This window comes from Mesobaculum littorinae, from assembly GCF_004011175.1.
In the GTDB taxonomy this organism is placed as follows: domain Bacteria; phylum Pseudomonadota; class Alphaproteobacteria; order Rhodobacterales; family Rhodobacteraceae; genus Tranquillimonas; species Tranquillimonas littorinae.
Genome location: NZ_RQXX01000005.1, coordinates 1 through 54,870, shown reverse-complemented (window position 1 = coordinate 54,870; position 54,870 = coordinate 1). Strand labels below are relative to the sequence as shown.

The following is a 54,870-nucleotide window of genomic DNA, read 5'->3' as shown; positions in this document are numbered from 1 at the left end:
CCGGTGACGGCGAGATGCAGGGATCGAACCGGGAGGCAGCGATGACCGCAGGCCAACGTGGCCTGCGCAACCTCACCGTCATCATCGACCGCACCCGACTGTAGCAGGGGGGCGAAGAGACCTCGGCGCTGGATCCGCTGCCTGAGAAATGGGTGGCCTTCGGATGGGACGTGGCGCAGACCGACGACCGCACCCTCGCCGTTTTTCACCGCGTCGAAGCTTGGCTGGGCGATGCGCAACATGCCCGAGGCCGCGCGCCTGCGCGAGGCGGAAGGTCTGCGGGCCAACACGGTCGATGCCTGGCTCCTGCGGTAGCTTTCGGCGTGCGCCGCCTTCGCGACGGATCATTCCAACGCTGCACGCACGCTGCTGGTCGACACCAAGGCGCTGGCCTGGTCGCCCGACTTCGTGCAGCGTTTCGACGCGCCGCTTGACGTGCTGCCTGACCCGCGGCCCAGCGACAGCCGTTTCGGTGAAACGGCGGCGGGCGCCACGGCAGTGCCCGCGCGCATTTCCGTCCTGTCGATGCTGGGTTACAGCCATGCCGCGCCTTGCGCCCATGGCGTCCGCGGACTTGGCGAGGAAAACGCGACCTATGGAACGGGGTCGTCGCTGCTGACGCAGGCCCCCCGGCGCACCGCATCGCGAAATGGCCTCTCCGGCACCATCGCGTGGAGCGGGGGGCAGACGGCTTATGCACGTAAGGGCAACACCACCGTATCGGCGCAGGCAGCGGCGTTCGCGGCGGGGAAGCTGGGCCTGACCTCGGTCGTCGAGGTGTCGGCAATGGCGCAAACCGTGCCCGCGCCAGCGATCCCTGGGGCAGGAAGGGAGGCCTGGGCCGACACCGGGGGCAAGGTGCGCGCAGAGGGGCTGTGCGCAGATTTTCATTGATCTCCTTCCCCGCATCGCACAGCATCCACACGTTCTCAGGGCGGGGTGAAATTCCCCACCGGCGGTAAGCGGCCCCGGTCGCAAGCCCGCGAGCGCCTTTCGCCTGGCGAAAGGGTCAGCAGATCAGGTGCGATTCCTGAGCCGACGGTCACAGTCCGGATGGAAGAGAATATGTCGTCGATGCCGCGGGGCCGCGCGCCCCCGGTGCGGCTGCATGTGATCGCCTTGGCTGACATGTCGTGCAAAGGAGATCGCAATGACACAGCCCCGTTATGCCTTTGTAAAGGCCAACTGGCACGCCGGGATCGTGGATCAGGCGCTGGCCGGATTCCTCGAACTCATCCCCGCAGAACAGGTCGACGTCGTCGACGTGCCCGGCGCTTTCGAGATGCCCCTTGTCGCGCGCGATCTCGCCGCGACGGGCCGTTACGCGGCCGTGGCCGCGGCGGCCCTGGTGGTCGACGGCGGCATCTACCGCCACGATTTCGTCGCGCAGGCCGTGGTGACCGGCCTGATGCAGGCGGGGCTCGAGACCGGCGTGCCGGTCCTGTCGGTATCGCTGACGCCGCACCACTTCCAGGAAACCGAGCATCACGTGCGGATCTATTCCGAGCATTTCGTCCAGAAGGGACGCGAGGCTGCGCAGGCCGCGCTGGGCATCGACCGCGCGCGCGCCGGCCTGCAGCAGCTCTCCGATGGCGATGCGGGCGGGGCCGAGGCCCCGTTGTCGCGGGCAAGCTGAGGGCGGCCGCGTGTGCGGGCGGGCAGGGCGCTCGCCCGACGGGGCGGCCCGGCGGTGATGCGGTGCAGGGGCGGTCCTGCCGCCCCTGGGCAGCGCCCGGGGTGCGGGCCCCTGAACGACGCCGCGCGCTGACCGGCCCGCGGCGCCTGTTCGGGCTGTTTGCGCGCCGCGGTCGCAGCACTCTTGTCGAGGGCAGGTTCGCCATGCTGCCCCCGGGGACGTTCACGAGCCGTTGAGGCCGGACGCAAACCGGCGACGTCATACTAAGTGAGGGGTATTGGACGAAAAATCGAGGAGAGCCCCCATGCCTGGCAACACATTCGACGGCCAAACACTGCTGCTCACCGGCGCCACGGGAAACATCGGAACGGCGACGGCCAAGCTTTATGCCGAGCGCGGCGCAAACATCTTTGCGGTGGATATTCCGGGCACTGACTGGTCCGTGTTCGAAGCCGAGGTCGGACACGGCGACCGTGTCGCGCATTTCGACGCCGACGTGTCGCAGGAGGAGCAGGTCGAGGCCTATGTCGCCGCCGCGAAGGAGCGGTTCGGTCGTATCGACATCTTCTTCAACAACGCCGGGATCGAGGGCGAGAATGCCCGGCTCGAAGACCTGACAGTCGATGGGCTCATGAAGGTTCTCAAGGTCAACGTCGTCGGGGTGATGCTCGGGCTCAAGCATGTGCTGCGCGTGATGTACGCGCAGGGAAGCGGCGCCATCGTAAACGCCGCCTCCTCCGCGGCGCTTGGCGGCTCGCCCGGCCTGGCGCCCTACATCACCTCCAAGCATGCCGTGCTGGGCCTGACCCGCACCGCCGCGCTTGAAGCCGGAAGCACCGGCATCCGGGTGAACTGCGTCGCGCCGGGCCCGATCGAAGGGCGCATGATGTCCTCGATCAACGAAGGGCAGGGCGGCGCCGACAAGATGAAGGAAGCCACCGAAGCGAGCATTCCCGCCGGCCGCTACGGCTACCCCGAAGAGGTGGCCGGACTGGTGGCGTTCCTGGGGTCGCAGGACGCAAGCTATTGCAACGGCACCTACTACTCGGTCGATGGCGGTCTGCAGGCGGCCTAGGCCGGTTGTCTGCCAATCGATGACAGGGGGCCCTTTTCGGCATCTGGCTGGAAAGGGCCCTCGGCCCCCCGTGGTCCTCAGTTTAATGGCCGGTGGATGACCGGCGCGGGTAGCGGGATGGCCGATAGGGCGGCCTGCGGATCCTGCTGATGTCGCGTGGCGACCCGGCGCCATTCAAAGAGCCAGCCGGCGGCCCGCCAAGTGCGGCATTGGGCCGGCGATGATCTCCTGCCGTATCCCGTCGTGGTCGAGCGGGTTTTGCGTGCAGCACAGGTCGACCCGGGCACTGATGTTTGCGACTGGGCCGTGGCCCCCCTCGGCCTCATGTCGAAGCTCAAGGACCGGTCATTCTGCCTCCAAGCCTGCGGCCCCTGTCCTCGGGTTCTCTCCGGCGGGAAGCCCGGCGTCCAGATTGGGGGCGCTGCCTGGTTCATTACGAGTACAAAAGATTTCAACGGCTGCACCATGACGCCAAGCCCCTTGGGTGACGCGCCGCTGTGTCAGGTCTGAGGACGGCTGGTCGCGCTATGTCCCGGCTGGCGGGGTCGATCAGGTCCTCTCAGAGCGTGGCGATGACCGGGGGGCATTGCCTGGAAAGACCCGGATCGACATGTTCCCCGGCTCAGCTGGTCGGAGGTTCGGAAAACCGCCGGCCCGCCTCAACACCACCCGCAGGAATGGGCCCGAGGGGCAGACCTGTGCCCAAGATCGCGATCCACCGGTTTGCCATGGTAGATTATAACTGTTGCTGAGATCCCGGTTACGGTGAGCATGGCACCCGGACCATTGGCCGTCGTTTCGGCGCGAGGGGCTGGATGGGGTCGGGTACAGACCGGGGATCGACACACGGGCATGACCCGGTCATCGGATGAGGGCTGCCGACAAGGGGGGTGACCATGCACGCCGGCACCAGGTCTGACAGCCCGGGATCGCGGTCGCCCTTTCTCCACGGGGGTGGCACGGATGGCTTTTAGGCAACCTGCGCTGCGCTTTGATCTCGCGGGTTTCGCCCGGGAGGGGGCCCTGGGCAACCATGCCGACCTGATGCGCCTGGTGACACGCGCCGATGAGCTGGGCTTCGGCGGTATCTGGTTCAACGAATTCCACTTCCACCGCGGGACGCTGCCCTATCCCCACGCCCTGCTGCTGGGCGCGGAGATCCTTGCGCGAACCGAGCGGTTGCGCTTCGGCACCTCGATCCTTGTCCTGCCGCGGCACCATCCGCTGATGTTGGCGGAGCAGATCGCGCAGCTCGACTTTCAGAGCGGCGGGCGGATCGATGTCGGTGTCGGTGTCGGTGTCGGTGTCGGTGTCGGTGTCGGGCGTGGGGCCGAGCCGGGCACCTTCGACGCGCTCGGGATCGACCGGGATGCGGCCCGACAGCGTTTCGACGAGGCGATGGAGGTGATGCTGCGCGCTTGGACCCAGGATCGGGTTGCCGCGGACGGGCCGACTTGGCGGTTCGCCGAGACCGAGGTCGGCCCGCCCACGGTTCAGCGCCCCCATCCTCCGGTCTACGTCGCGGGCGTCTCGGCCGCGACGGTGGCGGTGGCGGCGCGCCACCGGTTCTCGCTGCTGCTGAGCCTTGAGCCGAACGAAACACGGCAGGTCCCGGTGTTCCTCGCCGAGCTTTCAAAGGCCGGGGCGGGGCCGGGCCCGATGGCGGCCTCGTCCCTGTCGCGCTATGTCCTGCCCGCCCGGACGAGGCATGGCAGGCGCTCGACATCCCCACCGAGCGGCTGAACCGTCGCCGCGCCGCGCCGCGCCGCGCCGCGCGGGCCAGGGAGAACGGCGCGGCGCCGCCGCATCCCCGCGACCGTGCCGAGATGCTGGCCGATTACGCCATCGCAGGTACGCCCGACGCTTGTCGCCAACAGATCGAGGCTTTGATCGCGCGCACCGGCTGCTGCAACCTGCGCTGCCTTTTCAGCGCCAATGGCCTGATCCCGATTGCAGAGGCCGAGGCGGCGATGGCGCTTTTTGCCGCCGAGGTCATGCCCGCCTTCAGGGACTATGCTGTGCTGGCGGTTCCCGAGTTTCACCTCGAAGGAAGCTGATCGATGAAACAGATACTCGTTCTCGGGGCCGCGCTGGTTGCCTTGGCCCCTGCCGTCCTTGCGCAGGATCACTATCCCTATGCCGACGAGAATTGCGGCGTCACCACGGTCTAAGAGGCCGCCCCCGATCGCGCCGTGACGCTGTCGAACAACGCGACCGAACTGATGCTTGCGCTGGCCCTCGGCGATCGCCTGGCGGGCACGTCCTACATGGCGAACCTCGAGATCAGCCCGGAGTACGAAGAGGCCTACGAGGCCCTTTCCATCTTCTCCCCACTCGTCGCGACGACCGAGCAATTGATCGAGGCCAAGGCCGATCTTGTCTACGCAGGCTATCCGGACGGGTTCTCGGAAAGCCGCCATACGCGCGATCAGCTGCACGATCTGGGCATGAAGACAAGGCTGAACACCGAAGGCTGCAATCTCGGCAAATACGGTTTCGACGAGCCTTACGACGAAATCCGCCCGGTCGTGGGCATCTTAGGCGTGCCGGAGCGCGGCGAGACCCTGGTGGGCAGGATCGAGGGCAGGGTCGCCGGGATAGAGGACAGGATTTCCGGCGCCGACCCTCCTCCGGTCTTCATCTTCAACGGCGGCGAGGATATGCCCCGCGCCGTGCTGGGCAACACGATGCCGAGCCATGTCGTCGAGCGCGCCGGGGGAGTGAATATCCTGGGTGATGTCGACAACCGTTATGGCGGCACCTCGTGGGAACAGCTGGTGGAGCAGGCGCCCGACTACATCGTCGTGTTCTATTCCGGGACGGCCGGCGGCCAGGTGGTCGAGGACCCCGACACTGCCCTTGGGCAGGCGCGGATCGACGTTCTCAAGGCGAACCCGATCATCTCGGACGTTCCGGCGATCGAGAAGGACAACTACGTGCTGATCCCCTCGGTCATCGGCCAGCCCGGCCCGGGCTCTGCGGATGCGCTGGAAAAGCTCGCACGCGCCTTTCACCCCGAGGCCTTTGCCGAGTAGGCCGCGAGCATGCGCGACGACAGACACGAAGGCGCGGCCGACCGGGCGGCGCTGCTTGCGATCCTCCGGACGTCGCCCCCGGGGCGGGCGACGTCCGGCGCGGTCCACGCGAAGGACAGCCGCGGCCCGACAGGGCGCGGGCGGTTCCTGGCCGTCATGGCCGGGATGGTCGCACTGCTCTTCGCCTGCGCATTGGGCGGACTGATGGTCGGATCGGTCTCGATCCCGGCCGGGACGGCGTTGTCGATCGTCTTGAATTGGCTGTCGGGCGGCTGGCTGATGTCGGCCGACTGGCGCGAGGCGCACGAGATCATCATCGTTTAGACCCGCATTCCGCGCGTCATCCTCGCCGCGGTCCTCGGGGGGGTCTGGGGGTGTCGGGTATAGTCATCCGGGCCATCGTGCGACATCCGCTGGCCGGGCCGTCGATTTTGGGCGTGTCGTCGGGCGCGGAGACCGGGGCGGTTGTGGTCATGCGCTTCGGTCTCGTGGTGCTCGGGGCGTTCACGCTGCATCTTTCCGCGTTCGTCGGCGGTCTCGTGGCGCTCACGATCGTGTTCTGGATCGCCCGCGCCGGTGGGCAGATGACGCCCCCCCGGCTGGTGCTTGCGGGCGTCGCGCTGGGGGCGGTGCTCAGCGCGTTGACCAGCCTGCTGGTGCTGACCTCGCCGGACCTGCAACTGGCAACGCGCGTCCTTTTCTGGACGCTGGGCGGCTTCGGCGCGGCGCAGTGGAAGCTGCTGCCGACCCCGGTTGTCGCGTCGGCGACCGGGCTTGCTGTCATGCTTGCGCAGGCGCGGCGGCTGAACCTCTTGATGGCAGGAGACGAAAGCGCGGTGGCGCTTGGCCTGGATGTCGAGCGCTTCCGGTGCGCGATGTTCGTTCTGACCGCGGCCCTGACCGGGATTACCGTCGCGGTGTCCGGCGTGATCGGCTTTGTCGGTCTGATCATGCCGCATATCGTTCGCCTGTTGGTCGGGCTGATCACCGTCGCGCCCTGTTGGCCGTGGCGCTTTCGGGCGCTGCCTTTACGATCGCGGCCGATCTCGTCGCCCGTTCGATCATCGCACCGCTGGAATTGCCCATCGGCATCGTGACCGCGCGGGTCGGCGGTCCCTTTTCATCTGGCGCCTGGGGCGCGACGCCCATGCGCTGGGGGTCGCGAAATGATCGGACGGGGCCGGCTTGAGATCGAGGGTGTCAGCATCAATGCCGGCTCCACGCCACTGGTGCAGGAGATCGACCTGCGGGTCGTGCCGGGCGAGATGCTTGGCCTGCTGGGCCCGAACGGGGCGGGCAAGTCCTCGCTCCTGCGCGCGATCTACCGCGTGAGCCGCCCCGCAGCCGGCCGGGTGCTCGTGAATGGCGAGGATATCTGGCAGCGTTCCGCCACCTGGTGCGCTCGGCCCACAAGGCGCTGTTGCAGCCCGATATGCCGCACGACGCCAGCCTGATCGACGCCGCGGTTTCCCTGCAGCGGCTGACCCACCCGCAGGACCGCGCGTTTCGCACCCTTTCGGGGGGGGGCGAGCGTCAGCGGGTCCTTCTGGCCCGCGCATTGGTGCAGCAGCCGCAGGTGCTCGTGCTCGACGAGCCGACCAACCAACTTGATATCCGCTACCAGCTGTCGCTGCTGCGCTTTGTCCGGGAAATCGGCGTGACGGTTGTCGGCGCCCTGCACGACCTGAACCTCGCGGCGATGTTCTGCGACCGGCTCTGCCTGATGGACGGGGGCCGAATCGTGGCGCAGGGAGATGCGGATGAGGTGCTGACCGAACGCCGCATCGCCGACGTCTTCGGCATCGATGCGCTGATCCAGCGCCACCCGCGGACCGGAACGGTCTGAGTTCTGCCGACGTAGACCGGGAGACCGCTTCGACCCCCGTGTCCCTGCGCGCGCGAAGCTGATCCGCCGGTGCGGGGGCCCCACACGTGAAACAGAACGCCGGGCCGATTGCGTCTTCCGCCGGATGCACGATTCCGCGGATCATCGCCTGCCTGGCATCCAGAGCTGCGGCGCTGCTGCGGATCAGTCGGAGACGGACGTTTGCGGGCATCCAGCTTGCTTCCGCGGTGCGCTGCGGCCTCGTCCCGCCAGAACGACAGCGACAGGATGCGGTCCGGGTCGGCCAGGGACTGGACCCGCTCGATCTAGAGGAACCCCTCGACCCCATTCAGCAGGGGGCGCAGGTCGGCGGGCGAGCTGGCGCAAGAAGCAGGCGTGACGGCCCAGACCGCCTTGGGTCACCTGGCGAAGATGGAGGAGGCAAGCTTCTGGTGCGGCGCAGGCAGGGGCGCCACCGCTACGTGGCCTCGGCCTTAGACGAGAGGTCGGCCGGATGCTGGAGGCGATGATGGACGTCGTGGTGGCGTCGGGGCGGGTGCGCACGCGCTCCGGACCGAAGGAGCCCGCGTTGCGCGATGTGCGGGTCTGTTACGACCACCTCGCGGGCGGCTTGGCCGTAGGGCTGTTGCGGGCCCTGATCGACCGGCGGGCAATTAGGGAGGAGGGCGAGGCGCCTATCCTGACCGACGATGGCGCAGGACGTTTCGAGCGGTTCGACATCGACCTGCTAAAGCTACGCCGCGCGCGCCGCCCGGTCTGCCGTGCCTGCCTCGACCGGTCCGGGCGGCGGACTTGGTGCAACGCTCCTTGGCGAGGTCTAAGACCGGGGATGGCCCCGGCGCGATCCCGAGACCCGCGCCGTTCGCTTCTCCAGCAGCGGCATGGAGCAGTTCCGCAAGGTGTTTCGGCTGGATCGAGACGTCAGTCGCAAAGGATTGCGCTGACGGTCCCTTAATAACGACCGACGCTCGACGGGCTGAGGGCACAATGGCGCAAAGTGCATTTGCAGCCTGCTCTCACCGAGCGAAGCCAAAGACTGAGTATGTGCGAAGGCCGCGGCGATGGGCGCCTGTGACCGCGGCACGGGGCCAGCCCGCCGGGCCTGGTGTGTTCCCGAGCACGATCACTGAAAATGCCGACAACGAGCGTAGACCCACGGGGTAGAACCTTGGGGCGTTGCCTCGGGGCAGGGGCGCCGACGGCCGGATCGCCGGGCGTGAAGTCCGTATTCAAACTCCGGCCACGTGAACCGCGCTGCGCATGACCGTCAAAGCCCTTCGCAACCGATAGACCCTGGGGCGGGGCAGACCGGACTTCGGCCGATCTGCGTACTGAACCCGTAATCAGGCACCCCGATACTCCTATCGGTTCGAAGCCCTCGGGGGGGTAATGGCGGTAATCGGTTCCGCTGATCGGACTTCGAGATTTTCTTCAAGCAAAAGGATGGAGCATATGCATACGTCGCAAGATAGGGCATCGAAGCGCGGGGTGTTTCGCTTCATGCGGCCCGCCAAGGCAATCAACAACGGACTCTGTCAAGTCAGTCAGTGTTGCCTTGGGGCTGCCCTGCGGCTCGCCAATTCAAAGTGCTTGTAGGTTCTCATTGATGCTGCGAAGGCTGGGCACCATTTCGTCTGCCGCTTTGTATCTTCTGACCTTTTGCGGGAACTCCAGGTAAGAATTGCTTTCGTTCATTTCTGTTTTTTGCCAGTTCGTCCAGGAATCTCTATACTGGGATCGAATTGGAGATATGCCACGAACCTTGTCGACACCATGTTCTGGATGATTGGTAAGGCTGGTTTCCAGGTCAAGACAGATCATGGTGATCTGTTTCATCGACGCGAAATCGTCACCCAGTAGCTGAGTTGCCCGCGAGATCATCTCGCTGTCAGCGCCGAAACGAACCGTATCCCAGTATCCTAGTTTCTCGTTAAGAGTTTTTCGTTCAAACATGCAGGAAATCGACGCCTTCCGGCATACGCCATCCAAGGAAAAGTCCGTTATTCTGCCGATATGCCCGAAGAATCCGTCCGGACGTATCCGTACCATGTAGCCGAGACTCGCTTTGAGCGAGCCCGAATGCGACTGTATCTCCCGCATGTGGTTTTCAAGTCGCTGAGGGACGGCCCAATCATCGGCATCGTGACCTGTTACATAGTCACCCGTGGCTTGATCCAGGCCGATGTTTTTAGATACGTACGGCCCGACATTATTCTTGTTTCGGAAGATTTTGACCCGGCTGTCCGCGTCGGCGATCTTCTTCAGGCGCTCCCAGGTGCCATCCTCGCTGCAATCATCAACTATGATCAATTCAAGGTTTCGCCAAGTCTGGCGCAGAATGGATCGAGCGGCATACGTAACCGTCTCCTCCGCGTTCCAAGCCGGCATAATAACGGATATTTTGACAGAGCTGGACACGGCGGGAAGGGGGTCGGACGTCATCCTGGAAAGAAGAGAGCCTTCCTGATCCTTCAACCTGAGAGGCGCGAGCCCGAATTTTTCGAGGTAAGAGTTCATATGGCCGAGCCATGTTGGCTCGTCCTCATTCTCCAGGGCTTTATTGCCCTTCAACACCGCTGTCGTGTATGCGAGATTTTCTGGAAGGTATTGCTCTGCCATTGATATTGCCTTGTCGACTCCGTAATATCGAGCGACACGGCTGCAAGCCCAGAGAACAGAGCGATGGTCCGGCTCAATGTTCCCCTCAACACCTTTCCGGTAAATGTGCGTTGCCAATGGGTTGGAACGCTTCTTCCTGACTATCGGGTGTGTGTCTAGGTAAAACCTTGTTGAAAATTTTGTATTCGGATCACGCATCATCATGGCGCCGAATTTCACATAATGTTCAATCGGGTCCATGCCGAGCAGCGGTACATCTCGGTAAGTTTCTAAATACCATTTCTCATCAAACAGCTTCGACTTTCGGATCCGTTTGATTTCAGCGTCATTTTCAGATTTTGATTTCGTGACCATCGGTTCTTCCAGAACTTGTTTATTGGTTTAAAATGTGAGTCGAGCTCTCGGGTTGGACCTATGCACGGTTCATTTAGGACTTTTGCCAGCACCCGCCGCGCATGACAAGGGTTCGACGCCGTCGCTGTTCCGCGGCGTTGTCGTGCACATCGGAAGGAGGGGGCACTTAGGTGATTGATGGGGCGATCCATGCGTCGGCTTGGACGAAAGCCCTACGGGACAAGGTCTTCATGCCCTAGCGCTATCGGGTGGGCCGGTTTCAGACTTGGTTCATGACGGGTCTCGGTGCCACTGACGTTGACTGGGTCGGCGGTGATCCGCCGTCGGGAGGGCTCCAGTGGACTGCCTCTGGCGCGGGTGGCCGGTAGCCCGCGGACGCGAGAGGCCGGATGGTATCGTAATGGGCCCGCCATGCTTGGATCACCACACGCACGTTGGTCAGGGCGTAGAACACCTCGCCGTTCAGAAGGTCGTCGCGGCGCTTCGGGTTGGCGCTCTCGCAGTAGCCTGCCTCGGGAAAACGGTCCGCTGGACCGTTTCCCGATCCTCGAAGGTCCCACGGACTGCCAGCCTCGATGAAAGCCGTCTTCGCGCCAAGGGCACCGATCCAGTCCCGCACCGCCTTGGCGATGAACTCAGGGCTGTCGACCATCGGGTTCGCACCGATGGCGCCTAAACGGGCAATACCGACCGGACGTGGCCGGGCACTCCTCGCGGAGGAGCAGGCCGGTCGGGACATCGATCAACGCGGTCGAGTTTAACTCCCGGCGGGTACGTATCGCACGCGCCCTTGTCCTCGGACCGTCGTCATGATCGCTAGGGCCCATGGCGCAACCATGGCGACCGGACATGGCCGTCCCTTGGGCCAGCCGCAACAGTTGACCTGGTTCGGCATGGCGCTTGGACAGGTGGCGCGCCGATTCCTCACCCCCGATCGACCGGACCGACGCGGATACGGATTTGCCTTGCAATACCAACTCGTCGACCTGCCGGAGCTTCGCGACGATTTCCTCAGGCTTGTGTGCTCTGCTGGAGCGTCGATCCGCCCCATTTCACGTCCTTCATCTGGCTCGAAAGCCTGCTTTAGGGTGGATCACTTTTGTGCGGGCAGGCCAGGTGATGCGCGGACGTCCGCTGAGGAAGAACAACCAAAAACCTTCGACGAATACTTGGGTTGAACGTCGCTCGTGGCAGCCTCGGACAAGGCGTTTTTCCGCATGTGTCGAATATGAGAGTTCTAAAACGCATTCCGCTTCTGGCGTCCGACAAGACGGACTGTCGTGCGCTTTGTGGAATGCTGTCCGAGGAGCACGAGCGGATGGCGTGGGGCGCACTGGTGTGAGTGGACCCGTTGGGGGCTTTGTCAATTCGCTCACCGCAACTATCAGCGACGATCCATGCCATTGCATCGCGCATGGGCCTCTGGGTTGTCCGGGGTGCTCACGATTGGTTTGTAGCTTCAATAAAAACGTCAATCGAGGACATCAATTGTGCAGAGCCGCCGCCCTTCTGCGTTCTACGCCTTTTCCGCACGGGCCTTGATCACGCTCAGGACCGCACCGTGAAAATCATCCAGGAAAATGCGCCCCCAGAAGTCGCAATAAGCGTTGATCGGTGTCGCGATGATATAGCGCGTCGTCAGCGTCAGACGCGTGCGCCCGCCGGGCAATGCGTCCAGCGTATACTCCCCGGTCGCGACCTTCAGATACGCGCTATCGACATCGATATGCGCCTCGACCGACGCGGGGATCGCATCCTCGCCGAATTGGAAGGTCCAGGCCAGATGCCGGTTCCGCTCCCAATCCGTGATGACTTCGTCGAACCGGACTCCTCGGCTCCAACGCACATGGCGCACGGCACCAACGCCGTGTCCCTCAAGCGTCGCAGACTCCGGGCGCGGTGCACCGACGATATCGTGGCTGAAACTGAACGGCAGCTCGCCCCGCTTGATATCCGTGACGGCGACGGTGTGACGCCAGACATCCTCGGGCGACGCGTCGATCACCCGCACCGACGTGACCGCGCCGTGGTGGTCCGCATAGCTCAGCATCGGCTCGAACGGCAACGCCAGCAGGGGCAAAAGCGGCAGGGCAATCGCGAATGTCGTGCCCGCCCGCCTGCGCAGATGGCCCAGCACGGCGCTGGTCAACGCCGATCCGGCGGCCGCCGCCGCCATGAAGCAGGGCGCGGCCATGACCGCGCAGATCCCGCCCTCGCCCAGAAACAGCAGGCTGATCGCGACCAGCGCCCAGATCACCAGCCATCCGTTTCGGATATGTCGCCAGATTGGGCGTTCGCCGCGCGGATCGGCGATGCTGGTGGCAACGCTCGCGATCGCCATGGGCATCAGAAAGAGGCCCGCCAGGAAGGGAATCCAGCTGCGCTGCTCGGTGCCGCCGGCCCAGATCGCAAAATAAAGCAAAAGCCCATAGAAGAAGGCTAGCGCGAATGCGATGGCAAGGCGCGTTCGCAGCGGCGTGGCCGAGTCCGGTTTCGGTGACGTGGATGACATGGGCTGAGTTTGGTGTTTTTTCGCTCGAACGACAATATACGGCCCGCCACTCGACGGTCGCGTGACCCACAGAGTCACCGTCGAAGCGTGTTACGAAGACTACCGTTTTGGTGCGATCTGCGAAAGCAGCCCTTGGTGTAGCCGCAGCGAAGCTCACTATGTGCCTTCGAGTGATTGTCCGCGAAAGGCCGCTCCGAAGCACGGTTCCGACGGGACGGAATGCATGACGTTTGCACCGGGCACGCTGCGAGCATGGACGGGCCCGTGCTGCATTTTGCCTTCCTCAAGAGCTGACCTGAGGCGCGTTTCCTCCTCCGGTTTGAGGGGGAGTCCGTTCCAGCCAGGATACGGACGATGACGCGATCAAGGTTCACGGGGTGAAGATGGGCTTACGCGGCCCAGGTGGGCCGCGTAAGCCCATCTGAACCAGATCATCGGGACGCTGAAGGAGCAGAAGGCAGGGCTGACGCCGGTTGATATCTGTCGCACGCACGGTGTCAGCACGGCGACGTTCTACAAGTAGAAGGCGCGGTTCGGTCGCCTCAAGGTGTCGCATGCCCGACGTCATAGGGCGCTGGAGAGCCCGTAGCTTAGGAAGCTCAGGCGGCTCTGTCGGCGTCAGGGGCTCCAAGTGCGCCGCCGGGCCGGTCGGAGGCAGGCTCTGGGAACGCGCAGACCAATGCTGGTGCCCGATGCCGTAAACCAGCGCTGGAGCCTCGACTTCCTAAGCGACGCTCTGACGGATGGTCGCCGTTTCCGGGTTTAGGTCGTGGTCGACGACTCCAGCCGGGAATGCCCCGCGCGGTGGCGGACACGTTGCTCTTCGGCTTCTGCGTTGTACGCGAGCTTGATGCGTTGATCTGTCGGCGGGGTCGGCCCGCGACGGTAGTCTCGGACAAAGCGACGGAGCTGACCTCGACGGCCGTGCCGAGCTGGCGCCTGCGCACAGGTGTCGCCTGGCCCCGGAAACGCCCATGCAGAATGGCTTTGTCGAGAGCTTTAGCGGTCGTTCCCGGGAGGAGTTTCTCAACCAGACGCTGTTCTCTTCGCTGGCCGAGGCTCGCGCAAAGTCCCTTTCGTGGCAGTACGACGACAGTCGCAACCGCCCTCACTCGGGGCTGGGGCACATCCCGCCTGTCGAGTTCGTGTCAAAGAATGGATTGGCAAGGGGAAGCTGAGGGGCGGGGAACCAAAGCACTCTGTCCGGCAGGCAGCGGAGCTGACCCGGATGCATGCAACTGAAGAGTATTCGGTGTCGGACTTGATCGAATTCTTTTCGGCCTCGCGGCCAACCGTCTACCGCACGCTGGCTCTGCAAAAGGCGAAACGTTGATGACCGACCTGATAAAGCCCCTTTGACGCGGTCCTAGCAGCGACAACGCTGGGGCCTGCCTTAAGCATGGTGGGCGGAGAACCGATCTTCCCTGCGGTCCACAGGATATCTTGGTTCGGGTGCTGAATCGGACATCCATTTAGTGTTCCCGATCCAGCCGCTGTGGACCGTTCGCACCGAATTTCGCCACCCGGACCCGTTCGGGCAGGTCAGCAGCCGCATTCACGGCCTGTCGAGCTTTGGCATATGCAGCAGATTGAGCTTCGAATTCGAGAAAAGCTCGGTCGTTCTGAGTCCCGATGCGTCGGGAGCGGGCGGCCGCCCTTCGTGCCGCTGGCCGTTTGAACGGCCAGCGGCATCCCTGGATCACGCGGCTCTGTAGTCGTCCGGAATGACGAAGGGTTCGTCGGCGCGGTAGTAGCCGCCGTCCTTCACCTCTTCGATCAGAACCATTGTGTGCGGCCGCGCCGCTTCGGAGAAGAATTCGACCAGAAGGTCGGTTATGCGGTGGCCGATCTCGGCCTTCTGCTCGGCGGTCAGGGCGGCTTCGGGCGTCTTGATATTCACAAACGGCATGGGATGTCCTTTCAGGGTCGGGTCGGAGAAACGGCGGACCGGCACGGCCGATCCGGCGGAGGCGTTGGGTCGTAGGAGGCAGCGCGGGTCAGATCACTCCGCCATTGGCGCGGATCACCTGTCCGCTGATCCATGCGGCCTCGTCGCTGGCGAGGAACCGCACGACGCGCGCGATGTCCTGCGGCGTGCCAAGGCGGCCGAACGGGTTCATGGCCTCGATCTGTGCCACCAGCGCATCGCTCTTGCCCGCCAGGAAGAAATCGGTGGCCACGGGACCGGGCGCGACGGCATTGACCGTGATACCCTTTGGCCCCAGCTCCTTCGCGAGGACATGGGTCACCGCCTCGATCGCAGCCTTGGTCCCGGCGTAGAGGCCATAGCCCGGCTGGTAGAGGCCGACGACGGAGGAAGAGAGGCTGACGATCCGCCCGCCCGCGCCGAGTCTGCGCGCCGCCTCGCGCATCAGCCGGACAGGCGCGGCTAAGTTGAGGGTCATGTGGGCGTCGATCTGGGCGTCATCCGCCTCCGCGATTGGCGCCAGTTTCATCATCCCGGCATTGTTGATCAGGATATCGACGGGTCCGAAAGCCGCCTCCGCGGCGTCGAAGAGACGCGTGGCCGCGGACGGGTCGGTGAGGTCCGTTTGTATCGCGACGGCACGGCCGTTGCGGTCGGAAATGTCAGCCACCACCGCTTCGGCGGAGTCGGGGCTGCTGGCGTAGTTCACCGCGACGGCGATGCCGTCGGCGGCGAGGTGGCGGGCGATTTCCGCCCCGATGCCGCGCGAGGCGCCGGTGACGATGGCAGTTCTGGTATGATGGGTCATAGACAGGTCCGTTCTGTTACGAGCTGGAGCTAATCCCTCCTGTCGAGGCGAACAATTACCGAGAATTTGACATCATAATTCTGTTTGGGCTAATAATCCCGATGGACAGGCTGGACCGTCTCGAACTCTTCACCCGGATCGTCGAAGGCGGCAGCTTCGCGCGGGCCGCGCGCGATCTCGGAGTCGCCCGCTCGACCGCGACAAATGCGATCGCTCTTCTGGAGCGCGAGACCGGCGCCCGCCTGCTGGCGCGCACGACGCGGCACGTTGCCGTCACGCCCGAAGGAGAAGAGCTCTACCGTCGCGCCCGGGAGATCCTGGCGCAGGTCGAGGACACGTTCGGCGCCTTCGGCACTGCGCGCCCCGCGGGGCATCTGCGCATCGACGCGCCCGGCCTTCTGACGCGCACCTTCCTGGTGCCGCATTTGCCGGCGTTCCTCGATACTTATCCGGGGCTGACCATCGCCTTCTCGCAGAGCGACCGCTTCGCGAATATCGTGCAGGACGGCGTCGATTGCGCGCTCAGGGCGGGGCAGCCCGAGGACAGCAGCCTGAAGATGCGGCGGCTCGGCGAATTGCCCGAGATCACCTGCGCCAGCCCTGACTACCTGGCCCGGCACGGAACGCCGCACGGGATCGACGATCTGGAGGGGCACCGGATGGTCGGGTTTCTGTCCTCGCGCACGGGCGATCTGCTGCCGCTGGAGTTCACTCACGATGGTGCGCTGCACGCCCGGCGCCTCGACTGCGTGGTGTCAACGGATAATTCCGACACTGCGGCAGGGCTCGCGCGGCAGGGGCTGGGGCTGATCCAGGCCCCGCGCTACCGGTTCACGGACGACCTCCGCTCCGGTTCGCTGGTCGAGGTGCTGCCCGATTACCGCCCGGCACCGCTGCCGCTCAATGCGATCCATGCGGGCGACCGAACTGTGTCGCGGCGGTTGGGCGTGTTTCTCGACTGGGTGAGCGGCCTCTTTTCCCGGACCGCCGCATCCCCCTGACGGACGCGGCGCGCCGGTCACGTCAATCTTGGACAAGCGGTCGTCGGGGCCGCACCCAAGCTGCGCATGATCCGCGTCCGACGAAAACAGTCGCTTCAAGCTGAGCGGACGGATCGGTCGCCACCGACTGCGTGAAGTCCGCCCGATGATCTGAAAGGAAGCTGGCGAAGGTATGCGGCGGTGTCCCGGTGATCCGCTCGATCTCGAAGGTCGGGTCGATGTCGTTGTGCCCGCGACCACGTCCGCGAACTGCACGACGTCTCCTTTGGCAATTCAAGGCGAATTGCCTGTGAGCAGCAGCAGAGCCCAGAAGGCAGGCTCGGGAAGGCTGAAGTGGCGGACCCTGCGTCCGAGAGCGTCTTTCAAGCGGTCGGTGAAGTCGTGGGGATCCAGCTACCCGCCTGCTTCTGTCGCGCATCGAGGGCCGAAGCGAGGCGCAGCACGTTCTCGTCGACGGCGAGCTGATCGAGCGGACGAGTTTGACCGCATAAGCCATCCTCGCATTGACGCCTGGGGGCCACTTCCAGCACAAAAGACGGCTTTGCCCGCCATCGATGAAGTGGATCATCTCATCGCTTCCGATGCTACTCGCATTCTCGGCGAAATGGAGCAGCCGCAGCTACCGCCGGAGAAGCCCAGCCAGCCGATCTCACAGGCCAAACTACGCTGTATGTTGGCGCGAACGACTGCTTCGGCGAAGCCGCGGCGCAGCACTCGTCTTCCCGTCAAAGGTCCGGATTGGGCCGCCCATGAAGTGCGGCCCTTTCACTCAAATCTCGACCGCCTCGGATATCGCGAGGGCGTCTTCGAGCTCTACACCGAGGTATCGGACGGTGCTGTCCATCTTCGTGTGCCCCAGCAGCAGCTGAACGGCGCGCAGGTTCCCGGTCTTGCGGTAGATCTGGGCAACTTTGGTGCGGCGCATCGAATGCGTGCCGTAGGAACTGGGCTCTAGGCCGATCGAGGTTACCCATTCTCGGACCAGGCGGGCATATTGCCGCGTCGAGATATGTCGCCTTTCGTGGAAACGCCCCGGCCAGAGATGTTCAGACCCGCGCATCAGCGGATCATCGAGCCAAGCTGCGAGCGATTTCCGCGTCCCCTCGGTAATCTCGAAGCGGACAGGTTGCCTCGTCTTGCTTTGGGTGATCGAGGCCCGTTCCTTGACCTGATCCGCGGTATAAACGTCGCTCACCCTCAGCTTGACGAGGTCGCAGCCGCGCAGCTTGCTGTCGATCGCGAGATTGAAGAGCGCCAGGTCTCGTACGAGCCCGGCGATTTCCAGGCGCACACGGATCGCCCAGACGTGCTTGGGCATGAGCGGTCGCTTTTGGCCGACGATACGGCCTCTGTTCCATGCGGGGCGGCAGGCGCGAATTGCGGGAAGGTTTGCAGCAGACATGACGGGTCCTCCGTTCCACCGCATGCCACCTCCTCACCGACTCAGTGCCGGTGTGCCATCGTACAACGCGGCACCGCCGCAAGTCCGCTTCGCGCCCAAAGGCGCGGTTGGCGCTGGCTTGCAGAATCGCCGAGCGACCAATACTTTTCAGCCATACCGCAATCGGAGATCCCATCAACATGGACCTGAACCTCGCCGCATTCACCTCTTCGATTTTGCTGCGAGAAGTTCTGCCCCATGCCCGCATCCGTTTCCCTCTCCGGCCTGTCCTGGTCCACGCCTGACAACGCGCCTCTTCATACCGACCTTAACCTGACTTTCGGCCCGGAGCGCACCGGCATCGTCGGGCGCAATGGCATCGGCAAGAGCACCCTGCTTCGCCTGATTTCTGGGGAATTGAGCCCGGCTTCGGGCCAGGTCCGCGTGACCGGCTCCGTCGCGATGGTGCGGCAGGAGGCGATGAAGCAGCCAGATGACCGCATCGCTGATCTGTTCGGAATGCGATCCGCGCTTGAACTACTTGATCGGGCGGAGGCGGGGCTTGCGGATGCCGATGAACTGGCCGACGCGGATTGGACCCTGCCCGCGCGGATAGAAGGGGCGCTTTTGCGCTGTGGTCTGTCGGTCGGGCCTCAGACCCTCCTGGCCACGCTATCCGGCGGCCAGCGCAGCCGGGCCGCTCTTGCCGCCCTGATCTTCGCCGAGCCGGATTTTCTGTTGCTGGACGAACCGACGAACAATCTCGACCGGGACGGGCGCAAGGCGGTGATTGACCTCATCCGGGGTTGGGCAGGTGGTGCCATCATCGCCAGCCATGACCGCGAAATTCTGGAAGAAATGGACTCTATCGTCGAACTCACTTCGCTTGGTGCGGCCCGGTACGGCGGAAACTACAGCGATTTCCGGGAGCGGAAGGCCACCGAGATGGATGCGGCAGCGCATGACCTCGCCCACGCGCAGAAAACCCGCGCCGATGCGGCCCGTCGCGCACAGCAGGCAAGCGAACGTAAGGCCCGCAAGGACGGTGCCGGACACCGCGCGCGGGAAAGGGGCGATCAGCCCAAAATTCTGATGGACGCCGCCAAGGGGCGGGCCGAAGCGTCGGGCGGTGCAGGTGTCCGGCTGCACGATGCACGGCTCGCGGCGGCAGATAAGGCGGTGTCTTCCGCCTGCGAAAAGATCGAATCCCTGCAACCCTTGCGCATGGACATTCCCCCAACCGGCCTTGCGACCGGCAAAACGGTGCTGCGACTGGAAAAGGTGACCGGCGGCTATGACCCCGATCATCCCTTGATCCGTGATCTGTCGCTGACCGTGACCGGTCCCGAGCGCATTGTTATTTCGGGGCCGAATGGCAGCGGAAAGACGACGATCCTGAAGATCATCACCGGACAGATCGTACCGCAAAGTGGCCGCGTGGCGCTCGCGGTTCCGTTTTCCGTGCTGGATCAGCATGGCCACCTGATTGACCCGGCTTTGTCCCTTCGCGACAATTTCCGCCGCCTTAACCCCTTGGCTGATCCCCACACCGCTCACGCGGCACTGGCCAGGTTCGGTTTCCGCGCGGCGGATGCCTTGCGTTACGCGGGAGAGTTTAGCGGGGGCGAGCGTGTGCGCGCTGGTCTGGCTTGTGCCCTCGGAGGCACCCCGCCGCCGCCGTTGCTGATCTTGGACGAGCCGACCAATCACCTTGATCTGGATGGTATCGCAGCACTTGAGGCTGCGCTGGCTGCTTATGATGGGGCAATTCTAGCGATCAGCCATGACACGGCATTCCTTGAATCGCTCGCACCGGACAGGACGATTGATCTGGGGGCATGACCGCTTTGTCGGCGCAGACGACGTTCAGCGATTGGAGAATGCTGCGGCGACGCTGCGGGCCGCATCGACGGCTGGTTTGAACGGCAGCTCTGGGCCGTGAGAAGCGGCCGACCTTTGTGTCGAAGAGCGGCGCCGCCGCGTCGCCGAAAGTCCGCCAGGCCCGAAACTGCCCGCCGTTCGCTACGCAGCGTGAGTCTGCCCCAAGGGTGCAGGAGTTGCATCGGTCTGCGATCAGAAGAGTGTGATGAGGCGCAAGCGCTCGCTTTCCGGCTTGTATTCCAGACCCACCAGCGCACGAAACCAACTTTCAGTATCCGCAGGGCGTGCCTCGATCATGATGTTGAAGCGGCTAACGCCGTGGGCGTCATCCTGCACCATGCTGTAGATGTAGTTGTGGCTGATACGTTTGCGGATCATTTCTCTCAGCTGGTCAAGGTGGCCGCCGAGCAGCCCCAGGCCTTCTAGTCTCTTAGACTTGTTGGTTGAGAGATACTCAAACTTTCGTGGGTCGATCTCGATGTCGCAGTTCCCCAACGGAAGGGCGATGGGGCTGATGGCATTGAGAGAGAACTCGGTGTCCGCCTCGTAACCTTGAACCACGGGACGCTCAATCTTGTAGCTCAGCAGAAGCATGAACTGCGTCCCGGGAATGCTCCTCACTGTGTAGCCCGCCTCCTTGAAGCCGAGCCCGACCAGGTCAATGTTCTCAAGCGCATCGCGGTCGTCTTCGTGCTGGCCGATGATTGTTCCACGGAACTGCACGTAGGCATTGACTAACTGTGTGGAAAGCGACGCCTTAAAGATTGAACTGAAGGTCGTGTCGACATGGCCGACATAGCACGGATAGTCCTCGAATCCCCCGTGAATATAGGCCAACATCTGGTCGGTGAGGTTGTTGACGTAGACAGCGTAGAGCATCGGGCTCTCGAATTGGCGGTCTCCCACTCGAACAAGCTCTTCGTCGGCCTGCTCTAAAGCTCCCCAGCGGCGCTCGTCTGTGATGTCACCGTGCAGCACGGAATGGCTGCTTTGCCTGTCAAACAGACGGAGGAGCCGTTGGTGGACCGGGTAGCTGTATGAACCAGATGTCTTGAAATCGATGTTAAAGAGGAAGGTCGCCTCGCGGCGGTCTTGCTGGGGCGCCAGCGCAGTTCGTAGTGCGCCATAATCCACGCCTTTTTTCGCAAGCAGGGCAGAGGTCGAGCGAACAATTCCCTGGATTTCTCGATGCATCCGCTCCGGCGTCAATTTGAAATGGTCTCGAAGCACTTCGAGAAAGAAGTTGTTGCGAGCGTCGAGGGTGTGAACGGTGATGCCCATGATCTGTCGCGCTTCCTCAGTGAGCAGAAATTTCGAGTGCTGGGCGGTCACGACATAAGATGTGGATCGCCGCGCCGATAAATGGAATGGTTGCCGCCATGAGACCGGAAAGAATTTGGTGCTGTTCTGGGTAGCGCAGCTCCCGTCCGGATTCCGTCGCGAAGCTAAGTTCCGCTTTCGCCGCGGGACTCAGTGGCCTCTCCCGGCGCTTTCCGATCGACGATAGGAGCGGGACGAGCGGCAGATTTGTCCGCCAAGCAGCCATCCGGGCGGTGGAGATGCTGCGCGCTTCGCGAACGTCCGGTTCGGTGAGGGCGCGCTGCGGCGACGAGCCGACCGGCGAATGGCGGCTTCGGGCCGTGAGTGTCAGGCAACGGGAGGCCGGAGGGACCATGCGGTTTGTCCGCTTCAGCAGTTTCGCCACGGCATCTCGCGATCACGGTCAATTGACCCGCTGCGCACAGATAAAGTCGGCGCGTGTTGCAATGTCGGCGCGTGGCAACTCCGTGATCTGGTATCCGAGCGCGGTGTAGGTCTCCCGCATAACGGCGCAGGTCGCTTCGGCTTCGGCGCGAGTCTGCTTGCGTTCGCTGTCTTGTGTGAAGATCTCATCCCAAAACGGTGCCAGGAAGACGCGACGGTTGTAGCGGGCTGCTTTGGCTGCTGCGGCGACGTGGGGCGGCACGGGGAGGCCGCAGAGGGTCAGGTAGCCTATAATGTCGGGAATGCCTCGGTCGAAGATCACGGGGCCTGAGAGTGCCTCAGCGTCCTCGCAGGCGCGCAGGTCCCGCTCCAGCATCCTCTCGGCATAGGCCATGCGGTCCGCCCAGGGGAGGGCGTCTCCGCCGCGCGCCACCTCCTCGCGAATGATCGCGCGGCCGGAATCGGGAGTTGCGTGAAATCCGCGGCGGGAGAGCTCGGTGATGAGGCTGGTCTTGCCCACACCGGGGCCGCCCGTCACGACAAAGAAATGGTCGCTCATGGGCCATCCTCGGTTTTGATAGGGGAAAGCGCTGCGAAGCGATCAACACGCCACGGGCGCGGATCAAAGCGGCATGGATTTTCGTAGGGAAAACAGCACCCGTCTGCGCGGCAGAGGCAAATCCTCTAACGAGAAAGGCAGAACTATCTGGTGCTTTTCAGAGGGTGGGAAGCGTCACAAAGTTCTGCCTCTGGGGCCCAAAATTTCCCTTAGATTTCAGCGCCCGAAAACCTCGATGCTGAACTGAATCTGCCTTTTTCGTCAGATAAGTTTGCCTCTGGCCGAACATGAAAAAGCCGGCGCATTGGCCGGCTTCCCGCGAATTGTGGTTCAGAGAACGTCGCTTCGCCTGAAAATCATGTTGGCGCGCGGCCCCAGCGGAAGGGGCTGCGCACCGCGGTCGAGCTGGATCACGGCTTCGACGCCTGGCAGCCGTCCGCTCGCCGTTGCCAGTGCAACCACCGAGATATGGCTTTTGGAAAACCGTTCCATCGCGTTGGCGCAGACATACCGTCGCATTCGCCCGCTCTTCACCTCCTCAATGTTGCAAGATTCCAGAACGCCCGTGTCCATCAGACTGCGGATCGTCCGGATATTGACGCCGAGGATCGTCGCGGCCCGGGTCGGCCGAACGGTTCCATGGTGATCGGTAGCGATGACCTCACGCAGCACGGCTAGCGACACGCGGAAATCCGGAAAGCGTGCGGTGGTGGGGTCGGGGGCATACAGCGGAAGGCGGTTTCTTAGAATGATCTCGACCACGCGTTCGGTCGGTATCCGGACACGATGCGATGCCGTCGCAATGTCGAGTAGGTCTGCCGCCTCGGAGCGCTCAATGCGCGCCCGCAGCTTCCCGATGAACCCGTCGAGATCGCGCGGGTGATACATCGGCGAGGCATTCTTTTCGTCGAAGTACTTCTCGACCAGTCCAGGCTTCGTCAGCTTGGCCATCATGAAACGTTCGACGCCAAGATATCTTCCCGCGTCGGTCGCGTTCAGGAGGGCGTCGAAATCGGTCGCGATGTCATTGATGATTTCCGTGGGCACGTAACCGGTCAGTACAAAACCCTGGCCAGATATCTTCCTTTCCGCGAGCCCCATCGAGGCTAGGCGGCGCGCCAGCTTCCAACCAGACATGCCATATCGCGAGCGAGCCGTCGAAAGCGAGTGGACGTATTGTTCAGGGCAGGGGCGGCCCAGAACGATCGAGCCTTCGGAGATCGGGAAGTTGCGGAAGATGAACTCTCGCACCAGATCGCGGATCACATCGAACTGAGGGTCGTCGTCGCGGTGGCGCAGCCACTCGAAGAAGACGCGATAGCGGGTCCGGTAGAGGGTGTTGTCGACTGGATGGGCCTTCTGGATATCCTTCAACTTCTGCCGGAACGCATCTGGTCCTTGGCGTAGGATGCTGAAACCGGCAGTGCCTGCAGCAGCCCATTGCGCCGGCGTCACTGTTTCTCGCCGGGCTTTCGGGCCAAGGGTCAGCAGGAGCCCGAAGGCTTCGCAGGTCTGCGCCGCAACATGGAAGGGCAACCGGTCCAGCCAGGTCTTCCCAGGCCCCTTCTCGATCCTGTTTCTCAGGTAATGCTCGAACCAGAGATCCTGATCGTTCGCGACCTGGGGTTCTGGCGGTGAAAAGCCAGAGGTCAGTCTGGTGACGTCGAACCGCTCTCGTGGCCCAGACGACGTGGGCAACGGAGTGAGGTAACAGCCGTGCAAGCCGCAGGTGCGGATTGAGGTGAGCTGCCACAGACCGAGATGCCCAGCCTCGCTATCGTTTGAAGCGTCTTGCAGGCATTGTGGGCAGCCTTTGAGAGCGGTTCGGCTGAAGGCCGTGAATTTGATCTCCTCCAGGCCCAGCCGGAACCAGCCAGGAGAGACAAGCGCCGGCGTGTCGCGATGCAGTGCCGCCTGATCGACACCGGCAAGTGCGGCCAGCCGCGCGCAATCCTCCTGGTCGCCATTGGTTAAGTTCAGATAGTCGATCCCGAAGTCAGACAAAAACATCGCCATGCCTGACACGCCGTTGCGACGGGCCAAGCGGGATGCGAGAGAGGTTGCGGATTCTCCGAGATGGTATTTCACGTTCAATGGCAACGGCTTAACGGTCGAAAACATCATGTGCGGTTCTCCCGAGAAAACACCTGACGGGCGTCGATGCGCATGAAATCCGGCACGACAAACGGATTGAATTCGGCGTCGCAGGAGGTCCGCCGATGGTACGCCCTGATGAAATTGTGCCGGCTCAGTGTCTCCTGCCCCTGCAGGTAGGCGTCCTCGATGGCGTCGAGGATCAGGACGATGGCGATGCCGAACTGGTTTGCCGCAGCATGGACCACGCGTTCGCCGTGGGACAATTCCAGCACGTCCTCCTCTGGTTCGAGCTTCGCCAGTTCGCAGTACTTCTCGAGCAGGTCGAGAATATCATCACTATATGCAGCAGGGGATAGGCTCTCGAACCGAACGGTCTTCATGCGCCGCGCGAGCTGATGGTCGTGGTTGAGGATGTCTTCCAGCTCGGTTGTGCCCGAAAGAATGATCCCGACCGGCCATTCCGGGTCCGTCATCAGGGTCTTCAGCATGGATGTGACTGAATCCAGCTCATGCTTGGTACCCCGCGACGCCAGGTCCTGAGCCTCGTCGAGATGCACGAAAAGGACTCGTCTCTCTTTGAGATGATGTTGAACCAGGTCCCATATGTACCATGCATGGCGATCGGCACCGATGGGGTAGCCAAGCGCCCGAAGGAGCATCTGTCCGACGAATTTCAGCGTTGCGGGTGAGGGTACCCGCAAGCTGATGATGGTTGAATCTCCGTAACCTCGATCGGCCAGCCTTTGCCCTTCTTGGGCGAGAAGATGGGTGATTGCAGCGCTTTTGCCGGCCCCGGAGTGCCCGGACAGAGCAAGCCCTTGCGCCTCGCTGATGCGGCCGGTCTGGATGTCTACGAGCCTTTTCTCGGCGAGGATGGAGAACCCTTCTGCCAGTGGGACGAAGCGCTCGTGATCGACGAAATACCCCTTCAGTTCAGCGACCCGTTGTGCTGCTCGGGTGATCAGATCATTTCCCATAATTGAACCCCCAGCGTTTGCGGGTCTTGCGTCTCGTTCGACGCTCGGATCCCGGCCCGCTATCGTCGCTGTCTGGCTCCCGAGATGTGTCCTTGGGCGGAGTAATGGAGATCGCGTCATTGAGCAGATCGTTGCTCGGCGGCACGTATCCCAACCGCTGCGCGTCAGAGCGAAGCGGTTGGTGCAGCGACGCATCTGCACGCGCTACCTCCACGTCGGCTGTGTGGTACGGGGTCAGGGCGCGCAACGCGAACGCACGACGGTTCGCTTCGGAAATCCTCCCGATGGCGCGCTGGACCTTGGGCACGTCCAGCTTCGCAGCGTGCGCATGTGCGTGTCGAACCGCCCGAATGCCCTCCCTTAGTTCTTCGAAACTCACGCCCGCGAAGCCGGGCTGATTGGCGAGCGCCGGATACCAGGTTGCGCCAACTTTGACGGCGATCCAGCCGATGTCCTGCAGGTCCACCCTGATTTCCACCTCCCGTATGGGGGAGTGGAGATAGGCTTCCCGCAGCGCCTCGCAGCTATAACTAAGCCCAGAGAACAGCACGCCCTCGTCATTGAGTTTCCGGGTCAGCGGCCTGCCGAATGCTTTTCTAAGGGTCAGGCCATCCGGTACCGGAGGCGTCCCGTGTTCGGCAATCAGGCGCTTCCATGCTGCATTCGGGGTTTCCCCTTTCAGCGAACCGTGTGGCTGATTGTGATAGATATCAACGATGTAGGTCAGAAGAACCTTGATCAGATCGTCGTCGCACAGGCAGGCGAGCATCTCGGAGGGGTAGTCACCGCGATCCACGGTGTCGAAGAAGGTACGACCCGCCAAGAGTGGCATGAGCTGGTGGCCGAGCGTTCGGAAAAAGGACTCGATGTGCCCCCGCATCCAGGGAATTCCGGCAGGTGGCAAATGCGACGTGACGCCAAGCGACACTACCGTTGCCTGGAAGGCATCCGAGACGAAGGCAGGACCCATGTCGGTCACGAGGGTTCCGATCCCGCCGTGGTGATGCCATGTGCTCTCGCATTCGGCCGCCTGGGCCAGCGGGGTCTTGTCCTCGAAAATCAGCCGCAGTGCGCGGATCGCATCATCCGAGTTTGGCGTTTCAGCCAATCGCATCGACACGACGCATTTCGTGGCGCAGTCGATCGCAATGTAGAGCCAGCGTCGTCCAGCCTCGAATTTCTTCTGCCGATCCGGCGGCAGGTGCTCCCAAATGCCGGTCAGCGTCAGCAACGACATGACGTCGAGCTTGTTTTCATCCATCTCGACCCGCTCCATGGGTCGTAGGACATCAGGACCGTTGCTGCTCATGGCAAAATGTCTAGCGGCAGCTGCAGCACCATTCCGCTTGGCGTAGAGGTAGAACGGATCAGCCATGCCTAGGCGACGTCGAATACTTGCGGCCGATGGAACGACCATAAGGGGTACCCCGGCGTCGGCACGTTTTCGGTTCTCTTCATCGAAAAGTGCTTGGGTTTGCTTGATCGCTTGGACCTTTGTCGGGCGCTGCGTGTCGGCGTAAATCTCGATGACCTGATTCATCAGAACTACAGATCGCGGGCACCAAATCCGCGTCCGGTTCCCGGAACGATAAGTCTCGGGGATAAGCGCAAGTGGTGAGCAACTCGCAGATTGGTAGGCACGCACCCATTGAAACGCAGTTCGGCTACCCGGAAGGTTGCGTACGGTGACGTCTTTACCTGGTCTAGCTTTCTTGGCTGCCGCGGCGCCTTCGCCGACAAGGCGCTGCGTTTCTGCGGCTAATCGTGGGCGCGCGCTGTCGTAGCTTTCTTGGGTCCGCTTGATTTCATCTTTTGCCTCTAAGGTCAGGAAAGCATCGCAGACCGCTTTCCGCCAAATCACCAGTCTGCCGATCTGTTCCGGCAATTCACTGATTACTTCCACTGGCTTGTTTAGCCGCATCTCCTGCGTAGCCCAGTCGAAGTAGCCGGCAAGATACGTTGTGTCCGGCCGGCGCATCATCTCGGCGAGCTCTTGGTAGGAAAAAGACTCCGTGATCCCTGGCTGGCCGACGCGCTCGAAGGTGCCGCCTTTGTCGTCCATCTGGAGGGGGCGCATGGCGACGCCTGCAGTGGTGATCATGTCGGAGTTCGAGAAGCGGAAACGCATGGTCATGCCGTCACCTCCGTCAGAGAGGTGCGCGACCAGGCGAGTGTCCGGGCCGCTTCAGCTGCGGCGGCCCGGTCGAGGTGCTGGTCGGTGACCAGCAGCACGCGGTCTGCAAAGGATTTGGAGACCGCTGCCGCAACCGCTTCGAGCTCGGAGGCAAAGTTCAGCTTCAGGACGCGCTGCATGGGTTTGATCGCCACCGCGATCCGCTCGCCATCCGCCTTGGTGACGAGGAAGTCGAAGACATGTCGCGCAGGGCGGCCGTCGGTGCCGACATAGGATATCGCCGGGGGCTGCTCCCGGATGTGATGCACGTCCTCTCGTACCAGCATCAGGCAGAGAAAGGCGTATTCGAGGGCGCTCTCGAAGTGGATGATACGCGGGCGCTCAAAGCCAGGCAGCAGCGCGACCATCGAGCCCCGAAGGCTGCCTTTGGAGCGGCGCGCAGGAACTCGGGTCGCGTGGCTCGGTTCCGGCCCGCGGTAGATCAGTTTTTTCTTCATGATGATTGGAGCGCACCTCACCTGAGCGCCGACCCATGTGGATCGGAGCAGGTGCGGGGCGACATCCCCCTATGTTTGAGATGAGTTTGACTGCCCTGCCGAGTGACGCCTCGGCAGGTTGACTTTTCGTGAGACTCAGGGGATGAATAAGTAGTCGGATCCAAACGACGCTTATTCAAAAGGCCTTCCTGTTAGCGCAGGAGGGTCTTTTTACTTCCCGATGTCAGGTTTGTTCGGTTGGACGCTCCTCCTCTGCTGGGTATCGGTCTGGGAAGAGCGCCTGCGGGGTAGTCCCAAGCTGAACGGCGATGGCGGACTGCACACGGTGAGAGCGTCGGTAACCCTGGCTCACCACCGTCACGCTGCTTTGCTTGATGTCGAGCATGCGCGCGATTTCCGCCATGCTCGACCCGGCTTGCCGAAGCCTGCACTTCAGCCGCTCGTGATTGTGCAAATCTACCTTCATGGCCTGATGCAAGTCCTTAGACTCCGTTCTTACCCATACCCGCACTGATTCGAAGATTGGTTGGGCGCGCAAGCTTCGTCGGCCATCCATGGCGTTTTCTCAGATTTTGTCGGGCGCCGCGCCGATCAAATCGAGAGTATCGGCAAGTCGACACCTTCTTTAGTTGCCTCGACCAGCTTCGCTGCGAAGATGCTTATCGGAAGGGCGACCCAGATGACGATGCTGACGGACGAGCAGGAAAGACGACTTCGAGAGGCTCGAGAGCAACTTGAGGCGGCCCAAAAGACCATCGCAGAACTGGAAGGCGTTCGCCGGCGTCTGTATGCATCCCGACGAAAGCGCGCGCGCCACAAAGTAGCTCCGCCGAAAGGTCCTGAAACCGATGTCGTCGCTACGAACGTCGAGGACACCTGTGAAAATTCAGTTCCGGTATCTAACAGCCTTGAACGCCTTTTGCGTCACAGAAAACAAAAAGCTCCCTTGCCGGAGCCGGCTGAGATCAAGCGGGTCTACGAGGAGCTGGGGTCGCTGGGTAGGGTGGCGAAGGCTTTGGGACGAGATCGGCGTGAGACTGCCAAGGCTTTGGCTGCCGCGGGGATCGACATCCGAGAAGATATTGCGAGACAGTGGGAATCCGGTAGCTCCCTTCGTGAGTTGCGCGAGCGGCATGGTTTAGGATGCGATACGATCTCTAGGTGGATTAAGAGTACAGGGCGCACGGTCGAACCGAGAAACGCGAACCGTAAGTGCGACGAGCAGCTTATCGTCGAGACCTATCTGGAGACCCGATCTGCCAACCGCTGTGCACAAGTAGCGGGGGTCTCGTGGGGAAAAGCTCGGGACGTCCTCAGGCAGCGGGGGATGTGGGAGAAGTGATGCAGATTGATCGCTTAGTGAAGTCAGTCGTGGCAAAAGCGGGCGACCTTACCCATCGGCAGCATCGAATGGTTGCGGCTCCGGCAGTCGGGGAAACGCTCAAATCCCAGCTTGCTTTGCTAGGCTCAGGACTCATAGTCAATAGATGACCACCGCGCTCCTCGACCGGCTCATCCACCACTGCGACATCGTCGAGACCGGAAACGAGAGCTGGCGCTTCAAGACCCGAACCTGAGCCCCGGATCATCACTGGCCCGATCCGGCTGCGCCGCCTAAAAGCTACGCCGCCTCAGGCCAGCTTCCCGTGCTCCCAAAGGGGTCAATTTTGAACGCCGATAAGGGGTCAAAGTTCGGCGCCGATTGACAGTGTGACACTAGATTTGCCATTTGCGTCCGTTCGGGGCACGGACAGTGAGGATGAACCCCTCAAACAAAGCCCAATTCCTCGTCCGAAATAAGGTCTCGTGCCAAGCTGATCTCAATTTCAGACACCAGCTTGAATCATGCCCAAAACCTGATGTGAGTCCTTTTTGTCAACACAACCTAGGTCGTGGACATTGGGAACCTTGAACACGTACGCGGGGAGTTCACCTAGAGAGGAACCGGCCGAGCAATTCAAACTAAGGAATCAGATCGAGCGTACTCGATAGGTCGTACTGCCTGTCTCCGTCAAACACGATCGAGGTTTCAATACGATGGATTTCCTCGCGAGAAGAGAATTGTTCGACAACAACGCGGTGCAAGTGCGTCGTGTCGCGTGTGACGATCTCAACCAATGAGTCGAAGCGGCCGCTTATCATCCAAGCTGCGCGGACTTCGGGAATCCGGAGCGTTTCACGAATGAAGCGGTCTAGGTTTGTCTTTTCATGTTCCGACATCTGAACAAAGAGCAGCGCCCTGAGCGACAGCCCCAGCCGATCAAGATCGACCTGGGCGTGGGCGCCAGCCAGAAGCCCGGTGTCAGTGAGCCGCCTTGTACGCTCGTGGACGCTGGAAGGCGACAACCCGACTTCGCCAGCCAGTTCCTTGTTACTCATCCGAGCATTCTTCGACAGAAGCGCCAGAATGCGCCGATCCGTCCGGTCGATTGCCGACATCTGTTCATCCTGCCGAAAACCCTTCGATTGATCGTGCTTATCCCAGATATTATGGTCCATTCAATATGATTAGCCGAATATTTTTCGCTGAAATTCGTCGATGCCCGACACTGATGAGGCTCCACCATGTTCGAAACGAAGATCTCCATCATCGTGCGAGACGACCTGCTGGACTGGCAGAAGCTGAATGTCACCGCCTTTCTGACCAGCGGCGTTCTCGGCGCGGAGCCCGAACTGCTGGGCGAGCGCTATGAAGATGCGAGCGGCCAATCCTACCGCTCCTTGATCATTCAGCCGATGATTGTTTTGGTTGCCGACAAGGCGGGACTGGCAAGAATTCATGGTCGCGCCCTTTCACGCTATGTCGACATGGCGATCTATATCGAGGACATGTTCGCCACCGGGCATGATGCCGCAAACCGTGCTAGCGTCCGGCAATACGAAACCGAGGCCCTGAATCTCGTCGGGCTGGCCCTGCGTGACGATAAGAAGGTCGTCGACAAGATCACCAAGGGCGCGAAGATGCACCCCTGAACAGGGGCGGACCGGCAGGGCAAAGCGAATTGCATCGGTTTTCCGGTATGCGAAGGGGCGTGTGGCGCCCGGCCCTAGCGCTGGACGTAGGCCGCGAGTTCGTCGGGGGTGCCTTTCGGGAACGCTTGCCTGAGCGTCTCGAGGAAGGCAGATACCCGGGCGCTGAGCAGGCGGCGCGACGGGTAGAGCGCCCATAGAGCGATATCGGGGACGTCGACGTTGCCCCATGATACGAGCGTGCCCTTCGAAATCTCGTTGCCGACAAGCGAAAGCGGCAGACGGCCCGCGCCGACGCCCATAAGCACGGCGTCGCGCAGCATGATCATCGACGACAGGCTCAGCACGGGGTCGATGTCCAGTACCCTGGGGCCGTTGGGTGTCTTCAGCCTCCAAGCGCTGCGCTCCGCCTTGGTCCGGACAACCGCAGGGACCGGCCCGGCCTGATCCGCATCGAGCATCTCCGGCCGCGATACGACCACGAGCCGGTCATGCAGGAAGGCACGCCCGACAAGGCTCTCGTCTGGGTCCGGGTTCACCCGGATCACCAGATCGACGCCTTCCTCGACCATGTCGACCGGCCTATCCTCGGTCGTCACTTCGAGTTGGACCTCCGGGTAGGTCAGCGCGAAATCGGCGGCGATCCGGCCCATCGCGGTTTGAGAAAACAGCAGGGGCGCGCTTACGCGAAGGCGCCCGCGGGGTATCTCGCCCCCCGCAGCGATCGCCGTCGTCGCCTCTTCTATCTCCAGCAGCAACCGGCTGGTCCGGGCATAGAGCGCCCGGCCTTCCTCTGTCAGCTTCAGCGCGCGGCCGCCCCGCTCGAACAAGCGCAGGTCCAGCGCGGCCTCAAGTTCGGCCACCCGGCGCGAGAGCGTGGCCTTGGGGCGTCCAGCGGCGCGGGCCGCGCGCCCGAAGCCTTCATGTCGGGCGACGAGCGTGAAATCGGCGAGAGCGAGAAGGTCCATCGGTCAGTTTCCCGGTCAGTTTCCAGGATAGATCGTCTCACCTGTGAGACGGAATGTCCATAACGCACGGCTATTCGCGCGCAGCTGGATCAATACATTCCCTCATGTCCAAGCGCGAAAGCGGATACGTCGATCGGATGACGGCAGCAGCCGCGATCACGTCGCCGGGCGCGCAGGCTGAACCAAACCCGGAGCAGGCCGTCGGTCTGCCCCAAATGGAGGAAGAGACACATGATCTATTCGACCGCCACAGTGCCCGTTAATCCGAAGGGCGAACCCGAACTAACCCACCATCAGGTGTGGTCCGGACTTGAGCTGAAGGCGCGCGATGCGCGGGAGTTCCTGCCCGCCGGGGTCTGCACCCGCTGCGAGGTCGCAGAGGAAACAGTGTCCCATTTCGTGCGCGAGGCCACCATCGCCGGGGCCGACCTGCGCGAGATCATCACGCTGGAGCCACAGCGCAAAGTCACATTCTTCCAGGCGACCGGACCTCGCGAGGGCGCCATCGTCAACGAGATCGTCGAGGACGAGACCGGCGACCTCATGCTGCGCTTCTACTGCTACCTCGGCCTGCGCGACAAGGCGCCCGGTGGGCCCGAAGAGCAGGCCGAGCAGGCCCAGTTCGACAGCGACCAGGGCTACAGGGCTGCGCTTCTGTCGACCCTGAACCGCACGCGCGAGCTGGTCGCTGCGGGGCGTCTCTGACCCGCGCCGCCCTGAACACTCAACCCGAAAGGACGACCCCATGACCACGATCTGGACACCCATCACCGTCGGCAGCTTCGAGCTTTCGCATCGCCTCGCCATGGCGCCGATGACACGCAGCCGGGCGCAGCCCGACGGCACACCGGGCGAGCTGGCCGCGGACTACTATGCGCAGCGGGCGGGTCTTGGCCTTCTGATAACCGAGGGCACACAGCCGTCCGATGCCGGGCAGGGGTATCCCCTGACGCCCGGGATCTACACCGATGCGCATGTGGACGGCTGGAAGCAGGTTGCCGATGCGGTGCATGCCAAACGCGCGTGTCTATTCATTCAGCTGATGCATGTCGGCCGTATTTCGCATCCGGACAATGCCCCCGGCCATCGTCAGGCGGTGGCGCCCTCCGCAATCGCGTCAGGGGAGGACATGTTCACGCTCGAGGGAATGAAGCCGATGCCCAAACCCCGCGCAATGTCCGAGGTCGACATCGAAGAGACGATCGCCGATTTCGCCAATGCTGCGCACCGTGCTGTCGCCGCCGGTGCGGACGGCGTCGAGATCCACGGCGCCAACGGCTATCTGGTGCATCAGTTCCTCGCGCAGAATGCCAACCGACGCGACGATGCCTGGGGCGGATCACTTGAAAACCGTAGCCGGTTCGCCATCGAGGTTGCCCGCGCCGTCTCCGACGCGATCGGACCGGAGCGCACCGGCATCCGCCTTTCTCCCGGTGCCCCGATGGGAGGTATCGACGAGGGGCCCGAGTCTGACGCGCTGTATCGTTATCTGGTCCGTGAGCTCGACAAGCTGGGCCTAGCGTATCTGCATCTGCTTCACCTTGGGAACGAGGTCCTGCTGGCGGATATTCGCGATCGCTGGTCACGGGCGCTGATCGTGAACCGCGCGGGTGGGTCGCGTGACCGGATCGGGCGGGACGTGGAGTCGGGCCTCGCCGATATGGAGTCCTACGCCACGATGGTCTTGGCGAACCCCGATTTCGTCGAACGGGTCCGCACGGGCGCTCCGTTCAACGATCCCGACAAGGCCACGTTCTATGGCGGCGGGGCAAAGGGCTATACCGACTATCCACGTCTGGAGGTGATGTCGGCGGGAGAGGTCAAATGAGCGGCCTGATGAAACTGACCCGCGAGATGAAGCGTCGCCACGGGTCCGGCGGCTTCGGCGTCGAGATCCTGCATCCGGGTTTGTCGGAACGGTCGGGAGACAGCGGGATCGGGGCGCTCGGGCGGCTCGACCACGCCCGCGTCACCGAAGGCACCGTAGTCGAGATGCACCCGCACCGGGACGACGAAATCCTGACCTACCTGCGGACCGGCCGTGTGCTGCACAAGGATACGGTGGGAGAGTCCGAGGAGGTCTCGGCCACGCGCATGATGCTGATGAATGCCGGTCACACGTTCGAGCACGAGGAGAAGGTGATCGAAGGCCCCTTGACCGGCTTGCAGATCTTCCTGCGGCCGGACGCGGCAGACCTGACGCCGATGGTCCAGTTCCACGATTTCGGGACCCGGGACAGCATCGATGCCTGGCGCCTGCTCGCAGGCCCGCAGGATTCGCCGTTGAAGGTGCGGGCGCGGGCGCAGGTCCACGACATGCGCTTGACCCAAGGACAGGCCAGGGACATGCCAAAACGCGCATGGCCCGGCGCGCCGCGGCTGCTTTATGTCTTCGACGGGACGGCGACGGTGGGCGATTTGGTGCTTGAGCCGGGCGAAGCCGTCGTGCTGGAGGACGACATGCCCGTGGAAAGCCTCAGCGACAGCGACCTCGTGCTCTTCACCCTGGACCGCGCTGCACAGGTGTTCCGGGGCGGCATGTTCAGCGGGAACACGCTGGCCCGGTGATCGGGCGGGCGACCTCAGGCGGTTCCCGATGAGGCCCGGATCTTCCGAGCATCGTATGAATGGGCCGAAGGGACCGTCGCGGGTTCGTTCGGCATCGGATCCGGCAGGAGCCCCGGGAGCGCGTGAGCCGCGCTCCCGGGGCTTTTTCATTGGGGATGTCCGCAGATCGTGTTGGTCAGCTTTGCGGACAAAGCCGCCTGAAACGTTGCGATCAAGAACGGCGGATCGTAGCGGTTGCGACCCCCATTCCCACAAGCGCACCGCCTCCCAGCCTAGTCAAAAATGGCAGCACGGACGGACGAACGATCTTCTGGCGCAACTTGTCAGCAAGCAGGGCATAGGCAAGTGCATTGATCGCTGCGAAGCCGACGAAGGTAGCAACAAGCAACCCGAACTGCGGTGCCAAAGCTGTGTTCGGATTGATGAACTGCGGGACGAAAGCAATGAAGAAAACAATGGACTTTGGGTTGAGCGCCGTGACCGCAGCAGAATGAGCAAATACCTTGCGAGGGGACGTTACGGGCGCATCGTCCAGCATCCCCAAGGAAGCATCTGGCGCGCTCCGAAACAACTTGATCCCGAGATACACGAGATAGATCGCCCCGACCCACTTCAAAAAAATAAACAGCTTGGAAGACGCTAGAACCAATGCGCCCAGTCCTGCCAAAGATGCGGACATGGCAACCAGATCGCCTAGAGCGACCCCCGCAACCGTCGCCAGTGCAACCCGGCGGCCCTGGCTAATGGCATAACTCAAAATCAAAAGCACGGTCGGCCCCGGTATCAACAGCAGAGCAATTGAAGCGGACGCGAAGGCGAGCCAGACGTGAAGTTCCATTATTTTTCTCTCAACAAATTCGTTTCCTTCGAGCCAGCTATAGATATCAGATCAAGTAAAGTGCTTTTTCATGAAGGCGCATTTGGGCTCGGAACGGACCATCGTAATGTAGCGTGTCAGGGACCGCTATACGGACACGGCGGACCAACACGATCTGTGGACACCCCCTTTTCATTAACCCGGCGCAGGCGTTGGGCCTACCGCATGCGGTCGATGTCGTCCCATTGACGCGCGTGTTCCCGCGAAATTCGTTCCACACGTGAGACGTCGCGTCCTGATTTGCGATCTACTGGTGGCGATGGCGAGACGCTAACTTCAGCCTGTCACCTGAACAAGGAGAGCTGAAATGACCGCCTCGATCATCAATCACGACCTCACCGCAGCCGACGCCAAAGCCATGCAGCAGATGCGCACCGTGTTCGAGGGCCAGCCGAAAATGGCCCTCACGCCCGAAACCCGTCCCGTCTTCGACGGCATCATGAGCCAGGCACCCCAGCCAGACGGCGTCGCCTTCGAGCAGGGCGAGGTTGGCGGCGTGCCGGGCTGGTGGGCCACTCCCGAGAACCCGGTCCCGGGATCGGCCATCCTCTATCTGCACGGCGGCGGCTATGTCCTCGGGTCGGCGGCGGCGTACCGGAACTTCGTCGGGCATCTGGCCAAACGCGCCGGCGCCGCGGCCTTCATACCCGATTACGCTCTCGCGCCTGAACGGCCGTTTCCCGCCGCGCCCGACGATGTCCGCGCGGCGCTGGACGGGCTGATCGCACTGGACGTCACGCGCATCGCAGTCGCCGGCGACTCGGCCGGCGGCGGCCTGGCCCTTTCGGCGGTCCAGAACACCGCACCGGCAGCCGGCCGGATCGTCGGCGTCGTCGCCCTGTCCCCCTGGATCGATATGACGCTGTCGGGCGAGACCATGACCACCCGGGCCGAGGCCGATCCGCTTCTGTCCCGCGAAAGCCTTGAAGGGGCCGCTGTCGCCTATCTGGGCCAGACCAGCCGCGCCTATGCCCGGCTGCCCGGCCTTGGCGCCGATCTGTCGACGATGCCGCCGGTGCGCATCCACACGGGTGATGCCGAGGTGTTGCTGAGCGACTCGCTAAGCTTCGCGGCGCGCGCCGGGGACGCCGGCGTCGATCACGAGGTTCATGTCTGGGACGGCATGACCCATGTCTTCCCCTCCAGCTTCGCGACGCTGGACGCCGGGGCCGAGGCGCTCGGGCACATCGGCGCGTTCCTGGCGGACAAGCTGTCGCCCCCCGCGGCAGGCAAGCGGGTGCTGGTCCTCGGCGCCACCGGCGGCACCGGCAAGGCCATCGTGCGGCGGCTGAGCGAGCTGGGCCATCAGCCTGTAGCGATGGTTAGATCCCCCGAAAAGGCCCGGGACCTCGAAGCGGTTACCGTGGAGGGCGATGCCCGCGATCCCGCGGCCCTCGACCGCGCGATGGCGGGTGTCGACGCCGTCGTCTCGTCGATCGGCACGCCGGCCAGCCCGATCCGCGAGGTGACCGTTCTGTCGACGGCGACGAAGGCCCTTGTCGACGCCATGAAACGCCAGGGCGTCCGTCGCCTCGTCGCGATCACCGGCATGGGCGCGGGCAACAGCCGCGGCCACGGCGGCTCTGTCTTCGACCGGATCATCATGCCGCTGATGCTGCGCAAGGTCTATGCGGACAAGGACCGGCAAGAGGCGGTGATCCGCGACAGCGGCCTTGACTGGGTGATCGTCCGACCGTCGGTCCTGAACGACAAGCCGGGCCACGGCGCGGCGCGCGCGTTGCTGGATCTGTCGAAGTTCCATGGTGGCACGATCGCCCGCAGCGATGTCGCAGATTTCGTGGTCGACCAGATCGACAGCGACACCTTCCTGGGACAGGCGCCGCTCCTGACATGGTAATGTGAGCGCCAGCCAAGAACATCCTGCGCCGAACCGGCCGAATGTCTGGGTCGGCCCAACTCTTCAGGGCTTCGCGGAGTGGCGGCCGGGCGAAGTCACAGACCGGTGACAAAGGGTCAGCCTTTCATTCCCTTTCGCAGACTTGCGATCAGGGCGCGCAGCCCGGGTGGGGTTTGGCGGCGGCTTGGGTGATACAGGTAGAAACCCGGCACGGGTTTGCACCAGTCTTCCAAGACCCGCACCAGGCGCCCTTCAGCGATCGGAACCGCCACCGCCTCCTCGGCGAGGTAAGCCAGCCCAAGGCCCCGCATTGCCGCATTGCGGATAAGCCCCGTATCATTGAGGACGACCGGTCCGTCGACCTGCACATCCAACTTTCCCTCTGGGCCGTCGAATGCCCACCGGCCGAGCTGCCCAGTTTCGGACCAACGATAGGCAAGGCAGCGGTGGCGGGCAAGATCGTGCGGAACCTCCGGAGTCCCGAACTCCTCCAAGTACTCGCGCGAACCAACGACAGCGGCCCGGATCGGCGGCGTCAGGCGGATCGCGATCATGTCCTGTGCCAGCCGATCGCCGATGCGAATGCCCGCGTCGAACCCTTTTTCGACGACATCCGACAGGGCGTCATTGATCACCAGCTCCAGTTTCACGCCCGGATAGTCCCTTGCGAAGGCGGGCAGGTGCGGCAGGACGCAAAGCTCTGCCGCCAGCCGCGGCAGGTTGATCTGGATCGTGCCTACCGGGGCGCCATGCTCGGCCACGGCACTGCCGACGGCCTCCTGAAGCGCGCTCATCGCTGGGATCAGCCTGTCATACAGCATCAAATCCGCCCCGGTCGGGCTGACGCTGCGCGTGGTGCGGTTGAACAGGCGCACGCCCAGACGCTCCTCAAGCCGGCGTATGGTTCGGCTGAGCGCGGAGGGCGTCACCCCCAGACGAAGCGCCGCAATCCGAAAGTTCAGCGTCTCGTACACTGCAACGAAGGCGCGCAGCTCCGCGAAATGGGGTCCTTCGATCATCGGCTCTTCCTGCGGATTTGCGTAGGCGGCCCTGGCGACGAGGGCACTATCGCGGGGCGGCCTGCGCAGACATCACATCCACTCATGACATGAGATCAACGATACATCCCAATTTGAAGCCATTAATGTATGCAATCAACTGCAATAACTCAGTAGCCGATCCGATCATTCCCGATGGAGACGCTCATGAGACGCCCTTCTGTAAAACATATGACGCTGGCCACGACGATGATGGTCATGCTCGCCCCGCCCGCGAGCTTGATGGCTCAAGCTGCCGATGAAAGCATGACCCGACTGCTGGATAGCGCGATCGACAGCGCGATCGACGAAAACAGGGTCGTCGGTGCCGTTGTCCTTGTCTCCCACGATGGCGAATTGGTCTACCACCGAGCGGCCGGCATGGCTGACACAGCCGCCGGTATCACGATGACCGAAGACACCATCTTCCGCCTCTCGTCGCTCTCCAAGCCAATTGTCACCGCGGCGGCGATGCGGCTGGTCGACGACGGCATCCTCGACCTTGACGCGCCGGTGACGGATTGGCTGCCGGACTTCCGGCCCGGCTTCGATGGGGAGACTCCCGTCATCACCCTGCGCCAGCTTCTCAGCCATACCTCTGGCGTAAGCTATCGGGGCTTCGAGTTCGGCAGCGGTCCCTACACCGACGCCGGCGTTCAGGACGGGGCCTTCGGCACCGGCATCACGCTGGAAGAGAACGTCACTCGCATTGCCACGGCCCCGCTGACATTCGAGCCGGGAACGGGCTGGGGGTACGGACTTGGCGTCGACGTGATCGGCCGGGTCATTGAGGTCGCGACCAACCTGCCGCTCGAAGTCGCCGTGAGGGACCTGGTGACAGGGCCGCTCGGTATGAGCGCGACCGGATTTCACGTGCCGGTCTGGGAAGAAAGCCGCCTGTCGGTCAGCTACCGTGACGCCGAGAATGGCCCTGTCGCCATGTCCGATCACGAATGGGTGCCCTTCGCCGGAACGGTTGCAAAGGTCCTTTTCGAACCGCCGCGTGCCACCGATCCGGACGCCTGGCCCTCCGCCGGCGCGGGCATGTCGGGAACGCCCCCCGATTTCCTGGAGTTGCTCGAGACGTTCCGCCCCGCGCAGAGCTTTTTTAGCGACGAGGCCTTGATGGCGATGTATCAGCCGGTCGCCGGTGAGGATGCAGCGAGCAATGGTCCGGGATGGGGATTCGGCATCGGCGGCGCGATCCTAATCGATCCTGAAAAATCGGGTACGCCGCAACCCGAAGGAACGTTTTCGTGGAGCGGGGCTTACGGTCACACGTGGTTCATCGACCCCGAGAACAATCTCGTTGTCGTCGCCATGACAAACACGACGTGGGAGGGCATGAGCGGGCAGTTCTCAATCGACATCCGAAACGCCGTCTACGGCAACTGAAGCGCCGACGCTTCGCATCATGGCAGGCTTACGACGAGCCCCTACCATCAAGCGGGGTTGTCTTATCCGCATCGAAAAAGAGCAAGGCGAGGGAGCGCAGGGCGGTCGTCTGGTCGACCACCCGAACTGATCGGACTGTTTGATCACAAGACTGGCAGCCACGCCCGACGAATTGCGGGCTTCTTGACGCGAGGCTGCCGCACGGATGTGAATATCGGCGGCACCGCGTCAAGATCCTGGCTCTTTATGCGCCTTTACGAAGGCGCGAGGGGAAAGGCCGGTGACGCGTTTGAACGCCACACTGAAGCTGCTTTCGGAAGCGTAGCCTGTTTCCACCGCTATCGCGGCGACGCGGGTTCCCGAGACCAACTTTTCAGCAGCCAGAACCATGCGCCACCGGTCGAGATAGGCCATTGGTGTCGCGCCAGTACGGGCGCGGAACGCCGCCGCGAAGGCTGAACGCGACATCCCGGAGAGGCGCGCCAGATCCGCAAGCGTCCAACGGTGGGCCGGATCTCCGTGCATCGACGCGACTACAGGTCCGAGGCGGGGATCGCCCAGAGCAGCCAGCCATCCCGCCTGTTCTGGATGAAGCTCAACCGCGGCTCTAAAGGCATGGAGCAGAACCATATGGGCAAGGTGGTCTGCCATCAGGCGGCTGCCCGGACGCGTGGACCGGCTCTCATGGATCATCTGCTTGATGTCGGAAATCAGGCTGTCCTGGTCCGGTGTCCGCGTCAGGTGAATTACCGGCGGGATGCCCTCCAGAAGCGCCTCCCGATGCGGGGCGTCTACGGCGAAGCGGCAGCCGACCAGTGAAAAGCCTTCGCCATCGTTCAGCTGGACCGAACCGTCGGCGCCTTGCGCGAAGACTTTCGCCGCGTCGGTCTGCGTCAGCGACAGGTCGCTGGCCAGGACGAACGTGCGCCCGCGCGGGAGGATGAAGCAGTCTCCTTTTTGGATACGGCGCGGCGTGGCCATGCCGTCGATTGTCAGAAGGCAGGAGCCCCGGGTAACGCCGTAGCACTTGATGCGTCGCTGCTGGTCGTCAAAGCGAAGCGCCCAGTCTCCTCCAGCCTGAAAACCCGAGGCGATTGCTCCGGACGGGCGCAGATGTCTAACGACATCGGAAAGCGCATCTTGGTCCATATTGTACGATCACGAAACTATTTTGGGCCATTCAGCATAGATCGTACATACCTGAAAGTCTAGTTTCGGACCAAGTCTCATAAGGGAAAGTCCGAAATGATTGTTGTTACGACGCCGACCGGAAACATCGGTCGTCAGGTGGTTTCATGGCTCATCGCAGCGGGCGCGCATGTGCGCGTCATCGCCCGTGATCCGTCAAAGCTGCCAAAGGGTCCGCGAGGCAGATTTGAATTGGTCGAGGGCGCGCATGATGATGCTGCAACGCTCGCGCGCGCTTTGGAAGGTGCCAAGTCACTTTTCTGGCTGCCGCCCGGCGATATGACGCTTCCCTCTCCCGAAGCGGCATATGTGGACTTCGCGCGGCCTCTCCTCGGCGCATTGCAAGACCACCCCTCGATGAGAGTCGTCGGTGTGTCGGCGCTTGGCCGAGGCTGGCCAAAACAGGCCGGACACGTGACCGCGACGCTTAAGGCAGATGATCTGATCTCCGAGACCGGTGTGCCGTATCGCGCGCTATGCTGCGGATCGCTCATGGAGAACATCCTGCGCCAGCGCGACATGATCGCCGAGAAAGGCGTGTTCTTCTGGCCTTCCCCCTCGGAACTCAAACTGCCGTACGTCGCGACGCGAGATGTCGCCGCGGTTGCCGCCAGGCTGCTGCTGGACGAGACTTGGACGGGACATGAAGAGTTGCAGATGCCGGGACCGGAGGATTTGTCCTTCGATCAGATGGCGCAGATCATGTCGGATACTCTGCAAAAGCCCGTCTCGTTTCAGGAGATCGGAATGGAGGATATGCGCGGGATGCTGATCGCGAATGGTGCGTCCGCCGGCATGGCGCGATCGATGATCCAGATGCTGACAGCAAAGAACGCCGGCCTGGATCACATGGCCCCCCGGGCCTTCGCTGCCGAGACCCCGACTACCTTTCGCGAATGGTGCCGGATCGTCCTCGAGCCCGCGATTGTTGCGGCGGAAGGACGACCTTGATGCATGTACGTAGGAGCAAGCGTAGCGCTGACCGGCGCCCCTTCGCGGATATTCAAGACGCAACACGCCGGCATCAAGCACAACACGGATGCGACGCATATGCGTTCGAGGAAGGTGCCGCCTTGGTCGAGCTTGTCACCGCCCATGCACCGGGGCGGGTCCTTGAGCTGGGGACGGCTCTAGGCTTCACGGCGTGCTGCCTTGCGTCGGCAGGGCCCTCGATCAGGGTGGACACGATCGAACGCGACCCGGAGCATGTTGTGCTGGCGCGCGAGAACATTCGTGCTGCCGGATTCGACGCTCGCATCGAGGTCCATAGGGGCGACTTCGTTAAGGTCATGTCCGCTCTCGAGGGTAGTTACGATGCCGCATTCTTCGATGGTCTCGAACCGAAGCGCGATATCTTGCTGCCATTGGCTGAACTGGTTCGCGTAGGAGGCGTCCTGGTCTGCGGCAACCTGCACCTCTCGCGCGTATCGGTCCGAACTCTGCTGGCGGCGGAGCACGCCGGGACCGGAAGATGGAGAAAGATTGATGCTTTTGAAGGAGGTAGGACCGAGGTGTTCCGCAAGCTGCACGCGAAGTGAACCTATCTACAATGCCTAGCTAGATGCCTCAGCCGCTTCGCCAAAGAAACGCAGAAGAGCGACGGCGACCGCTTGTGGTTGCTCCTCGGCCTGGAAATGGCCGCAATTCGCGATGACATCCGAATGGATATCTTCACAGAACGGGGCGAGCGCGCCGGCAAGATCGGGGATCGACCCATGATCCGCGCCAAGACCAAGAACCGGAAGCGAAAGGCGGCGCGCCTGAGCCAGCCGCTTGTTCTGTGCGGCCGATCTTCCCCCCGCGCGATAGAAGGCGAGCCCGGCGCGAAGCGCTCCGGGCGCCGTGAAGATCCGCAGGTATTCCGTAAGAGCCGCTTCGCCCAAGGCACCGGGATGCGCCGCTTTCTCCCGGAAGAACCATTCGAGATAGGGGCGTTCACGCCCCTCCAGCAAGATCTCGGGCAAGTCTGGCACGGCATGAAAGGGGAAATGCCAAGTCTTCCATGATCTATCGGAATCCGAGGGCAGATGTTCCGGCAAGGTCACGCCGGGGATACCGGCATCCATCAGGACCAGCGCCCGTATCTCGTCCTCGAACAGATGCGTATAGGGAAAGGCGACCCAAGCGCCCACGTCGTGTGCCGCCAGGAAATAGGGCTCAATATCGAGCTTCTGGACCAAGCCGTGCAGGCGTTCTGCGACGGTTTGCGTATCATAGCCATCCAGTGGCTTGTCGCTGTCGCCTTGTCCCGGCAGATCAATTGCCAACACGCGATATCTGTCACGCAGATCCGTCATGACATCATGCCAGGCAAAGCTGCTCTGAGGGTAGCCCGCCAGCAGAACCAGCGCGGGGGCATCCGCGCGGCCCCCCTCGATGTAGTGAAAGCGCAGCCCGTCGACCCGTTTGAAGTGATGCGCGAAACCCTCGGGAGCGGGGGGACGTCGTGTTGATGTCATGGCAGGTCCTATCGAATGAGGATCGCGCCACCAAGCAGCATGCCGGCGGCCAAGAAGCGTTGAAAGGTGAATGGATGTTGCGGGAGGTCGAACAGTCCGAGGCGGTCGAGCAGAAGCGAGAACAAAACCTGACCGGTGATCACCAGTGCGACCATGCCGGCAGCGCCAAGGCGGGGTGTGACTAAGGCGATCCCAGCCAGGGTAATGACCCCACAGATCCCACCCGCCCACGCCCAGAGCGGCAGATCGGAGAGCCCGGCCGGCCTGGGCAGCCCGCGTGTCAGGTACATGCCGACCGCGAACAGGAGAATGGCGGAGAGGAACGCCGAGACGCCGGCCGCCCAGAAGGCCGATCCCAGGGCGCGCCCCAGCCTGGCATTGAATGCACCCTGCAACGGGAGCATGGCACCTGCGAGTAGGGCCGAGAGAATGAGAAACGGCACTATGCCTGCTCCAGCAGACGAAGGGCGCCTGTGACAAGGGCTTCGCGGTCCACGTCCAGCAGCTCGACCTTGCCGAGAACGCGCATGCCCTGTTGCAGAGCGAGCAGTAGCGCGGCCGTGGTGGCAGGGTCGACCTCTCGGGAAATCGAGCCGTCGGCGTGACCCTCGTTGAGCAGTCGCTCCAGCCGGTCCAGTCGCGAGGCCAGCTGATCGTGCAGGATCGTGGCCGCATCGCCTACAAGGCCAAGATCCGCCACACCTGAAACGACCATGCAGCCAAGACGTCCATCGCGGCCTCGGCTCAGGTCTGCAAAGAGTCGCAGAAGGTTGGCAACCTTTGCCCGAGCATCTGGCAAGCAGCTCAGCCTTGCTTCAATTTCTGCTTCGCGCAACGCGATATAGCGCGTCAGCGCATTGGCAAAGACCCCCTCCTTGTCCTTGTACGCCTTGTAAATGCTTCCCGTTGTCAGCCCGGACGCCTTCGTAAGGTCGGACATACTGACCCCGGCAAAGCCTGCGCGACTGAACAAAGTGATCGATGCATCGAGGAAGCTGTTTTCGTCGAAGGTGCGAGGTCTGCCTCGTGGGCGCGCTGCTGAATCGGGATCCACGGCATCCTCCTATTTAGGAATCATTCATTTCCTAAATGGCAGCTCAGTCAATCTCCGTCAATCGAAGAAACCCTTCGGCCAGAACCCAACTTGTCTTCGTCATCTGGCAAGGGGCGGGATCCCCACGGCGGAGTGAGCCCTCGATCCATAATCGGAACCGATTTGCAGCTTCGTTCGGGGTCCAGTCGTTCGACTAGGCCGCTTCGAATGTCGGGTAAGCCCTTTCCGCCAATGTCGCGATCTTCATATCCGGCCGCCTGTGGGCTTTACTGCAAGCGCCCTTATCCTTGCTCATGAGGACTCGGGTGATCGAGTCTTTGTGACTTGCAAGGGCGTCGTCTCGCGCGGACGCGCCTTGATAAAATCCACGAAGGCCCGGAGAGGCGGAGGCATGTGCCGGCGGCTTGAATAATATAGGAATGGTCCCTCGAAGCTGGGCCACCAGTCTTCAAGCACCTTTATCAGGCGACCATCGTCCATGGCCGGGCGCAACCAATCTTCGAAAGTCGCGACGATGCCGTGGCCGTTGATCGCTGTGTCGATGGCAAATTCAGAAGCCTGCGTACTGATTGTGAGTGGGCCGGTCGGGTTGACTGTCAGTTCCTCACCGTCGTTTTCGAACGCCCACTCGGTCAATGCCCCGCCCGGGAACCGTGTGCGAAGGCAAGCATGGGCCAGCAGATCACGCGGATGACGTGGTGTGCCGTGCTTGGCCAGATATTCGGTAGAGGCGGCAGCGGCCATCCGCTGGCGGCGCGGTCCGATCGGAACGCTGATCGCATCCTGCGCTAGCGTCTCACCGTAGCGGATGCCCGCATCGGCCCCCATGGACAGAATGTCGACAAGCCCGTCATCGACGGTGATGTCGAGACTTACCTCCGGATAAGCGCGTAAGAAATCTGCTGCGATTGGCGGCAGGATCGTGCGGGTTACAGCGCCAGGCACATTCAGTCGTAGGGTTCCTTTCAGGCCCTTTCCGAAACCTGCGACCGTCTCCATCGCGCTGTCTAGACTGGCGAGCACGGGAGCGATTCGGTTCACCAGTTCTGTGCCGGCCACGGTCAGGGCTACGCTGCGGGTCGTCCTGTTCATCAGGCGTGTTCCGAGTTGGTCTTCCAGTCGCCGCACCGCTTCGCTAACCGTTGAAGCCGGGACGGACGTGACCCGTGCTGCACCGCGAAAGCCGCCATGACGTGCGGCGGCGAGGAAGAGCCGCAGATCCCGAACTTGATCCATTGTTCGCCTTTCCCGTGCAGGCCATTCGCTTTCACCGACCTTATCGAACAGAGGTGGGGTGTCTAGTTTGCCGGTAGCAAGAGGAGCAATCTGATGATGAAAAGCACTGAACTTGGCGGGACCTTCACCCTTTCTGGAACCGGCATTACTCTGAACAGGATGGGATACGGGGCGATGCAGCTTGCTGGCCCCCATGTCTTCGGCCCGCCGAAGGATCACGATGCGGCTGTCGCCGTGCTACGGGAAGCCATCAACCGGGGCGTAAATCACATCGACACCAGCGATTTCTACGGGCCGCACGTCACCAACCGGATCATCCGCGAGGCGCTGGCTCCCTATCCGGATGATTTGACGATTGTGACAAAGATCGGCGCTGTGCGCGGCGATGACGCATCATGGAACCCAGCGATGTCGACCGACGAATTGGAGAGGGCCGTGGACGAAAACCTCGCCAATCTCGGACGCGACACTATCGACGTCGTCAACCTGCGGATCATGTTCGGAGAGGGACCGACAGAGGGGTCGATCGAGAAACCTCTGAATGCGCTGACCAGAATGCAACGGGATGGGCGCGTTCGGCATATCGGGCTGAGCAACGTCACACCTGCGCAGGTCGCCGAAGGGCGCACCATTACTGATATCGTCTGCGTCCAGAACCTCTACAACCTAGCCCACCGGCACGACGATTCGATGATCGACGAGCTGGCGGCCGATGGGATCGCCTATGTGCCGTTCTTCCCGCTCGGCGGTTTTTCTCCGCTGCAGTCGAATGCGTTGTCCGGTGTTGCGAAAGAACTCGGCGCGAGCCCTCTGCAGGTCGCGCTCGCGTGGCTCCTGCAGCGGTCGCCGAATATCTTGCTGATACCTGGCACGTCTTCGGTCGCCCACCTTAAGGAAAACCTCGCCGCAGCCTCGCTGGACCTGCCAGAAAACGCATGCGCGCAACTTGATGCAATCCGATCTAAGTAAGAGTGATTGACGCGGTCCCATGCATACTCGCCTAGATGAAAGGGGGCGTGGGTATGAGACGTAGCGCGTCCGCTTCGTCCCGCCCAGCAGAGCTTCTGACCCCGTCCGGGTTTGCAAAACACGGCGAACGGCAGCTTCGATGGATTGCGCTGCAGTATTCTGATCGAAGGCAGCAGGTTGGCTTTGGTCCGGGAGCCGCGTACTCCAAGGAGAGATTGCGCGCGCTCTGCTGGGTTCCCGCATGACCGCTCCGAGCCCTTCCAAGACGATTCGAGGAAGTTCCGCTCGCGCCGAGGCTAAGCAATTGCGCCATCGACCGCCGACCCTGACCGGAAGGCCCCGGCGATCAGCGCGACGGCGGCGAAACCTATGACGGCAGACGCGATGCCCGGCCCCGCCAAGAGAAGTCCGAAGAGAGGAGCGCCGACGGTCTGGCCCACGGCAATGGTCAGGAAGCCGACCATGAGGCCGGTTGCAGGCCGGTCCGGTAGGGCGTGAGTGCCCCAGATGAGGTAGACCCCCGTGAGCATCACGTAGGCCGCACCGAAAACGGCGCCTCCGAGGAGCGTGGGGATCGGGCCGAGGCCGAAGCCCACCGACAGGATGTTGGCTGCCAACAGGCCGAGGAAGGCCCGGTGAACGCGGTCGAGACCCAACCGGCCGACGAGCGTGCCGGCCCAGGCTCCGGCCAGTCCTCCGGTGCCGATGCAGGTCCAGAGAAGGCCGGTTCCGCCCGGCGCCCAGCCCATCTGGCGCGAGACGAGCTGGCCCCCGAAGGACCATAGCGCGGTGCTCGCGGCGCCCATCAGGAAGGAGGCGGAGATTAGCCGCAGGACCGGTCCCGTCATCGGGGGAAGGCCACCTGCACGACCGCTGCCCGAGGCGGCAGGAAGCGAGCTCGCGGACGCGACGGCCAGCACCAGCGCGACGGCGGCGAAAGCCCCGAAGGCCAATCTCCATTGTCCCGCGAGGCCAAGCGCGATCGGTCCCGACATCGCCACACCCGCGCTCACGCCCGCATTGATCACCGTGTTCGTCAGGTCCTGCCGGCTCTTGTCAACGGCAGCGGCGACCGCGGTGGCCATGGGCGGAGAGGCGAGGCCCGTGCTTGATCCGGCAACCACCACTGCGATGGCCAGGATCAGCGGCGATGGCGCGAGCGCGATGCCCGCCATCCCGATCGCCGCGACGAGGGCGGCGCCTGTCGCGACAGCGCGCGCGCCAAGACGTTCGGTCATTAAGGCCGAGGCGACGATGGCGACACAGTAGCCGGCGAAGGAGCCACCCTAGATCACGCCGCCGAGGGACGAGCCGAGGCCCAGTTCTCCGTCGATCTGCGGCAGGAACAGGCCGAAGGCGAAGCGGGCAAAGCCGTAGCAGACCGCGATGATGGCGAAGCCCGTCGCGCCGATGCGAAGGGCCGGGCTCATGCGCGCGCCCTTTCAAGGAGGACGGCCGCCGCCGCCCGAGCCGCTGAGACGGCATCCGCTCCGCGATAGACAGCCGCGTGGGTCGCGCCCTCGAAGAGAACCAGAACCTGCTCTGCGAGTGCCGGGTCCTCGCGTCCGAGGTCCATTGCGACGACCGCAAAGACGCGTTGGTGGAACGCTTCCTTGTGCAGCGCAACCGCCTCGGCGATCTCCGGCGTATCGCCACCCGTTTCCGCTCGCGAGCGAAGGAACAGGCAGCCCCGGCAGCCCTCCACCCGGACCCAGTCCTCGAGAGCAGCGAACAGGGCGTCGATGGTCCGCACGTCGATCCGGGCCATGAAGCGCCGGTCACGCTCGGTCAGCACGCGCGCCATGAGGGCGGCCTTGCTTCCGGCGTGCTTGTAGAGAGTGCGGCTCGACATCCCCGCAGCCTCCGTCAGCCGGTCCATGCCGGTGGCCATGTAGCCGTGCCGGTCGAAGAGCCGCTCGGCGGCGGCGGTGAGTTTGCTGGTCATGTCCATGGGAACCTCCTTTGGCGTCCTTGAACCGCAATGTAAAACGTTCGCTTTACATTGCAAGCCGGCGGGACCAGAGGTCCGCTCTGTCCGCTTTGCGGTCATCCAAGCGGCCGAAATGCAGCGCATTGCGCTGACCCTCGGTTCGGTGAAGCCGACCTGCAGCGATGAACCGACCGGCGAACGGCAGGTATGGGCCGAAAGCGGCGGCCGCCGCTGCCTGCCAGGCGACCGACCCGCTGCGTCGCCGCATGACCGCCTCGAGCCATTACCTATTGCCGCTTTTCGCCTGCAGCACCAACCAAGACCATGTGACGCCTGCTTGATGATTGCGCGACTGAACCGATTGGGTTTTTGTTTCATCGACAGCAAATAGCCCTACCGCTTGCGCCCATCTGACGGTGTTTTCTACATTGGCGGGAAACACGGGTCTTGTTGGCGCACCGGCCCCGTGTCTGATCGACATAATGACTTTTCCGCCATCAACGGTCAGAGAGCGCAGGACCGAAAGCGCAGTTCTACGGTCAACATCATTCAAATGTTGCCAGACGGCACACAGAAGAACGATGTCGAACGCTTGCCCAAGTGAAATCGTGTGCGAGAGTTCTGGTAAGGCGTCCGCTACCCATAAGATATTCGGCGAGGGATGTTTCGCCATGCCTGCCTGCCTCAGAGCATCCACGGGCTCAGCGGCTACAACTGTGTGAGCGAGCGAAGTGAGCCATGCCGCATCCCGCCCAGTCCCTGAACCAACATCCAATATGCGGCACGGCTGCTTGGGGATATGTTTGGTGACGGGCCTGAGAAGGTCGGCTGACGAAATCGCTTCAACTCGTTCAATGAAGTCGCCATTGGCCGCGTCTTCATAGCCCTTCAAAATCTCACTTCGCACCATGCACCTCGATAGGTTGGTACGGCAATAAAAATATTAGGCTTGCCTGTCTTTGGTGCAGTCAGAAAACTGAATGTCGGCTCCGTCCCGCACTGCAGCCATTCGAGTGATTGCCCTTGAAAGTCCGATCCGAAGCGAGGTTCGGACCAGATGGAATGCATGACTTTGGCACCGGGCACGCTGCGAGCAAGGATGGTCCCTTGCTGCGTTTTGGCCTCCTCAAGAGGCTATCACTGTGTCAGACTTGAAGCTCTCGACGCCACGCCGTCCTCCAGGAAACCTAGCAGCAGCACAGAGTTCACCTTGGCGAATATGACGATAAGGAATCTGCCGGACGAGCTTCACGAACGCCTTCGCGCTCAAGCTGAAGCGAACAAACGGAGCCTTGAAGCCGAAGTGCGTTCGATTCTCCTGCAGGCGGTCGTTGCATCAAGCGACGGCGGCCTGGGCCATCGCATGCGCGCACGCTACGGCGACTATTTGGGTGATGACCTGTCGGTGGAACGAAATCATACGGCGAGCCAAGCAAGCGTCTTTACCGGATCATCCCCGAGACGAAAGTGATCTCGGCTACTCCAGAGATTGCGCTCACCGACGTCATGCTGGTCTGGTCCAGCCGTGAGTGCCCGCGAACCACCCGTTCGGGACAGCCACCTAGCTTGATCTTGCAGTCGGCGACCTCGAACCACATCCCATCACGCGCATACTCTTTACACTTGGTGTGTTTCGTAAAGAGTTGATCTCGGCAAAGCCTTGCCAGGCAGAGACTTGTGAGAGGCGACAGAACCATGCCCAATCGGCGAAGTGTCAAGAGTGGGGATGACCATGCGACCGATGCCCACATTCGTGGGCGGGACTATCTTGGTCAGCCGGATATCGACCGGCTCCTCGCTGCCGCCAAGAAGAGTCGCCACGGAGTTCGCGATCACCTCCTGATCCTGATGATGTTCCGGCACGGTCTGCGCGTCTCCGAAGCGATCGCGCTTCGGCGGCGAGACGTGGACCTTGCGCAGTCGCGGATCTGGATCGCACGACTGAAGAACGGGCTCAGCGTTGAGCAACCGGTCGCTGGCGAAGAGCTGCGGGCTATTAAGCGCTGGCTCGCGCGCAGGGAGGATGCACTGCCCTGGCTTTTCGTCTCCGAGCGCAAGCAGCCGCTCACGCGGCAGGCCGTAAACTACATCCTCGGATCCGCAGGTACCCGTGCCGGGCTCGAGCGCGTCCACCCACATATGCTTCGCCATTCCTGCGGTTTCGCCTTGGCGAACAAGGGGCACGATTTGCGAGTCATTCAGGACTACCTCGGACACCGTGACCCCCGGCACACAGCGCACTACACGCGGACGGCTGCGCACCGGTTCAACGATCTGTGGTAGCCGGAAACTGCAGCTGCTGAGAAGAGGAAGAATGGGCGGAGAGCGGTCGTTCGCTGCGCTCGCGATGTAGGTCCGGGTAGGGCGGGAAGCCGACGTTCGCTGCGCTCGTGAAGCAACCCCAGCCGCACCGCAGAAGCGGACATTCAGGCGGGCATCACGGCCAGCCCCTGTCTCATCGACACGAAGGGCGGAAAACGGTCTTTAGCTGCGCGTGCGAAAAGCTTATGTTGACGGTCCTGGGAGCGGGCATTTGTTTCTTTCCCCGTCCGCACCTTGCCACGGTGGAAAATTCTTCGAGCCAAGATGCAGGTCATAGTTACGATGCCGTTGAATGCCTAACTTTGCGAGTTAAAGGGATATCAATATCGAACAGTTTCTCACTTGGTTGCAGGAAACCTTCAACAATCGTGAAATTGCCACTGGCCTGTGGATCATCCTTGGCATCCTGTTTTGTCTATCCAGGGCAGACCTCCGAAGCAGTCTTTGGAGCGTTGCAAAGACACTGATCGCTCCAAAGCTCTTACTATTCTTCGGCATAGTAGCCCTCAACGTGACAGTTCTGTGCTGGCTGCTGGCAGAGTTAGGATTTTGGTCGAAGTCCCAGCTTCCACCTACAGTTTTGTGGTTCGTGATGGGGGGATGTGTCTTTGCTGGACGAGCACTGCAATCGAAGGAAGATGATCAGTATTTCCGCAACCTATTTCGCGGCAGCTTAAAACTCGGCGGCATCTTTGAGTTCATCGTGGTTGCCTACAGTTTCAGCCTCGTAACCGAGTTGGTCTTGGTCCCTATCCTCTTCTCCTTGGCGGTCACGCTGGCCTTTGCAGCAACAAAACCAGAGTATGCGAAGGCAAAGGCCCTGTTGGAGTTAATCCTTGCAACATTTGCAACCGTTTTGGTCTGGAACTCCGTGTCGTCGATTTGGTCACAGCCAGACCAGTTCTTAACAACAGATACGGGGCGCAACTTTGTCCTGCCGATCCTAATGACCGTCGGAAGCATCCCAGTTTTCTACCTGCTGTTTTGCTGCTCGCACGTCGAACAAGCCCGTATTCAGATTGATCAAAAGGCCTTTCAGTCTGACGAACTGAAAAAATATGCTCGTAAACGCTTCTTTCTGATCTTCCCGTTGCGGCCCTGGCTTCTACGGCGGGCAACACGCCAATTCCACACGCTCCCTGCAAAAACCAATGCAGATGTGGACCAGATCATCACCGACATACTCAACTACGAAAGAGACGAAGAAGCTCCACCAAACGTGGACCCGACGAAGGGCTGGAGCCCTTTTGAAGCCAGAGAGTTCCTTAGAGAGAAGGGATTGAGGACAAACGACTACCACAAGGGCTACGATGAATACTGGGCCAGTTCAGAATATGTCGACCTTGATAGCCATGTCCTTCCGAGCAAAGCTGCCTTCTACATCGAAGGACAAGAGGGCGTCGTTACTACGCTCAAACTGACTGGAAAATTCATGGATGACTTCGACAGCGGCGAAGCAGTCCAGAAGTTCAGAGTCATTGGTGCATTGCTGTGCGAAAAATCTGTCGAGAATTTAGATATCGCAATTGATTCACTCATTCCAATCTCCGAAGTCTTTGAAAATGAAATGATCATTGGTGGCACGACGATAAGGGCTTGGGGTGAACGATATCCAAGCAACAGGGGCTTTGAAGTGTTTCTGACTTTGTCACGATGAGCACAAACAAGCGCATGGACTTTGTTTTTCTGCAAATGGTCCTTCCTTGGGGCAAACCTACACGAGGTAGTTGATGGGTAATTTTGACGACATTCCAATCACCAGCCCCGACAGTGATCGATTTGGCTTTGATCCGTTCGCCAGTGCCATAAGCGATTGCATTCATAGTATCGAAAACCCGCTTGGCAGCGTCGTGGCAATCTATGGCCCTTGGGGCTCTGGCAAGAGCAGCGTTATCAATCTGGTCCGGCACTATCTTGCGAAGGACGCACCCGATCTTGATGTGATCAACTTTCCGGCGTGGATGTATCGAACCGAAGACGCCCTGGCTGTAGGGTTCTTCAAGGAACTCTATGCTGGGCTCTCACCCGTCCTGTCGGACCAGACGAAGGCCGCCGGGGCACTGCGCAAGTTGGGGGCCAACCTTGCAGGCGCAAGCAGCTTGGCGGGAATGGCCGTCGGCTTGTTTGCAGGGTCGGTGGGAGAGAAAGCAACGACTGCAACCCTCGACGCCCTCGGTGGTTTCATAGAGCAGGGCGAAGCTGCGGAGGACCTACAGGCAACCCTGGCCGATGCCCTTCGTGAAGCAGGGAAGAAGTTTCTCGTCGTTATTGACGATTTGGATCGCCTTTCACCAGAGGAGGCGCTGGTCATTTTCCGGCTGGTCAAGTCGGTAGGACGGCTTCCAAACGTTATGTATCTCTTGGCCTACGACCGCGAGGCCACCGAGCAGGCCGTTGCACGTCGGTTTCCATCCGAAGGTGCGCATTATCTTGAGAAGATCATCCAAGCGGGGTTCGAGCTTCCACAACCCGATCAATCACATCTGAACGTCATGATGGGTGAGGTGCTGAATGGGTTGGCCGCTGATCTGCCTGAAATTGACCCAGTCGAGTTTGGCAACTTGTTCCATTCCATCGTGGCGCCAGAATTGAAGACGCCACGGGATGTATTTCGGTTGGCCAATACGATTTCGATCACGATCACCCCGATCAAATCGGATGTCTTTTTTCCAGATTTTGTGAGTCTTGAAACTCTGCGAGTGTTCCGTCCAGCGGTCTATAGGGCCATACGACAGAACAAATCAGCCATCCTTAACGCTGGTCAGAACGATAGGTATGATCAGCGTGAGACCCGTTCTGCACAATACACATCGATGCTTCTTCGCAGTGAGTCTGAGGAGGATCATGAGCATCTTCGGGATGCACTCATGAGACTGTTCCCTCAGTTGCAGAATGTCTTCGCGAACATGTCGTATTCCGGCACTAGAGAATGGGCTCGTCAAAGGCGAGTTTGTTCTGCCGAGCACTTTGACACCTACTTCCGATTTTCTGTCTCCCCCAAGACGATTCCAAAGGCAGAACTCGACTACCTCATCGACGACACTCGAACAGTCAAAGAGATTCAAGATCGTGTTCGGGAGGCAGTTTCGATCACTCAAGCTGAAGGCCGGACCAAAGCCTCCTATATCCTTGATGAGTTAACTGCCCATGGACTCAATATCTCCCTTGATCAGGGGGAGAAGCTGTTGTCGGCATTATTTGGTATGGCCGACGAATTATTCTTGGAACAAGATGAGGGGCGCGGTTTCGCATCATTCGGCAACAACAGGCTTAGGTTGCATTGGCTGCTCCGATCAATCCTTTTGGACCGGACAACTCTCCATGAAAGAACGGAGATACTTACCAGATCAATCGTGGGCGCGACCCTGCAATGGCACCTCGATATCAGCAATGACGCTTGGCAAGACTACCATCCAAGCAATCCCGACAGCGAACCTTCTTCGGAAGCTGAAACACTAACGACCCATGTGGCGGCTGAGCGGCTGCAAGCACGATCACTGGAACTGCTTCGTGCCGCCGCAGCAAGTGACACCATCCTCTCTGCCAAAACCCCTGCCCGCCTTCTCTATGATTGGGACAGATTGCAGCCTTATGGGGCAGGTGAGGTCATGGACTACATAACTCGTGCTTTAGGGGACGACACGAAGCTCTGCCAACTCGCTTCAGCTTTCCTGGGGAAATCATACAGTCATGGCATGGGAGGTTTCGGTGGCGCACCAGGCGATCTCGTGCAACGGGAAAACGACCGCGCACAAGTCGATGGAATTGACCGACTGCTTGATGTGGACGAGTTCAGACGGCGGTTGAATGAGGCCCTTGGAAGCGATGGCCTCGACGAGCAGCAAAAGTCTACCATCAGCCGGTTTCTGGTTGCATGGGAACGACGCGACGCCGGTGAAGATTGACGATACCGAATGGCAGCAATGCGAATTGCTGTCGCAGCATTCAAAAACTGTATTCAAAGTCGGCTTCTGGCCGCGAGCAACGGCCGCCGCT

Annotated in this window: 52 protein-coding genes, 5 pseudogenes and 1 riboswitch (1 of these 58 only partly in view); of the genes and pseudogenes, 30 read left to right on the top strand and 27 right to left on the bottom strand. The window is 62.0% G+C overall.

Translation table 11 applies throughout. From position 1 onward, the window contains the following. From EKE94_RS18800 to EKE94_RS18780, 11 genes and pseudogenes are all read left to right on the top strand, one after another. Positions 1–104, top strand: the final stretch of a protein-coding gene (locus EKE94_RS18800; protein WP_206615090.1) for a thiamine pyrophosphate-dependent enzyme. It extends 220 nt beyond the left edge of the window; only the last 104 of its 324 coding nucleotides appear in the window; its start codon lies beyond the left edge, outside the window; it ends in the stop codon at positions 102–104. A 304-nt stretch (positions 105–408) separates the two neighbouring features. Beyond that, complete coding sequence (locus EKE94_RS14340; protein ID WP_235856044.1) at positions 409–894, top strand: acetate and sugar kinases/Hsc70/actin family protein; 486 nt, start codon at positions 409–411, stop codon at positions 892–894. Between the two features lie 27 nt (positions 895–921). Next, positions 922–1,069: riboswitch (FMN riboswitch) on the top strand. 81 nt (positions 1,070–1,150) lie between these two features. Beyond that, a complete protein-coding gene (locus EKE94_RS14335) occupies positions 1,151–1,636 on the top strand; it encodes a 6,7-dimethyl-8-ribityllumazine synthase (protein WP_127907321.1) in 486 nt (161 codons plus the stop codon). 304 nt (positions 1,637–1,940) lie between these two features. Further along, the gene (locus tag EKE94_RS14330) at positions 1,941–2,711 is read left to right on the top strand and encodes an SDR family NAD(P)-dependent oxidoreductase (protein WP_127907320.1); all 771 of its coding nucleotides are present in this window, start codon (positions 1,941–1,943) and stop codon (positions 2,709–2,711) included. Positions 2,712–3,674: 963 nt separating this feature from the next. After that, positions 3,675–4,454, top strand: a complete 780-nt coding sequence (locus EKE94_RS14325; protein ID WP_127907319.1) for an LLM class flavin-dependent oxidoreductase — start codon at positions 3,675–3,677, stop codon at positions 4,452–4,454. Positions 4,455–4,537: 83 nt separating this feature from the next. Further along, complete coding sequence (locus EKE94_RS14320; protein WP_127907318.1) at positions 4,538–4,768, top strand: hypothetical protein; 231 nt, start codon at positions 4,538–4,540, stop codon at positions 4,766–4,768. A 135-nt stretch (positions 4,769–4,903) separates the two neighbouring features. After that, on the top strand, positions 4,904–5,746 hold the full coding sequence (locus EKE94_RS14315; protein ID WP_206615089.1) for an ABC transporter substrate-binding protein: 843 nt from the start codon (positions 4,904–4,906) through the stop codon (positions 5,744–5,746). A 9-nt stretch (positions 5,747–5,755) separates the two neighbouring features. Next, entirely contained in the window at positions 5,756–6,070 is a 315-nt protein-coding gene (locus EKE94_RS18795; protein WP_206615088.1) for a hypothetical protein, read from the top strand. A gap of 50 nt (positions 6,071–6,120) precedes the next feature. Further along, a pseudogene (locus EKE94_RS18965) lies at positions 6,121–6,935 on the top strand (FecCD family ABC transporter permease). Next, a complete protein-coding gene (locus EKE94_RS19090; protein WP_206615086.1) occupies positions 6,913–7,200 on the top strand; it encodes an ATP-binding cassette domain-containing protein in 288 nt (95 codons plus the stop codon). The pseudogene EKE94_RS18965 and the gene EKE94_RS19090 overlap by 23 nt, the downstream one beginning before the upstream one ends. Further along, on the top strand, positions 7,179–7,592 hold the full coding sequence (locus EKE94_RS18780; RefSeq protein ID WP_206615085.1) for an ABC transporter ATP-binding protein: 414 nt from the start codon (positions 7,179–7,181) through the stop codon (positions 7,590–7,592). The genes EKE94_RS19090 and EKE94_RS18780 overlap by 22 nt, the downstream gene beginning before the upstream one ends. A gap of 1,581 nt (positions 7,593–9,173) precedes the next feature. On the opposite strand, the gene EKE94_RS14295 is transcribed toward EKE94_RS18780, so the two are convergent. Continuing rightward, entirely contained in the window at positions 9,174–10,565 is a 1,392-nt protein-coding gene (locus tag EKE94_RS14295) for a glycosyltransferase family 2 protein (protein ID WP_127907317.1), read from the bottom strand. Positions 10,566–10,824: 259 nt separating this feature from the next. After that, positions 10,825–11,347: pseudogene (locus EKE94_RS14290) on the bottom strand (integrase core domain-containing protein); the annotation flags it as partial. Between the two features lie 54 nt (positions 11,348–11,401). On the opposite strand from EKE94_RS14290, the gene EKE94_RS14285 reads away from it, so the two are divergent. After that, a complete protein-coding gene (locus EKE94_RS14285; RefSeq protein ID WP_127907315.1) occupies positions 11,402–11,743 on the top strand; it encodes a hypothetical protein in 342 nt (113 codons plus the stop codon). A gap of 338 nt (positions 11,744–12,081) precedes the next feature. On the opposite strand, the gene EKE94_RS14280 is transcribed toward EKE94_RS14285, so the two are convergent. After that, positions 12,082–13,077, bottom strand: coding sequence for an SRPBCC family protein (locus EKE94_RS14280; RefSeq protein WP_127907314.1), 996 nt, complete (start codon positions 13,075–13,077; stop codon positions 12,082–12,084). Between the two features lie 421 nt (positions 13,078–13,498). Between EKE94_RS14280 and EKE94_RS14275 the strand changes: the two are divergent. Next, positions 13,499–14,255 (top strand): annotated as a pseudogene (locus tag EKE94_RS14275) (integrase core domain-containing protein). A gap of 521 nt (positions 14,256–14,776) precedes the next feature. Here EKE94_RS14275 and EKE94_RS14265 read toward each other — a convergent pair. Then, positions 14,777–14,986 carry a tautomerase family protein gene (locus tag EKE94_RS14265; protein WP_127907313.1) on the bottom strand — a complete coding sequence of 70 codons (210 nt, stop codon included), beginning with the start codon at positions 14,984–14,986 and terminating at the stop codon, positions 14,777–14,779. A gap of 88 nt (positions 14,987–15,074) precedes the next feature. Next, positions 15,075–15,812: an SDR family oxidoreductase gene (locus EKE94_RS14260; RefSeq protein WP_127907312.1), complete on the bottom strand. Its 738-nt coding sequence runs from the start codon at positions 15,810–15,812 to the stop codon at positions 15,075–15,077. A 101-nt stretch (positions 15,813–15,913) separates the two neighbouring features. Here EKE94_RS14260 and EKE94_RS14255 point away from each other — a divergent pair, with 101 nt between their 5' ends. Beyond that, positions 15,914–16,813 carry a LysR family transcriptional regulator gene (locus EKE94_RS14255; RefSeq protein WP_127907311.1) on the top strand — a complete coding sequence of 300 codons (900 nt, stop codon included), beginning with the start codon at positions 15,914–15,916 and terminating at the stop codon, positions 16,811–16,813. A 769-nt stretch (positions 16,814–17,582) separates the two neighbouring features. Here the strand turns inward: EKE94_RS14255 and EKE94_RS14250 are convergent. Beyond that, positions 17,583–18,215, bottom strand: coding sequence for a tyrosine-type recombinase/integrase (locus EKE94_RS14250; RefSeq protein WP_127907310.1), 633 nt, complete (start codon positions 18,213–18,215; stop codon positions 17,583–17,585). 237 nt (positions 18,216–18,452) lie between these two features. Between EKE94_RS14250 and EKE94_RS14245 the strand changes: the two genes are divergently transcribed. Continuing rightward, positions 18,453–20,036 (top strand): ABC-F family ATP-binding cassette domain-containing protein, encoded by a 1,584-nt coding sequence (locus tag EKE94_RS14245; protein ID WP_127907309.1) that lies wholly within the window; start codon positions 18,453–18,455, stop codon positions 20,034–20,036. 231 nt (positions 20,037–20,267) lie between these two features. On the opposite strand, the gene EKE94_RS14240 is transcribed toward EKE94_RS14245, so the two are convergent. The 8 genes from EKE94_RS14240 to EKE94_RS14205 form a co-directional block, all read right to left on the bottom strand. Continuing rightward, positions 20,268–21,356: a hypothetical protein gene (locus EKE94_RS14240; protein WP_127907308.1), complete on the bottom strand. Its 1,089-nt coding sequence runs from the start codon at positions 21,354–21,356 to the stop codon at positions 20,268–20,270. Between the two features lie 16 nt (positions 21,357–21,372). Beyond that, positions 21,373–21,780, bottom strand: coding sequence for a hypothetical protein (locus EKE94_RS14235; RefSeq protein ID WP_127907307.1), 408 nt, complete (start codon positions 21,778–21,780; stop codon positions 21,373–21,375). 18 nt (positions 21,781–21,798) lie between these two features. After that, positions 21,799–22,338, bottom strand: coding sequence for an AAA family ATPase (locus EKE94_RS14230; protein WP_127907306.1), 540 nt, complete (start codon positions 22,336–22,338; stop codon positions 21,799–21,801). Between the two features lie 330 nt (positions 22,339–22,668). Beyond that, positions 22,669–24,462, bottom strand: a complete 1,794-nt coding sequence (locus EKE94_RS14225; protein WP_127907305.1) for a TniQ family protein — start codon at positions 24,460–24,462, stop codon at positions 22,669–22,671. Next, positions 24,459–25,412: an ATP-binding protein gene (locus EKE94_RS14220; RefSeq protein ID WP_164870959.1), complete on the bottom strand. Its 954-nt coding sequence runs from the start codon at positions 25,410–25,412 to the stop codon at positions 24,459–24,461. The genes EKE94_RS14225 and EKE94_RS14220 overlap by 4 nt, the downstream gene beginning before the upstream one ends. Then, on the bottom strand, positions 25,402–27,546 hold the full coding sequence (locus EKE94_RS14215) for a Mu transposase C-terminal domain-containing protein (protein WP_127907303.1): 2,145 nt from the start codon (positions 27,544–27,546) through the stop codon (positions 25,402–25,404). The genes EKE94_RS14220 and EKE94_RS14215 overlap by 11 nt, the downstream gene beginning before the upstream one ends. Then, on the bottom strand, positions 27,543–28,043 hold the full coding sequence (locus tag EKE94_RS14210; RefSeq protein ID WP_235856042.1) for a TnsA endonuclease N-terminal domain-containing protein: 501 nt from the start codon (positions 28,041–28,043) through the stop codon (positions 27,543–27,545). Before EKE94_RS14210 ends, EKE94_RS14215 begins: the two co-directional genes overlap by 4 nt. Before the next feature lie 223 nt (positions 28,044–28,266). Next, complete coding sequence (locus tag EKE94_RS14205) at positions 28,267–28,509, bottom strand: helix-turn-helix domain-containing protein (RefSeq protein ID WP_127907302.1); 243 nt, start codon at positions 28,507–28,509, stop codon at positions 28,267–28,269. A gap of 213 nt (positions 28,510–28,722) precedes the next feature. Between EKE94_RS14205 and EKE94_RS14200 the strand changes: the two genes are divergently transcribed. Beyond that, on the top strand, positions 28,723–29,385 hold the full coding sequence (locus EKE94_RS14200; protein ID WP_127907301.1) for a hypothetical protein: 663 nt from the start codon (positions 28,723–28,725) through the stop codon (positions 29,383–29,385). 145 nt (positions 29,386–29,530) lie between these two features. Next, a pseudogene (locus EKE94_RS14195) lies at positions 29,531–29,620 on the top strand (ATP-binding protein); the annotation flags it as partial. A gap of 385 nt (positions 29,621–30,005) precedes the next feature. On the opposite strand, the gene EKE94_RS14190 reads toward EKE94_RS14195, so the two are convergent. Further along, positions 30,006–30,542: an Lrp/AsnC family transcriptional regulator gene (locus EKE94_RS14190; protein ID WP_127907300.1), complete on the bottom strand. Its 537-nt coding sequence runs from the start codon at positions 30,540–30,542 to the stop codon at positions 30,006–30,008. 66 nt (positions 30,543–30,608) lie between these two features. Here EKE94_RS14190 and EKE94_RS14185 point away from each other — a divergent pair, with 66 nt between their 5' ends. Continuing rightward, a complete protein-coding gene (locus EKE94_RS14185) occupies positions 30,609–31,016 on the top strand; it encodes a DUF2000 family protein (RefSeq protein WP_127907299.1) in 408 nt (135 codons plus the stop codon). Positions 31,017–31,090: 74 nt separating this feature from the next. Here the strand turns inward: EKE94_RS14185 and EKE94_RS14180 are convergent, their stop codons facing one another. Beyond that, entirely contained in the window at positions 31,091–31,981 is an 891-nt protein-coding gene (locus EKE94_RS14180) for a LysR family transcriptional regulator (RefSeq protein ID WP_127907298.1), read from the bottom strand. A 231-nt stretch (positions 31,982–32,212) separates the two neighbouring features. On the opposite strand from EKE94_RS14180, the gene EKE94_RS14175 reads away from it, so the two are divergent. The 3 genes from EKE94_RS14175 to EKE94_RS14165 are packed head-to-tail and all read left to right on the top strand — an operon-like array spanning position 32,213 to position 34,549. Next, on the top strand, positions 32,213–32,686 hold the full coding sequence (locus tag EKE94_RS14175; RefSeq protein ID WP_127907297.1) for an SRPBCC family protein: 474 nt from the start codon (positions 32,213–32,215) through the stop codon (positions 32,684–32,686). A gap of 40 nt (positions 32,687–32,726) precedes the next feature. Then, positions 32,727–33,809: an alkene reductase gene (locus tag EKE94_RS14170; protein WP_127907296.1), complete on the top strand. Its 1,083-nt coding sequence runs from the start codon at positions 32,727–32,729 to the stop codon at positions 33,807–33,809. An 8-nt stretch (positions 33,810–33,817) separates the two neighbouring features. Further along, on the top strand, positions 33,818–34,549 hold the full coding sequence (locus tag EKE94_RS14165; RefSeq protein WP_206615084.1) for a pirin family protein: 732 nt from the start codon (positions 33,818–33,820) through the stop codon (positions 34,547–34,549). Positions 34,550–34,760: 211 nt separating this feature from the next. On the opposite strand, the gene EKE94_RS14160 is transcribed toward EKE94_RS14165, so the two are convergent. Next, positions 34,761–35,387, bottom strand: coding sequence for a LysE family translocator (locus EKE94_RS14160; RefSeq protein WP_127907294.1), 627 nt, complete (start codon positions 35,385–35,387; stop codon positions 34,761–34,763). A gap of 346 nt (positions 35,388–35,733) precedes the next feature. On the opposite strand from EKE94_RS14160, the gene EKE94_RS14155 reads away from it, so the two are divergent. Beyond that, a complete protein-coding gene (locus EKE94_RS14155; protein ID WP_127907293.1) occupies positions 35,734–37,284 on the top strand; it encodes an NAD(P)H-binding protein in 1,551 nt (516 codons plus the stop codon). Between the two features lie 116 nt (positions 37,285–37,400). Here EKE94_RS14155 and EKE94_RS14150 read toward each other — a convergent pair whose 3' ends face one another. Further along, positions 37,401–38,303 carry a LysR family transcriptional regulator gene (locus EKE94_RS14150; protein WP_127907292.1) on the bottom strand — a complete coding sequence of 301 codons (903 nt, stop codon included), beginning with the start codon at positions 38,301–38,303 and terminating at the stop codon, positions 37,401–37,403. Between the two features lie 186 nt (positions 38,304–38,489). Between EKE94_RS14150 and EKE94_RS14145 the strand changes: the two genes are divergently transcribed. After that, the gene (locus tag EKE94_RS14145; protein ID WP_206615083.1) at positions 38,490–39,716 is read left to right on the top strand and encodes a serine hydrolase domain-containing protein; all 1,227 of its coding nucleotides are present in this window, start codon (positions 38,490–38,492) and stop codon (positions 39,714–39,716) included. 228 nt (positions 39,717–39,944) lie between these two features. On the opposite strand, the gene EKE94_RS14140 is transcribed toward EKE94_RS14145, so the two are convergent. Beyond that, positions 39,945–40,865, bottom strand: coding sequence for an AraC family transcriptional regulator (locus EKE94_RS14140; protein ID WP_127907291.1), 921 nt, complete (start codon positions 40,863–40,865; stop codon positions 39,945–39,947). A 96-nt stretch (positions 40,866–40,961) separates the two neighbouring features. Between EKE94_RS14140 and EKE94_RS14135 the strand changes: the two genes are divergently transcribed. After that, the gene (locus EKE94_RS14135) at positions 40,962–41,855 is read left to right on the top strand and encodes an NmrA family NAD(P)-binding protein (RefSeq protein WP_127907290.1); all 894 of its coding nucleotides are present in this window, start codon (positions 40,962–40,964) and stop codon (positions 41,853–41,855) included. After that, positions 41,801–42,442 (top strand): O-methyltransferase, encoded by a 642-nt coding sequence (locus EKE94_RS14130; protein WP_127907289.1) that lies wholly within the window; start codon positions 41,801–41,803, stop codon positions 42,440–42,442. Before EKE94_RS14135 ends, EKE94_RS14130 begins: the two co-directional genes overlap by 55 nt. 15 nt (positions 42,443–42,457) lie before the next feature. Here the strand turns inward: EKE94_RS14130 and EKE94_RS14125 are convergent, their stop codons facing one another. The 4 genes from EKE94_RS14125 to EKE94_RS14110 all read right to left on the bottom strand — a co-directional run bounded on the left by EKE94_RS14125 (position 42,458) and on the right by EKE94_RS14110 (position 45,653). Beyond that, the gene (locus tag EKE94_RS14125) at positions 42,458–43,363 is read right to left on the bottom strand and encodes an alpha/beta fold hydrolase (RefSeq protein WP_127907288.1); all 906 of its coding nucleotides are present in this window, start codon (positions 43,361–43,363) and stop codon (positions 42,458–42,460) included. Between the two features lie 8 nt (positions 43,364–43,371). After that, positions 43,372–43,806 carry a DMT family transporter gene (locus EKE94_RS14120; RefSeq protein ID WP_127907287.1) on the bottom strand — a complete coding sequence of 145 codons (435 nt, stop codon included), beginning with the start codon at positions 43,804–43,806 and terminating at the stop codon, positions 43,372–43,374. After that, positions 43,806–44,417, bottom strand: coding sequence for a TetR/AcrR family transcriptional regulator (locus EKE94_RS14115; protein ID WP_127907286.1), 612 nt, complete (start codon positions 44,415–44,417; stop codon positions 43,806–43,808). The genes EKE94_RS14120 and EKE94_RS14115 overlap by 1 nt, the downstream gene beginning before the upstream one ends. A gap of 291 nt (positions 44,418–44,708) precedes the next feature. After that, positions 44,709–45,653 (bottom strand): LysR family transcriptional regulator, encoded by a 945-nt coding sequence (locus EKE94_RS14110; RefSeq protein ID WP_127907285.1) that lies wholly within the window; start codon positions 45,651–45,653, stop codon positions 44,709–44,711. A 93-nt stretch (positions 45,654–45,746) separates the two neighbouring features. Between EKE94_RS14110 and EKE94_RS14105 the strand changes: the two genes are divergently transcribed. Continuing rightward, positions 45,747–46,622, top strand: coding sequence for an aldo/keto reductase family oxidoreductase (locus EKE94_RS14105; protein ID WP_328590500.1), 876 nt, complete (start codon positions 45,747–45,749; stop codon positions 46,620–46,622). A gap of 296 nt (positions 46,623–46,918) precedes the next feature. Here EKE94_RS14105 and EKE94_RS14100 read toward each other — a convergent pair. From EKE94_RS14100 to EKE94_RS14090, 4 genes and pseudogenes are all read right to left on the bottom strand, one after another. After that, positions 46,919–47,890, bottom strand: a pseudogene (locus tag EKE94_RS14100) (MFS transporter); the annotation flags it as partial. An 18-nt stretch (positions 47,891–47,908) separates the two neighbouring features. Further along, positions 47,909–48,052 carry a hypothetical protein gene (locus tag EKE94_RS18955; RefSeq protein WP_235856039.1) on the bottom strand — a complete coding sequence of 48 codons (144 nt, stop codon included), beginning with the start codon at positions 48,050–48,052 and terminating at the stop codon, positions 47,909–47,911. Continuing rightward, positions 48,049–48,573 (bottom strand): TetR/AcrR family transcriptional regulator, encoded by a 525-nt coding sequence (locus EKE94_RS14095; RefSeq protein WP_127907284.1) that lies wholly within the window; start codon positions 48,571–48,573, stop codon positions 48,049–48,051. Before EKE94_RS14095 ends, EKE94_RS18955 begins: the two co-directional genes overlap by 4 nt. A gap of 262 nt (positions 48,574–48,835) precedes the next feature. Further along, complete coding sequence (locus EKE94_RS14090; RefSeq protein ID WP_164870955.1) at positions 48,836–49,444, bottom strand: class I SAM-dependent methyltransferase; 609 nt, start codon at positions 49,442–49,444, stop codon at positions 48,836–48,838. 327 nt (positions 49,445–49,771) lie between these two features. Here EKE94_RS14090 and EKE94_RS14085 point away from each other — a divergent pair, with 327 nt between their 5' ends. The 4 genes from EKE94_RS14085 to EKE94_RS14070 all read left to right on the top strand — a co-directional run bounded on the left by EKE94_RS14085 (position 49,772) and on the right by EKE94_RS14070 (position 54,779). After that, positions 49,772–50,023, top strand: coding sequence for a FitA-like ribbon-helix-helix domain-containing protein (locus tag EKE94_RS14085; RefSeq protein WP_407940919.1), 252 nt, complete (start codon positions 49,772–49,774; stop codon positions 50,021–50,023). A gap of 224 nt (positions 50,024–50,247) precedes the next feature. Continuing rightward, the gene (locus tag EKE94_RS14080; protein WP_127907282.1) at positions 50,248–50,835 is read left to right on the top strand and encodes a tyrosine-type recombinase/integrase; all 588 of its coding nucleotides are present in this window, start codon (positions 50,248–50,250) and stop codon (positions 50,833–50,835) included. A gap of 385 nt (positions 50,836–51,220) precedes the next feature. Then, the gene (locus EKE94_RS14075) at positions 51,221–52,531 is read left to right on the top strand and encodes a hypothetical protein (protein ID WP_127907281.1); all 1,311 of its coding nucleotides are present in this window, start codon (positions 51,221–51,223) and stop codon (positions 52,529–52,531) included. A gap of 73 nt (positions 52,532–52,604) precedes the next feature. Continuing rightward, on the top strand, positions 52,605–54,779 hold the full coding sequence (locus EKE94_RS14070) for a KAP family P-loop NTPase fold protein (protein ID WP_127907280.1): 2,175 nt from the start codon (positions 52,605–52,607) through the stop codon (positions 54,777–54,779). The last annotated feature ends 91 nt before the right edge of the window (positions 54,780–54,870 follow it).

Excerpts from the sequence above, each read along its gene's own strand:
- EKE94_RS14070 (WP_127907280.1), top strand. The coding sequence starts at position 52,605 with ATGGGTAATTTTGACGACATTCCAATCACCAGCCCCGACAGTGATCGA.
- EKE94_RS14125 (WP_127907288.1), bottom strand. The coding sequence starts at position 43,363 with ATGACATCAACACGACGTCCCCCCGCTCCCGAGGGTTTCGCGCATCAC.
- EKE94_RS14230 (WP_127907306.1), bottom strand. The coding sequence starts at position 22,338 with ATGAGCGACCATTTCTTTGTCGTGACGGGCGGCCCCGGTGTGGGCAAG.
- EKE94_RS14095 (WP_127907284.1), bottom strand. The coding sequence starts at position 48,573 with ATGGACATGACCAGCAAACTCACCGCCGCCGCCGAGCGGCTCTTCGAC.
- EKE94_RS14110 (WP_127907285.1), bottom strand. The coding sequence starts at position 45,653 with ATGGATCAAGTTCGGGATCTGCGGCTCTTCCTCGCCGCCGCACGTCAT.
- EKE94_RS14180 (WP_127907298.1), bottom strand. The coding sequence starts at position 31,981 with ATGGACCTTCTCGCTCTCGCCGATTTCACGCTCGTCGCCCGACATGAA.
- EKE94_RS14280 (WP_127907314.1), bottom strand. The coding sequence starts at position 13,077 with ATGTCATCCACGTCACCGAAACCGGACTCGGCCACGCCGCTGCGAACG.
- EKE94_RS14155 (WP_127907293.1), top strand. The coding sequence starts at position 35,734 with ATGACCGCCTCGATCATCAATCACGACCTCACCGCAGCCGACGCCAAA.
- EKE94_RS14130 (WP_127907289.1), top strand. The coding sequence starts at position 41,801 with ATGGTGCCGGATCGTCCTCGAGCCCGCGATTGTTGCGGCGGAAGGACG.
- EKE94_RS14320 (WP_127907318.1), top strand. The coding sequence starts at position 4,538 with ATGCTGGCCGATTACGCCATCGCAGGTACGCCCGACGCTTGTCGCCAA.
- EKE94_RS14215 (WP_127907303.1), bottom strand. The coding sequence starts at position 27,546 with ATGACCATGCGTTTCCGCTTCTCGAACTCCGACATGATCACCACTGCA.
- EKE94_RS14295 (WP_127907317.1), bottom strand. The coding sequence starts at position 10,565 with ATGGTCACGAAATCAAAATCTGAAAATGACGCTGAAATCAAACGGATC.
- EKE94_RS14330 (WP_127907320.1), top strand. The coding sequence starts at position 1,941 with ATGCCTGGCAACACATTCGACGGCCAAACACTGCTGCTCACCGGCGCC.
- EKE94_RS14190 (WP_127907300.1), bottom strand. The coding sequence starts at position 30,542 with ATGGACCATAATATCTGGGATAAGCACGATCAATCGAAGGGTTTTCGG.
- EKE94_RS14105 (WP_328590500.1), top strand. The coding sequence starts at position 45,747 with ATGATGAAAAGCACTGAACTTGGCGGGACCTTCACCCTTTCTGGAACC.
- EKE94_RS14225 (WP_127907305.1), bottom strand. The coding sequence starts at position 24,462 with ATGATGTTTTCGACCGTTAAGCCGTTGCCATTGAACGTGAAATACCAT.
- EKE94_RS14200 (WP_127907301.1), top strand. The coding sequence starts at position 28,723 with ATGACGATGCTGACGGACGAGCAGGAAAGACGACTTCGAGAGGCTCGA.
- EKE94_RS18955 (WP_235856039.1), bottom strand. The coding sequence starts at position 48,052 with ATGAGCCCGGCCCTTCGCATCGGCGCGACGGGCTTCGCCATCATCGCG.
- EKE94_RS14250 (WP_127907310.1), bottom strand. The coding sequence starts at position 18,215 with ATGTCTGCTGCAAACCTTCCCGCAATTCGCGCCTGCCGCCCCGCATGG.
- EKE94_RS14135 (WP_127907290.1), top strand. The coding sequence starts at position 40,962 with ATGATTGTTGTTACGACGCCGACCGGAAACATCGGTCGTCAGGTGGTT.
- EKE94_RS14085 (WP_407940919.1), top strand. The coding sequence starts at position 49,772 with ATGACGATAAGGAATCTGCCGGACGAGCTTCACGAACGCCTTCGCGCT.
- EKE94_RS14240 (WP_127907308.1), bottom strand. The coding sequence starts at position 21,356 with ATGGGCATCACCGTTCACACCCTCGACGCTCGCAACAACTTCTTTCTC.
- EKE94_RS14165 (WP_206615084.1), top strand. The coding sequence starts at position 33,818 with ATGAAACTGACCCGCGAGATGAAGCGTCGCCACGGGTCCGGCGGCTTC.
- EKE94_RS14210 (WP_235856042.1), bottom strand. The coding sequence starts at position 28,043 with ATGAAGAAAAAACTGATCTACCGCGGGCCGGAACCGAGCCACGCGACC.
- EKE94_RS14145 (WP_206615083.1), top strand. The coding sequence starts at position 38,490 with ATGAGACGCCCTTCTGTAAAACATATGACGCTGGCCACGACGATGATG.
- EKE94_RS18795 (WP_206615088.1), top strand. The coding sequence starts at position 5,756 with ATGCGCGACGACAGACACGAAGGCGCGGCCGACCGGGCGGCGCTGCTT.
- EKE94_RS19090 (WP_206615086.1), top strand. The coding sequence starts at position 6,913 with ATGATCGGACGGGGCCGGCTTGAGATCGAGGGTGTCAGCATCAATGCC.
- EKE94_RS14260 (WP_127907312.1), bottom strand. The coding sequence starts at position 15,812 with ATGACCCATCATACCAGAACTGCCATCGTCACCGGCGCCTCGCGCGGC.
- EKE94_RS14150 (WP_127907292.1), bottom strand. The coding sequence starts at position 38,303 with ATGATCGAAGGACCCCATTTCGCGGAGCTGCGCGCCTTCGTTGCAGTG.
- EKE94_RS14255 (WP_127907311.1), top strand. The coding sequence starts at position 15,914 with ATGGACAGGCTGGACCGTCTCGAACTCTTCACCCGGATCGTCGAAGGC.
- EKE94_RS14170 (WP_127907296.1), top strand. The coding sequence starts at position 32,727 with ATGACCACGATCTGGACACCCATCACCGTCGGCAGCTTCGAGCTTTCG.
- EKE94_RS14335 (WP_127907321.1), top strand. The coding sequence starts at position 1,151 with ATGACACAGCCCCGTTATGCCTTTGTAAAGGCCAACTGGCACGCCGGG.
- EKE94_RS14265 (WP_127907313.1), bottom strand. The coding sequence starts at position 14,986 with ATGCCGTTTGTGAATATCAAGACGCCCGAAGCCGCCCTGACCGCCGAG.
- EKE94_RS14160 (WP_127907294.1), bottom strand. The coding sequence starts at position 35,387 with ATGGAACTTCACGTCTGGCTCGCCTTCGCGTCCGCTTCAATTGCTCTG.
- EKE94_RS14325 (WP_127907319.1), top strand. The coding sequence starts at position 3,675 with ATGGCTTTTAGGCAACCTGCGCTGCGCTTTGATCTCGCGGGTTTCGCC.
- EKE94_RS14175 (WP_127907297.1), top strand. The coding sequence starts at position 32,213 with ATGATCTATTCGACCGCCACAGTGCCCGTTAATCCGAAGGGCGAACCC.
- EKE94_RS14185 (WP_127907299.1), top strand. The coding sequence starts at position 30,609 with ATGTTCGAAACGAAGATCTCCATCATCGTGCGAGACGACCTGCTGGAC.
- EKE94_RS14080 (WP_127907282.1), top strand. The coding sequence starts at position 50,248 with ATGCCCAATCGGCGAAGTGTCAAGAGTGGGGATGACCATGCGACCGAT.
- EKE94_RS14245 (WP_127907309.1), top strand. The coding sequence starts at position 18,453 with ATGCCCGCATCCGTTTCCCTCTCCGGCCTGTCCTGGTCCACGCCTGAC.
- EKE94_RS14205 (WP_127907302.1), bottom strand. The coding sequence starts at position 28,509 with ATGAAGGTAGATTTGCACAATCACGAGCGGCTGAAGTGCAGGCTTCGG.
- EKE94_RS14285 (WP_127907315.1), top strand. The coding sequence starts at position 11,402 with ATGGCGACCGGACATGGCCGTCCCTTGGGCCAGCCGCAACAGTTGACC.
- EKE94_RS14220 (WP_164870959.1), bottom strand. The coding sequence starts at position 25,412 with ATGGGAAATGATCTGATCACCCGAGCAGCACAACGGGTCGCTGAACTG.
- EKE94_RS18780 (WP_206615085.1), top strand. The coding sequence starts at position 7,179 with ATGCCGCACGACGCCAGCCTGATCGACGCCGCGGTTTCCCTGCAGCGG.
- EKE94_RS14140 (WP_127907291.1), bottom strand. The coding sequence starts at position 40,865 with ATGGACCAAGATGCGCTTTCCGATGTCGTTAGACATCTGCGCCCGTCC.